General features: G+C 67.4%; 51 protein-coding genes and 3 tRNA genes (2 of these 54 cut by a window edge). 37 read left to right on the forward strand and 17 right to left on the reverse strand.

All coding sequences use genetic code 11. The features are described from left to right. The 6 genes from SI859A1_RS07670 to SI859A1_RS07695 form a co-directional block, all read left to right on the forward strand. Window positions 1-300, forward strand: partial view of a dihydrodipicolinate synthase family protein gene (locus SI859A1_RS07670; RefSeq protein ID WP_009209239.1) — the 3' end only. The gene continues 633 nt to the left of window position 1, outside the view; only the last 300 of its 933 coding nucleotides appear in the window; the start codon falls outside the window, past its left edge; its stop codon occupies window positions 298-300. Between the two features lie 286 nt (window positions 301-586). Then, window positions 587-1,069, forward strand: coding sequence for a MarR family winged helix-turn-helix transcriptional regulator (locus SI859A1_RS07675; RefSeq protein WP_050767476.1), 483 nt, complete (start codon window positions 587-589; stop codon window positions 1,067-1,069). 14 nt (window positions 1,070-1,083) lie between these two features. After that, window positions 1,084-2,799, forward strand: a complete 1,716-nt coding sequence (locus tag SI859A1_RS07680) for a thiamine pyrophosphate-requiring protein (protein ID WP_009209241.1) — start codon at window positions 1,084-1,086, stop codon at window positions 2,797-2,799. 268 nt (window positions 2,800-3,067) lie between these two features. Further along, window positions 3,068-4,114: a TRAP transporter substrate-binding protein gene (locus tag SI859A1_RS07685; RefSeq protein WP_009209242.1), complete on the forward strand. Its 1,047-nt coding sequence runs from the start codon at window positions 3,068-3,070 to the stop codon at window positions 4,112-4,114. A gap of 35 nt (window positions 4,115-4,149) precedes the next feature. Continuing rightward, window positions 4,150-4,698: a TRAP transporter small permease gene (locus SI859A1_RS07690; RefSeq protein WP_148233774.1), complete on the forward strand. Its 549-nt coding sequence runs from the start codon at window positions 4,150-4,152 to the stop codon at window positions 4,696-4,698. A 6-nt stretch (window positions 4,699-4,704) separates the two neighbouring features. Continuing rightward, the gene (locus SI859A1_RS07695) at window positions 4,705-6,027 is read left to right on the forward strand and encodes a TRAP transporter large permease (protein WP_040325521.1); all 1,323 of its coding nucleotides are present in this window, start codon (window positions 4,705-4,707) and stop codon (window positions 6,025-6,027) included. 74 nt (window positions 6,028-6,101) lie between these two features. Here the strand turns inward: SI859A1_RS07695 and SI859A1_RS07700 are convergent, their stop codons facing one another. Next, window positions 6,102-7,058 (reverse strand): fumarylacetoacetate hydrolase family protein, encoded by a 957-nt coding sequence (locus tag SI859A1_RS07700; RefSeq protein WP_009209245.1) that lies wholly within the window; start codon window positions 7,056-7,058, stop codon window positions 6,102-6,104. Between the two features lie 307 nt (window positions 7,059-7,365). Between SI859A1_RS07700 and SI859A1_RS07705 the strand changes: the two genes are divergently transcribed. Both SI859A1_RS07705 and SI859A1_RS07710 read left to right on the forward strand, forming a co-directional pair. Next, entirely contained in the window at window positions 7,366-8,550 is a 1,185-nt protein-coding gene (locus tag SI859A1_RS07705; protein ID WP_009209246.1) for a pyridoxal phosphate-dependent aminotransferase, read from the forward strand. A 102-nt stretch (window positions 8,551-8,652) separates the two neighbouring features. After that, window positions 8,653-8,871: a hypothetical protein gene (locus SI859A1_RS07710; RefSeq protein WP_024351475.1), complete on the forward strand. Its 219-nt coding sequence runs from the start codon at window positions 8,653-8,655 to the stop codon at window positions 8,869-8,871. Between the two features lie 103 nt (window positions 8,872-8,974). Here SI859A1_RS07710 and SI859A1_RS07715 read toward each other — a convergent pair whose 3' ends face one another. The 8 genes from SI859A1_RS07715 to SI859A1_RS07750 form a co-directional block, all read right to left on the reverse strand. Beyond that, the gene (locus SI859A1_RS07715) at window positions 8,975-9,958 is read right to left on the reverse strand and encodes an alpha/beta hydrolase (protein ID WP_009209247.1); all 984 of its coding nucleotides are present in this window, start codon (window positions 9,956-9,958) and stop codon (window positions 8,975-8,977) included. 94 nt (window positions 9,959-10,052) lie between these two features. Then, window positions 10,053-11,000, reverse strand: a complete 948-nt coding sequence (locus tag SI859A1_RS07720; RefSeq protein WP_009209248.1) for an ornithine cyclodeaminase family protein — start codon at window positions 10,998-11,000, stop codon at window positions 10,053-10,055. Further along, window positions 10,997-11,587, reverse strand: a complete 591-nt coding sequence (locus tag SI859A1_RS07725; RefSeq protein ID WP_040325523.1) for a GNAT family N-acetyltransferase — start codon at window positions 11,585-11,587, stop codon at window positions 10,997-10,999. Before SI859A1_RS07725 ends, SI859A1_RS07720 begins: the two co-directional genes overlap by 4 nt. A gap of 5 nt (window positions 11,588-11,592) precedes the next feature. Continuing rightward, complete coding sequence (gene sseA, locus SI859A1_RS07730) at window positions 11,593-12,438, reverse strand: 3-mercaptopyruvate sulfurtransferase (RefSeq protein WP_009209250.1); 846 nt, start codon at window positions 12,436-12,438, stop codon at window positions 11,593-11,595. Window positions 12,439-12,538: 100 nt separating this feature from the next. After that, window positions 12,539-13,294: an alanyl-tRNA editing protein gene (locus tag SI859A1_RS07735; protein ID WP_009209251.1), complete on the reverse strand. Its 756-nt coding sequence runs from the start codon at window positions 13,292-13,294 to the stop codon at window positions 12,539-12,541. Between the two features lie 2 nt (window positions 13,295-13,296). Further along, window positions 13,297-14,337 carry a cysteine synthase A gene (locus SI859A1_RS07740; protein WP_009209252.1) on the reverse strand — a complete coding sequence of 347 codons (1,041 nt, stop codon included), beginning with the start codon at window positions 14,335-14,337 and terminating at the stop codon, window positions 13,297-13,299. 180 nt (window positions 14,338-14,517) lie between these two features. Next, window positions 14,518-15,969 carry a cryptochrome/photolyase family protein gene (locus tag SI859A1_RS07745; RefSeq protein ID WP_009209253.1) on the reverse strand — a complete coding sequence of 484 codons (1,452 nt, stop codon included), beginning with the start codon at window positions 15,967-15,969 and terminating at the stop codon, window positions 14,518-14,520. Between the two features lie 197 nt (window positions 15,970-16,166). Next, window positions 16,167-16,242: transfer RNA gene (locus tag SI859A1_RS07750), tRNA-Asn, on the reverse strand. Between the two features lie 182 nt (window positions 16,243-16,424). Between SI859A1_RS07750 and SI859A1_RS07755 the strand changes: the two genes are divergently transcribed. Further along, window positions 16,425-16,724 carry a hypothetical protein gene (locus SI859A1_RS07755; protein ID WP_420804749.1) on the forward strand — a complete coding sequence of 100 codons (300 nt, stop codon included), beginning with the start codon at window positions 16,425-16,427 and terminating at the stop codon, window positions 16,722-16,724. Window positions 16,725-16,744: 20 nt separating this feature from the next. Here the strand turns inward: SI859A1_RS07755 and SI859A1_RS07760 are convergent, their stop codons facing one another. Next, entirely contained in the window at window positions 16,745-16,957 is a 213-nt protein-coding gene (locus SI859A1_RS07760) for a hypothetical protein (RefSeq protein ID WP_024351467.1), read from the reverse strand. 167 nt (window positions 16,958-17,124) lie between these two features. Further along, window positions 17,125-17,424, reverse strand: a complete 300-nt coding sequence (locus tag SI859A1_RS07765; RefSeq protein WP_040325524.1) for a hypothetical protein — start codon at window positions 17,422-17,424, stop codon at window positions 17,125-17,127. Window positions 17,425-17,572: 148 nt separating this feature from the next. Between SI859A1_RS07765 and SI859A1_RS07770 the strand changes: the two genes are divergently transcribed. Both SI859A1_RS07770 and SI859A1_RS21625 read left to right on the forward strand, forming a co-directional pair. Then, on the forward strand, window positions 17,573-18,514 hold the full coding sequence (locus tag SI859A1_RS07770; protein ID WP_009209256.1) for a LysR family transcriptional regulator: 942 nt from the start codon (window positions 17,573-17,575) through the stop codon (window positions 18,512-18,514). 78 nt (window positions 18,515-18,592) lie between these two features. Beyond that, window positions 18,593-18,877: a hypothetical protein gene (locus SI859A1_RS21625; protein WP_040325526.1), complete on the forward strand. Its 285-nt coding sequence runs from the start codon at window positions 18,593-18,595 to the stop codon at window positions 18,875-18,877. 71 nt (window positions 18,878-18,948) lie between these two features. Here SI859A1_RS21625 and SI859A1_RS07780 read toward each other — a convergent pair. Then, window positions 18,949-19,022: transfer RNA gene (locus SI859A1_RS07780), tRNA-Cys, on the reverse strand. Between the two features lie 214 nt (window positions 19,023-19,236). Here SI859A1_RS07780 and SI859A1_RS07785 point away from each other — a divergent pair. From SI859A1_RS07785 to SI859A1_RS07815, 7 genes are all read left to right on the forward strand, one after another. Further along, complete coding sequence (locus SI859A1_RS07785; protein WP_009209258.1) at window positions 19,237-19,890, forward strand: protein-L-isoaspartate O-methyltransferase family protein; 654 nt, start codon at window positions 19,237-19,239, stop codon at window positions 19,888-19,890. Between the two features lie 189 nt (window positions 19,891-20,079). Further along, complete coding sequence (locus SI859A1_RS07790; protein WP_040325527.1) at window positions 20,080-21,495, forward strand: TolC family outer membrane protein; 1,416 nt, start codon at window positions 20,080-20,082, stop codon at window positions 21,493-21,495. A gap of 187 nt (window positions 21,496-21,682) precedes the next feature. Continuing rightward, the gene (locus SI859A1_RS22270; protein WP_276324892.1) at window positions 21,683-22,942 is read left to right on the forward strand and encodes a PopZ family protein; all 1,260 of its coding nucleotides are present in this window, start codon (window positions 21,683-21,685) and stop codon (window positions 22,940-22,942) included. 136 nt (window positions 22,943-23,078) lie between these two features. Further along, window positions 23,079-25,922, forward strand: coding sequence for a valine--tRNA ligase (locus tag SI859A1_RS07800; RefSeq protein WP_009209261.1), 2,844 nt, complete (start codon window positions 23,079-23,081; stop codon window positions 25,920-25,922). Between the two features lie 373 nt (window positions 25,923-26,295). Beyond that, window positions 26,296-27,510 (forward strand): long-chain fatty acid transporter, encoded by a 1,215-nt coding sequence (locus tag SI859A1_RS07805; RefSeq protein WP_148233776.1) that lies wholly within the window; start codon window positions 26,296-26,298, stop codon window positions 27,508-27,510. A 265-nt stretch (window positions 27,511-27,775) separates the two neighbouring features. After that, window positions 27,776-29,500 carry a dihydroxy-acid dehydratase gene (gene ilvD / locus SI859A1_RS07810; RefSeq protein WP_040325529.1) on the forward strand — a complete coding sequence of 575 codons (1,725 nt, stop codon included), beginning with the start codon at window positions 27,776-27,778 and terminating at the stop codon, window positions 29,498-29,500. Further along, window positions 29,487-30,323 carry a tetratricopeptide repeat protein gene (locus tag SI859A1_RS07815; protein ID WP_009209264.1) on the forward strand — a complete coding sequence of 279 codons (837 nt, stop codon included), beginning with the start codon at window positions 29,487-29,489 and terminating at the stop codon, window positions 30,321-30,323. The genes ilvD and SI859A1_RS07815 overlap by 14 nt, the downstream gene beginning before the upstream one ends. 59 nt (window positions 30,324-30,382) lie before the next feature. Here SI859A1_RS07815 and xth read toward each other — a convergent pair whose 3' ends face one another. Then, entirely contained in the window at window positions 30,383-31,165 is a 783-nt protein-coding gene (gene xth / locus SI859A1_RS07820) for an exodeoxyribonuclease III (protein ID WP_009209265.1), read from the reverse strand. A 7-nt stretch (window positions 31,166-31,172) separates the two neighbouring features. After that, window positions 31,173-31,514: an iron-sulfur cluster insertion protein ErpA gene (gene erpA / locus SI859A1_RS07825; RefSeq protein ID WP_009209266.1), complete on the reverse strand. Its 342-nt coding sequence runs from the start codon at window positions 31,512-31,514 to the stop codon at window positions 31,173-31,175. A gap of 106 nt (window positions 31,515-31,620) precedes the next feature. Between erpA and SI859A1_RS07830 the strand changes: the two genes are divergently transcribed. The 12 genes from SI859A1_RS07830 to SI859A1_RS07885 all read left to right on the forward strand — a co-directional run bounded on the left by SI859A1_RS07830 (window position 31,621) and on the right by SI859A1_RS07885 (window position 44,915). After that, the gene (locus SI859A1_RS07830; protein ID WP_009209267.1) at window positions 31,621-32,853 is read left to right on the forward strand and encodes a deoxyguanosinetriphosphate triphosphohydrolase; all 1,233 of its coding nucleotides are present in this window, start codon (window positions 31,621-31,623) and stop codon (window positions 32,851-32,853) included. Between the two features lie 102 nt (window positions 32,854-32,955). After that, window positions 32,956-34,707, forward strand: a complete 1,752-nt coding sequence (gene argS / locus SI859A1_RS07835) for an arginine--tRNA ligase (protein ID WP_009209268.1) — start codon at window positions 32,956-32,958, stop codon at window positions 34,705-34,707. Window positions 34,708-34,792: 85 nt separating this feature from the next. Next, window positions 34,793-36,721, forward strand: a complete 1,929-nt coding sequence (locus SI859A1_RS20305; RefSeq protein WP_009209269.1) for an SPOR domain-containing protein — start codon at window positions 34,793-34,795, stop codon at window positions 36,719-36,721. A 128-nt stretch (window positions 36,722-36,849) separates the two neighbouring features. Next, a complete protein-coding gene (nagZ, locus tag SI859A1_RS07845) occupies window positions 36,850-37,869 on the forward strand; it encodes a beta-N-acetylhexosaminidase (protein ID WP_040325531.1) in 1,020 nt (339 codons plus the stop codon). Between the two features lie 89 nt (window positions 37,870-37,958). Then, a complete protein-coding gene (locus SI859A1_RS07850) occupies window positions 37,959-39,083 on the forward strand; it encodes an ABC transporter ATP-binding protein (protein WP_040325533.1) in 1,125 nt (374 codons plus the stop codon). A 44-nt stretch (window positions 39,084-39,127) separates the two neighbouring features. After that, window positions 39,128-39,361, forward strand: coding sequence for a twin-arginine translocase TatA/TatE family subunit (locus SI859A1_RS07855; RefSeq protein ID WP_040325535.1), 234 nt, complete (start codon window positions 39,128-39,130; stop codon window positions 39,359-39,361). A gap of 77 nt (window positions 39,362-39,438) precedes the next feature. Further along, window positions 39,439-39,891, forward strand: a complete 453-nt coding sequence (gene tatB / locus SI859A1_RS07860) for a Sec-independent protein translocase protein TatB (protein WP_009209272.1) — start codon at window positions 39,439-39,441, stop codon at window positions 39,889-39,891. Then, window positions 39,888-40,703, forward strand: a complete 816-nt coding sequence (tatC, locus tag SI859A1_RS07865; RefSeq protein WP_009209273.1) for a twin-arginine translocase subunit TatC — start codon at window positions 39,888-39,890, stop codon at window positions 40,701-40,703. The genes tatB and tatC overlap by 4 nt, the downstream gene beginning before the upstream one ends. 47 nt (window positions 40,704-40,750) lie before the next feature. Then, on the forward strand, window positions 40,751-42,034 hold the full coding sequence (gene serS / locus SI859A1_RS07870; RefSeq protein ID WP_009209274.1) for a serine--tRNA ligase: 1,284 nt from the start codon (window positions 40,751-40,753) through the stop codon (window positions 42,032-42,034). Next, complete coding sequence (gene surE, locus SI859A1_RS07875) at window positions 42,034-42,789, forward strand: 5'/3'-nucleotidase SurE (RefSeq protein ID WP_009209275.1); 756 nt, start codon at window positions 42,034-42,036, stop codon at window positions 42,787-42,789. The genes serS and surE overlap by 1 nt, the downstream gene beginning before the upstream one ends. After that, the gene (locus SI859A1_RS07880) at window positions 42,789-43,451 is read left to right on the forward strand and encodes a protein-L-isoaspartate(D-aspartate) O-methyltransferase (protein WP_009209276.1); all 663 of its coding nucleotides are present in this window, start codon (window positions 42,789-42,791) and stop codon (window positions 43,449-43,451) included. The genes surE and SI859A1_RS07880 overlap by 1 nt, the downstream gene beginning before the upstream one ends. 144 nt (window positions 43,452-43,595) lie before the next feature. Continuing rightward, the gene (locus SI859A1_RS07885; protein WP_009209277.1) at window positions 43,596-44,915 is read left to right on the forward strand and encodes a LysM peptidoglycan-binding domain-containing M23 family metallopeptidase; all 1,320 of its coding nucleotides are present in this window, start codon (window positions 43,596-43,598) and stop codon (window positions 44,913-44,915) included. A gap of 78 nt (window positions 44,916-44,993) precedes the next feature. Here the strand turns inward: SI859A1_RS07885 and SI859A1_RS07890 are convergent, their stop codons facing one another. Then, window positions 44,994-45,881 (reverse strand): ATP-binding protein, encoded by an 888-nt coding sequence (locus tag SI859A1_RS07890; protein ID WP_040325537.1) that lies wholly within the window; start codon window positions 45,879-45,881, stop codon window positions 44,994-44,996. 164 nt (window positions 45,882-46,045) lie between these two features. Here SI859A1_RS07890 and yajC point away from each other — a divergent pair, with 164 nt between their 5' ends. The 5 genes from yajC (at window position 46,046) to SI859A1_RS20310 (ending at window position 52,361) form a co-directional block, all read left to right on the forward strand. Further along, window positions 46,046-46,384, forward strand: a complete 339-nt coding sequence (yajC, locus tag SI859A1_RS07895; protein ID WP_009209279.1) for a preprotein translocase subunit YajC — start codon at window positions 46,046-46,048, stop codon at window positions 46,382-46,384. Window positions 46,385-46,523: 139 nt separating this feature from the next. Next, window positions 46,524-49,091 (forward strand): protein translocase subunit SecDF, encoded by a 2,568-nt coding sequence (secDF, locus tag SI859A1_RS07900; RefSeq protein WP_009209280.1) that lies wholly within the window; start codon window positions 46,524-46,526, stop codon window positions 49,089-49,091. A gap of 1 nt (window position 49,092) precedes the next feature. After that, a complete protein-coding gene (locus SI859A1_RS07905; RefSeq protein ID WP_009209281.1) occupies window positions 49,093-49,482 on the forward strand; it encodes an Mth938-like domain-containing protein in 390 nt (129 codons plus the stop codon). A 133-nt stretch (window positions 49,483-49,615) separates the two neighbouring features. Then, window positions 49,616-50,446: a phytoene/squalene synthase family protein gene (locus SI859A1_RS07910; RefSeq protein ID WP_040326388.1), complete on the forward strand. Its 831-nt coding sequence runs from the start codon at window positions 49,616-49,618 to the stop codon at window positions 50,444-50,446. A gap of 121 nt (window positions 50,447-50,567) precedes the next feature. Further along, entirely contained in the window at window positions 50,568-52,361 is a 1,794-nt protein-coding gene (locus SI859A1_RS20310; RefSeq protein ID WP_050767481.1) for a DUF4153 domain-containing protein, read from the forward strand. 37 nt (window positions 52,362-52,398) lie between these two features. On the opposite strand, the gene trmFO is transcribed toward SI859A1_RS20310, so the two are convergent. Both trmFO and SI859A1_RS20865 read right to left on the reverse strand, forming a co-directional pair. Further along, window positions 52,399-53,820: a methylenetetrahydrofolate--tRNA-(uracil(54)-C(5))-methyltransferase (FADH(2)-oxidizing) TrmFO gene (gene trmFO, locus SI859A1_RS07920; RefSeq protein WP_009209284.1), complete on the reverse strand. Its 1,422-nt coding sequence runs from the start codon at window positions 53,818-53,820 to the stop codon at window positions 52,399-52,401. Window positions 53,821-54,293: 473 nt separating this feature from the next. Next, window positions 54,294-54,437, reverse strand: coding sequence for a DUF1127 domain-containing protein (locus SI859A1_RS20865; protein WP_081451354.1), 144 nt, complete (start codon window positions 54,435-54,437; stop codon window positions 54,294-54,296). A 390-nt stretch (window positions 54,438-54,827) separates the two neighbouring features. Here SI859A1_RS20865 and SI859A1_RS07925 point away from each other — a divergent pair. Both SI859A1_RS07925 and tig read left to right on the forward strand, forming a co-directional pair. After that, window positions 54,828-54,912, forward strand: a tRNA-Leu gene (locus SI859A1_RS07925). Window positions 54,913-54,988: 76 nt separating this feature from the next. Continuing rightward, on the forward strand, window positions 54,989-56,155 hold the 5' portion of the coding sequence (tig, locus tag SI859A1_RS07930) for a trigger factor (RefSeq protein WP_009209285.1). 198 nt of this gene lie beyond the right edge of the window; the window shows 1,167 of its 1,365 coding nt (coding positions 1-1,167); its start codon is at window positions 54,989-54,991; its stop codon lies beyond the right edge, outside the window.

Below are 56,155 nucleotides of genomic sequence, written 5' to 3' on the forward strand. Positions count from 1 at the left end.
GGCGCCACCGGCGCCATGACCGGCGGCGGCTTTCCCGACGGCATCCGGCAGATCATCGATCCCTATTTCGCCGGTGACCGCGAAGCGGCTGTCGCGGCCTATGCCCGCTGGCTGCCGCTGATCAATTACGAGAACCGGCAGACCAGCTTCGCCACGGCGAAGATCCTGATGAAGGAAGGCGGCATCATCGCCTCCGACGCCGTGCGCAAGCCGATCACCCCGGCGCATCCGGACACGCGCGCCGGTCTCCTGGAGCTTGCCCGCACGCTGGACCCGCTGGTCCTGCGCTGGGGCCGCTAGGCGCCCGAGCCCCGCGGTTGGCGGACGCTTGATCCGTTCGACGGGGAGGGTGGTCGCCGGCTCAGCGATGACACGACCGACGGCCCGGGTGCTCTCCAGCGCCCGGGCCGTTCGTCATGCTGGCACGGGAAACTTGCCTGCCGGCCGGCAACCCCTGCTTGCCGCCGCCCGAAACTGGTTTGTGATAGAACTAGTTGCGGCGGGTCTTTCTCTCGCCTAGCCTCCGGTCATGGTCGCCCCTGCGGCGGCCCGGGCGGTGACGTCCGGCGGCCTTGGGAGGGGAAGCATGTCAGCGACACGGCAGGCCGCGGAGCCGGACCATTCCCTGCGGGTTGACGATCCGGTCCGCCGTGGCGCGCTGGACGACTACATCGCCTTTCATCTGCAGATTGCGCAGAACGCCTCGTTCAAGGCTTTCAAGCGCCATGCGGCGCAGGCCGATCTGCGGCCCGGCCATTTCGCCTTGCTGTCGCTGATCAACGACAATCCGGGCGTCACGCCGCTGGCGCTGAGCCGGGCGGCCGGCCGCGACAAGTCCACCCTGACGCCGGTGCTGCGCGATCTCGACCGGGCAATGCTGATCCGGCGTTGCCCGAGCACGGCCGATCGCCGCAGCCACGGTCTGCACCTGACCGACAAGGGCAGTGAGAAGCTGGCGCATCTGGCCGAATGCGCCGCCCGTCACGACCGGGAACTGGACGCCATCGTCGGGGCGGGCAAGCCCGCGCTCCTCGACATGCTGCGCCGCCTGATCGCTGCGCTGGATTGAGAGGAACGCCACCGATGTACACCGCCAGCACCGCCTTTCTCGAAGCCCTCATGGAAGCGGGCGTCACCCACCTCTTCGTCAATTTCGGCAGTGACCATCCCGGGCTGATCGAGGCGATCGCCGAGGCCCGCGCCGAGGGGCGCCCGGTGCCCCGCGTCATTACCTGTCCGAACGAGATGGCCGGGATGAGCGCGGCGCAGGGCTTCGCGCAGGTCTCCGGACAGGCGCAGGCCGTGATCGTCCACGTCGAATGCGGCACCCAGGCGCTGGCCGGCGCGGTGCACAACGCCGCCAGGGGCCGCGTGCCCATGCTGATCTTCGCCGGCGCCTCGCCCTTCACCCAGGAAGGCGAGATGCGCGGCAGCCGCAACGAGTTCATCCAGTGGATCCAGGACGTGCATGACCAGCGCGGCATCGTGCGCGGCTACATGAAATACGACAACGAGGTGCGCACCGGGCGCAACGTCAAGCAGCTCGTCCACCGGGCCATGCAGTTCGCCGGCTCCGAACCCCGTGGCCCGGTCTATCTGATGGGCGCGCGCGAGGTGATGGAGGAGGAACTCGCCGAGCCGGTGACGATCGATCCCGGTCAGTGGGGCGCGCTCGCCCCCGCCGCGCTGCCCGAGGCGGCGGTCGGCACCATCCTCGACGCGGTTGCGAACGCCGAGCGGCCGCTGGTGGTGACCTCCTATGTCGGGCGCAATCGCGAAGCGGTGCCCGAACTCGTCCGCTTCTGCGAACGTCTCGGCATCGGCGTTCTGGAATCCGTGCCGAACGCCATGAACTTCCCGCACGACCATCCGCTCTATCGCGGCAACCAGTGGAACGAGCCGCGCCAGAACGCGGCGCTGGCCGAAGCCGACTGCGTCATCATCATCGACAGCGACGTGCCGTGGATCCCGACCATCAGCAAGCCGGCCGGGGATGCGACGATCATCCATCTGGACGTCGATCCGCTGAAGGAGGCGATGCCGCTCTGGTATATCGGTGCGCGCCACGCCTTCCGCACCGATGCCGCGACCGCCCTTGCGCAGCTCAATGCCGGGCTCGACGCATGGCAGCCGGCAGCGGAGATCGTCGATCGGCGCAGCCGCCATCATGCCGCCGCCAGCGCGGCCCGGCGCGAGGGCCTTGTCGCGCTCGAAGCCGGAGTGCCGGACACGATCACGCCGGAATTCGCCACGGCCTGCGTGCGCCGGCACATCGACGCCGACACCATCGTCCTCAACGAGGGCATCACCAATTATCCGGTGATCTTCAACCACATGCGGATGACCGAGCCGGGCTCGATCTTTACCTCCGGCGGCGGCTCGCTCGGCTGGAACGGCGGGGCGGCCATCGGTGCCAAGCTCGCGGCGCCCGACAAGACGATCGTCGCGATGACCGGCGACGGCTCCTACATGTTCTCGGTGCCGTCCAGCGTGCACTGGATGGCGGCCAAATACGGCACGCCATTCGTGCAGATCGTCTACAACAACCGGGGCTGGAAGGCGCCGCGCTTCTCGGCGATGGGCGTCCATCCGGACGGCTATGCCAGCCGGGCCGACGATCTCGACATCGGCTTCGACCCGCCGCCAAAATATGCCGACATCGCCGCGGCGGCCGGCGGCGCCCATGCGCGCCGGGTCGAGCGGCCCGACGAACTGGAGGCGGCGGTGGCCGAGGCGTTCGACATGGTGCGCAATCAAGGTCGCTCGGCGGTTCTCGACGTCTGGCTGGCTTCCGCTTGAGGAACGCCGGGGTCGCGATCAACCGGGCGCATGCAGGCCGGAATGTCTGGCACCGCTTGCCGTCCAGCGGTTCTCCGACGATGGTCGCACGGCAATGGGGAAGGGATGGCTAAGCCCTGCGCGGCGTGACAATCTAGTTGGAAGCAAAACGAGTTTGCCGGCACAGCCGGAGGTCGAACGAGGCAAGCGGGACGCGGCGGGAGATGATCCGCATCCCGAGACCGGGGCACCGAGGGTGTCGTCCGGAACGAGCTAAGAGGAGGACGCGATGTTGAGGATGAAGAGACGGCAGTTCCTGGCGGCGACGGCGGGCGTGCTCGCGGCCCCCGCGCTGATGCGCAAGAGCTGGGCGGCCGAGCCCGAGGTGACGCTGAAGCTGCATCACTTCCTCGGCCCCAAGGCGCCGGCGCACAGCCAGATGCTGGAGCCCTGGGCCCAGTCGATCGAGGCCGATTCCGGCGGCCGGGTGAAGATCGAGATTTACCCCTCGATGACCCTTGGCGGCGCCCCGCCGCAGCTCTTCCGGCAGGTCGCCGACGGCGTCGTCGACATCGTGTGGACGGTGAACGGCTATACGCCCGGTCTCTTCCCACGCTCGGAAGTGTTCGAGCTGCCGACCATCTTCACCAACGACATCGCCGCCGCCAATCTGGCGATGCGCGAGATGTACGACGAATATCTGGCGCCCGAATACGAGCCGGTGCATCTCCTGTTCAACCACGTCCATGCCGGGCAGGCGATCCAGATGGCCAACAGCCCGGTCCGCACGGTTGCCGATACCCAGGGCAAGAAGCTGCGCGTGCCGGGGCCGACCGGCAACGACGTCGTCACCGCGATGGGCGCGACCCCGGTCACCATGCCGGTGCCGGACCTGCCGCAGGCGCTGTCGACCAATGCCGTCGACGGGGCGCTGATCCCCTGGGAGATCATTCCGCCGCTGAAGCTGCAGGAGGTGACCCAGTACCAGATCGAGGGACCGGACAAGAACCGGTTCGGCACGACCACCTTCCAGGTCTCGATGAACAAGGGGCGCTGGGAAGCGCTGCCGGACGATCTGAAGGCGGTGTTCGACAAGAACTCCGACGAGGCCTTCCTGCGCAAGGTCGCCGAGATCTGGCGCGGCGCCGACGATCACGGCATCCAGGTCGCGGTCGACGCCGGTAACGAGCACATCCAGCTCACCGCCGAGGAGATGCAGACCTTCAACGACGCGCTCGGACCGGTTGTCGACAAATGGCAGGCCGACCACACCGACTTCGATTCCGCGGCCCTCGTCGCGGCGGCGCGGGCGGCCATGGACAAGCACAAGTCCTGATGGTCCGCGGCCACACAAATGGCGACGGGGCATTCATGCCCCGCCGCACCGGCCGGCTGGCCGCCGGCGTCCGGCTGGTCGCACGCCTCGTGCGCTACTGGGCGCTGGGCGGCGGCGTCCTTTTGACCGGGCTGGCCGTGATGACGGCGCTGAGCGCCGGCTCGAACATCGCCTTCTCGGCGCCGTTCCCGGCCGACCACGAACTGGTCAAGCATTTCGTCGCCATCGGCATTTTCATGTTCCTGCCGTACTGCCAGCTGGCCGGCGCCAACGTGACGGTGGATATCTTCACCGAAAGCATGAGCGAGGGGGCCAAGGCCGCGATGGCGCTGTTCTCGGCGATCTTCACGGCGGCCTTCGCGCTGCTGCTCTTGCGCCAGATGTCCTACGGCTTCGGCAGCTACATCCAGTACCCGGAAGTCACGCCGGTGCTGAAGCTGCCGCTGTGGACCGCCTTTCCGCCCATCCTCTTGTCGCTCGCGCTGCTCTTCCTCGCGGCGATGGTGACGATCCTCGACGGGGTCGCCGGCATGCGCGGCCAGCCGAAATGGACCGAGGACCCTTCTGCGACAGCGAGCGAGTAGACCCCGATGATCGACCCGTTCCTGCTCGGCATTCTCGGGCTTGTACTGCTGTTCTTCCTGATCGCGGTCCGGGTGCCGATCGCCTACACGATGATCCTGGTGGGTATGGCCGGCACGGCCATCCAGTCCGGTTCGACGGTGCTTCTGTACCAGCTCAAGGACCTCGCCTACGCGCAGTTCTCCAACTACGACCTGTCGGTGCTGCCGATGTTCATCCTGATGGGGGGACTGGCGTCGCGCTGCGGCCTGTCGCGTGATCTCTTCCGCGCCGCCAATGCCTGGCTCGGACGTTTCAACGGCGGCGTCGCCATGGCGGCGGTCGCGGCCTGCGGCGGTTTCGGTGCGCTGTCCGGCTCGTCCACCGCCACCGCCTCGACCATGGGGCAGGTCGCGCTGCCGGAACTGCGTCGCTACAAGTTCTCGCCCTCGCTCGCCACCGGCACGATCGCCGCCGGCGGCACGCTCGGCATCCTGATCCCGCCCTCCGTCGTGCTCATCGTCTACGCCATCATCGTGGAGACCAACATCGTCACGATGTTCGCCGCCGCGCTGATTCCGGGCATCCTGGCGATGCTGATGTTCATGGCCACGATCGCCATCTATGTCCGCCTGGTTCCCGGCTCCGGCCCGGTCGGCGAGGCGGTGCCGCGCAAGGAGCTGGTGGCGGCGAGCATCGCGGTGATCCCGGTCGCCATCATCTTCGGCGTGGTCATCGGCGGCATCTATGCCGGCATCTACAGCCCGACGGCGGCGGCCGCGATCGGCGTCTTCCTCGTTGGAATCTACGGCTTCGGGCTTGGACGGCTGAACTGGGGCAGCTTCGTCGAGGCGCTGCTGGAGACGGCCCGCACCAGCGGCATGATCTTCCTGATCCTCCTCGGCGCCGAACTTCTGAAGATCTTCATGGCGCGGGCCGGTGTGCCGCAGGCGGCCGCTGGCTTCCTGCAGGAGAGCGGCCTCGCGCCGTTCCAGATCCTCGCCCTGATCATCGTGGCGTTCCTGATCTTCGGCTGCCTGATGGACAGCCTGTCCATGGTGATCCTGGCGATCCCGTTCTTCTGGCCGGTGGTCGCCGGGCTCGATTTCGGGCTCGGCCCCGAGGAGACCAAGATCTGGTTCGGCATCATCATCCTGGTCGTGGTGGAACTCGGATTGATCACGCCACCGGTGGGGCTGAACGTCTTCATCATCAACTCGCTCGCCCCGGACGTGCCGATGCGCGAGACCTTCAAGGGCGTGATGCCGTTCTTCGGATCGGAGATCGTGCGGGTGCTGCTGCTGATCGCCTTCCCGGCGATCTCGCTGCTGCTGCCGCGCCTGCTGCAATAGGCCGAGCCGACGTCCGCGCGGACAGGCAGGGAACCGCGTTCCCGACAAAGTCGGGAACGCGTGCCGTCAGTTGGTCAGACGCTTTCGACGCTCTGCTCGATGGCGCCGAAGATCGAATGCCGGCGCTCGTCCAGCATCTCGATGCGCACGGTGTCGCCAAAGCCGAGGAGCGGCGTGCGCGGATCTGCACCGCCAGCCGCCTCGGCGCGACGAAGGCCGGCAAGGCTGGAATGGCCTGAGCCGCCCGCCTCGATCGAGGCGCCCTGGCCGCCTTCCGGTTGATCGGCGACCGTACCCGAACCGACGATCGTGCCGGCCGTCAGCCGGCGGGTCCGTGCCGCCCGGGCGACCAGCGCGGGGAAATCGAAGCGCGTCCCGATACCCGCATCGACGCGGCCCAGCGGCTTGCCGTTCAGATCGACGCAGAGCGTGCCGCCGAGCCGGCCGCCGTCCCATGCTTCGCCGAGTTCGTCCGGGGTCACGGCGACGGGGGAGAAGGTCGGGCTTGCCGCGCCGAGACGGCCATCGGTCCCCGCGGGTGAATCGGCGGAGCCGCGCAGCGCGACGGCATTGACCAGCATGACCAGACGGATCGCCTCGCGTGCCTGGGCGGGTTCCGCGCCCATCGGCACGTCACCGGTGATCACCGCGATGCCGCCGCCCAGATCGATGCCCCATGCCTCGTCGGCGGCCAGGATTGGCTCCCGCGGGCCGAGGATGGCATCCGACGCGCCCTGGCGGAGCTCCGGCCCGTCGTCGGGCCCGGCGGCGTCCGTCGCGGCCTCGATCCATTGATAGGCGCGGGGCAGGGGGCTGGCCGCATCGTGCTCGTGGAAACGCTCGGCCGGCACCGCCCCGGTTTCCAGACTCTGGGCCAGCGTCGCCAGATGCGGCGCGACGCGCGCCCAGTCGTCGAGCGCTGCCTGCAGGGTCCGTGCCAGGAACGCGGCGTCGGTCATCTGCGTGAGATCGCGCGAGACGACGACGAGGCGGCCGTCGCGGCTGCCATCCTTGATGGTTGCAAGTTTCATGCGTCGGGGATCCTCCTCAAGAGGCTGCCGCAGCACCTGCTCCGGCAAGCCGGCCGGTTCCCGGACTCCACCTGCCGGGCCCTGGCGACGTCGAGCCTAGCACGCATGTGGGAATGTGGGGCGGGTTTCGCGCCGGCTCCGGCCGGGCCCGTGAGCGCGGCCTGCGGCGTGACGCAAGGTGCGGCCGAACTCGACACCGGCCGGGGGATGCCATACGGATCGCCCATCGGCTTTGCGCCGCGAAACCCCGACGAGCCACAGATCCGCGCGCGTCCCTTCAGATGCCCGGGCCTTTCGAGAGACGAACATGCTGCATACGGTTTCCGCCTTCGACCGCATCGGCGAGGAGAACGCCTTCGCGGTGCTCGCACGCGCCACCGCCCTTGCCAATTCGGGCCGCGACATCATCAATCTGGGCATCGGCCAGCCGGATTTCCGCACGCCGGAGCATATCGTCGAAGCGGCCATCAAGGCGCTGCGCGACGGCCATCACGGCTACACGCCGGCCAATGGCCTGATCGCGACCCGCGAGGCCGTGGTGCGCCGGACGCTGGCGACCACCGGCATCGAGGTTTCGCCGGAATCTGTGATGATCCTGCCGGGCGGCAAGCCGACCATGTATGCGGCGATCCTGATGTTCGGCGAGCCGGGCGCTGAGATTCTCTATCCTGATCCTGGCTTTCCGATCTATCGCTCGATGATCGAGTTCACCGGTGCGACGCCCGTGCCGGTGCCGGTGCGCGAGGAGAACGGCTTCGCCTTCTCGGCCGAGGAGACGCTGTCGCTGATCACGCCGAAGACCCGGCTCCTGATCCTCAATTCGCCGGCCAACCCGACCGGCGGCGTGACCCCGCGCGCCGAGATCGAGAAGCTGGTGAAGGGCCTTGCCGACCATCCGGACGTGGCGATCATGTCGGACGAGATCTACGACGTGATGACCTATGACGGCGAGGCGCATTGCTCGCTCCTGACCTTCCCGGAAATCCGCGACCGGCTGATCGTCCTGAACGGCTGGTCGAAGACCTGGGCAATGACCGGCTGGCGCATGGGCTGGTCGATCTGGCCCGAGGTGCTGATGGACAAGATCCGGAAGCTCGCGGTCAATTGCTGGTCCTGCGTCAATGCCCCGAGCCAGTTCGCCGGCATCGCCGCGATCGATGGTCCGCAGGACGACGTCGAGACGATGATGCGGGCCTTCGACCGGCGCCGCAAGGTGGTGGTCGAGGGGCTGAACACGCTGCCGGGCGTCTCCTGCGCGACGCCCAAGGGTGCGTTCTACGCGTTCCCGAACATCTCGCAGACCGGCTGGAAGGCCAAGAAGCTGGCCTCGGCCCTTCTGGAAGAGGCGGGCGTCGCACTGATCGGCGGGCCGGACTTCGGCATTCTCGGCGAGGGCTATGTGCGGCTGTCCTACGCCAATTCGGAGGAGAACATCGTGCGGGCCCTCGAGCGCGTCGATGGCTTCCTGCGCTCGCAGTCGGCGCCTGTCTGACTGCGGCGGGGCTGCGGAATGCCGGGAAATCCGGGTGTGGTGGTTTAACTCTCGGGCCGACTGATTAGGTTGGAGAGCTTACCCCGAACACCAGGAGATGGCATGTCCGATCAGAACGACAACGAGAACGGCATCCAGGGTGTCATGGTGGAGAAGCTGGAGGGCGTTTCGCAGCTCCCTGACGGCAATGTCGCCCTGATCATCCGCAATGGCGACGCGCCCATCGGCCTCGTCTTCACGCCCCAGGACGCGCAGGACGCGGCGAAGCTTCTGGCTTCGGTGCATCCCGAGGACGGCGCACCGAACGGCGACGCAGCCTGAGGTAGGATCTATCGATGGCGGGTGGCGAGCAGCCATCCGCCATTTTTCGTTTCGGGCAGTCTGGCCGCATGAAGGCCGGCGCTCGCAGGGCGGCGGCCCGAGATCAGTCGGTGCGGGGCAGGGCCTCGACCCAGGAGACGATCCGCGTGGCGATCTCGTCCGTCGTCTGCGGCGAGACGATATCACCCGCCAGGACGTGGCTCGCCGGATCGCCGCTCACCGGAACCTCCACCACTTCGCGCGGGCCCTGCCAGCGCGCCATGACCGCCTCCGTCGCGGCGGGATCGACGATCCGGTCGTTCGGCGAGAACAGCGTCAGGACCGGAAGCGCGATGCCGGAGATGTCGGCCCGCAGGGTTTCGCGCACCAGCGCCGCCATCGGGACCAGCGCGCCGATCGGATAGCGCGTCGTCCAGTTCTCCGCCTGCGGATTGTTCAGCGGATCGAAGCCACGGGTCTCGCCGCCGACCAGCGGCAGGAGATCGCGGGCCCAGGGCAGGTCCAGCGCGAAGGCCCAGCGGTCGAGCAGGCCGAAATTCGGCGAGATCAGCACCAGTCCCGCCACATCCTGCATCAGTCCCGGCTGTGTGGCTCCGAAGGTCGCCAGCGTGCCGCCAGTCGAGGTGCCGATGACGATGACCCGGTTGCCGATCTCGCGGCCGATGGCGACCGCTTCGGCCAGATCGTTGAGCCAGGCGTTGACGTCGGCCTGTTCCATTGCGGCGCTGTCGCGGCCATGGCCGGTGAGCCGCGTGTAGAAGAGGTTCGCGCCCAGGGATGCCGCGACCTTGTCGGCAAGGGGACGCGTCTCGCCCTTGGCGGCGGAGAAGCCGTGCACATAGACGATCGAGATCGGCGTGCGGGCGCGCGAGGCCGGATAGGCCCAGACGATCTCCTTCTGTGCGTTCTCGCGCAGATTGGGAATGTCCGCCTCGGTGCGCGCGAGATAGGCGTCGGCATCGGCGCCGATGGCGGCGGGATCGAAGCGGATCGTCGTCTCCACCGGTTCGCGCGGTCCGAACAGCCAGACGACCCCACCGGCCAGCAGCAGGACGACAACGAAAGCGATAAGCGTTTTCCAGAGCAAGGGCAGCGTCCGTTCGGCGGTGGCAGGCGTGGCTTCGTCTATCGCGTCTGGTCCCGGCTTGAAACCGTCGGGATCGTCGCTCCCGTCCCGGCGTTCAGCCGCGGCTGTCGCCGGCTTCGACCAGTCGCCGGATCAGCGCGCCGACCATCAGGTCGAGATGGGCGCCGCCGCCATTCTTGTAGGCGGTGATGGCGTCGGGCGAGGACCGGCCGGCGGTTCCGGCGCACAGATCGTGCAGGTCGCCCAGGACGTCGTCGGGAGTGATGGTCCCGGCGTCGAGCGGGATCTGGATTTCGCCGATATGGCCGAAGGTCGTGCGGCGGGAATCGACGAAGAGCTCGGCGCGCTGGAGCAGCGTGTCGTCGGCTTCGCGCATGTCCGGCCGGAAGGCGCCGATCAGGTCGACATGGGTGCCGGGGCTCAGCCACTCGCCCTTCAGGAACGGCTCTTTCGACAGGGTGGCCGTGGAAACGATGTCGGCGGCGGCGACCGCCTCCGCCAGCTCGGTCGCGACCGTCACCGGAATGTCGTTGCCGGCGCATTCCGCCGCAAGCGCCTCGGCCTTGTCGGTGCTGCGGTTCCACAGGATGATCTGTTCGAGGTCGGGGAAGAGCTCGCCATAGGCGGGGATCAGCGTGCGGGCGACGGTGCCGGCGCCGCAGATCAGCAGCCGCCGCGAATCGGGGCGGGCCAGCAGCTTTGCGCCGAGGACGGAATCGCCGGCGGTCTTCCATTTGGTGACGAGGATGCCATCGACGAGCGCCGTGGGCGCGCCGCTGTCCTCGTCGAACAGCAGCATGCCGCCCTGTACGGACGGCAGCGGCGGGTCGCGGCGCGGGTTGTCCGGATAGACGGTCACCGATTTCAGCGCGATGCCGAGTCCTTCGATCCAGGCGCCGCGATTGAGCAGGCTGCGGCCATCGCGCGACAGCAGCATGTCGCCGATCTCGGCCTGCGGCAGGCGATGCGCGTCGCGGATCGCCTCGGTCACCGCCGTCCAGGTCAGGAGGTGATCCGCGTCCGCGGTGCCGATGATTCTCATCGCGGCGTGTCCCCGGCGACCATGCTGGTCGGGGCCGGCGTGTGATGCGCCTTGGCCAGTGCCTCGACCGATTCGATCGCCGGCGTCTGGACCATCCGCGTCGCATAGGGCGTAAAGCCGTGCTTGCGGTACAGCGGCAGGGCGGCGGGATGATCGAGCGTGTTGGTCTCGATGGTCAGGCGTTCGGCGCCTTCCGAAAAGCCGGTGACGATCGCCTTGGACACCAGATGATCGGCAAGACCGCGGCCGCGAAAGGCGGGCATGATGCCGAGATGGACGATTCGGGCCGATTTCAACGACCGGCGCATTTCCAGTTCGAACCAGCCGGCGACGATGTCGTCGGCCAGAAGCACGAAGATGCGGGTCGCCTCGTCGTGGATTTCCCGGTCGAGGCGGTCGTCCGGCAAGATCCGCGACGTCCAGTGATGCGGATCGCCGACGCTGCGATAAAGCGTGCGATAGGCATCGAGCGCGATGTCACGGATTTCGCGGAAGCTCAGCTCCGTGTCCGAAGCCGGCGGCGAGGCCACCCGCTCGGGCGGCTGACGCAGTTCCAGGCTGGTGACCGTGGTCGTCAACAGGCGCATGGGGATCACGATCCGGTCACGACCGGTGTGTCGGTCGCGCCGCCCCATTCCGTCCAGGAGCCGTCATAGAGCCGGTGCTGCCGGCTGCCGAGGGTTTCCAGCGCAAGGTTGAGCACGGCGGCGGTCACGCCAGAGCCGCAGCTCGTCACCACCGGAGCATCGGGATCGACGCCTGCCGCAGCGAAGGCGGCGCGCAGCTCCTCGGGAGATTTCAGCCGGCCGTTCTCGGCAAGCTGCAGGAAGGGCAGATTGCGGGCGCCGGGCATGTGGCCGGCGCGAACGCCCGGGCGCGGCTCGGCGGCTTCGCCGGCAAAGCGGTCGGCCGGGCGCGCGTCCACCACCTGCAGCGCGCCGTCGTCGACGATCCGGCGCATCTCGTCGAGCGTCGCGACGGCATCGGCGTCGTAGCTGGCCTCGAAAGTCGCGGGTTCGGGCGAGACCTTGCCAGTTTCGACCGGATGGTTGCCGGCTCGCCAGGCGGGAAAGCCGCCATCGAGAATGCGCACGTCCTTTGCACCATAGGTCCGGAACATCCACCAGACGCGTGGCGCGGAAAACAGGCCCATCCCGTCATAGACGACGATGGTGTCGGTCTCGCGGATGCCGAGCCTGCCGACGGCTGCGCCGAAATCGGCGGCCGCAGGCAAGGTGTGCGGCAGCGACGAGGCGGGATCGACGATCGCGTCCTGATCGAAGAACACCGCGCCGGGAATATGGGCGGTCTCGAATTCGGGCTCGGCCAGACGCTTCTGCGCCGGCAGATACCAGGAGGCGTCGACGACCGAGAGGCCCGGCTTGCCGAGATGGCCGGCGAGCTCGTCGGGTGAGATCAGGAAGGGGTTGTGGCTCATGCGCCGCCTCGATCATGCACTGGTGCCACGGAGCGCCGCGGCCAACGGATGGCGCAGTAGATCGCACCCGTTCCCGTCGCGGCAAGGGCAGTTACGGGTTTCAGGCGGGCAGGGGGCCGAAGCGGATGCGGAAGCGCCGGTTGACCTTGCCCTTCTTCTCGATCTTGCCGATGTGGATCTCGCCGACTTCACCGGTTTCCAGGACATGGGTGCCGCCGCAGGGCTGGGTGTCCACCGCCCCTTCGTCGCCGACGCAGACCAGGCGGATGCGCCCGGTGCCGCGGGGCGGCTTGACGTTGGCCGACTTCACCAGGCCCGGATTGGCGTCGAGTTCGGCATCGCTGATCCAGCGGGTGAACACCGGATGGTTGGCCTCCACCAGTTCCATCAGGCCGGCGGTGACCTCGGCCTTGTCCGGCGCGCCTTCGGGGATATCGAAATCGACACGGCTCTCGTCCTCGCCGACCGCCGCGCCGGTGATCGGAAACGGACAGACGACCGTGAGGAGATGGCAGGCCGTGTGCATGCGCATCAGCTTGTAGCGGCGCTTCCAGTCGACATGCAGCACCAGCGTCTCGCCGGGCTGCGGCAGGGCGGCGTCGTCCTCGACCAGCATCAGGATGGTGGACTTGTCGGCGGCGTAGACCGTGTCGACGATCTTCACCTGGCGGCCGTCGGCCGTTTCGACGAAACCGGTATCGCCCGGCTGGCCGCCGCCGGCCGCGAAGAAATTGGTGCGCGCGAAGACAAGGCCAGGGCGCCCGTCGGCGGTGGTGTCGACGCGCAGCAATTCGGCTTCCATCGTCGATAGATAGGAATCGTCCTGATAGACGCGCTCGGTTCCGGCCTCGGACATGGTCAGTCCACCGGCTCGAAGGGCACGTCGAATTGCGGCGTGCGCTCGATCCACTGCGGCACTGGCAGGCCCTTGTCTCGGAGGAAGGCCGGGTTGAACATCTTCGACTGGTAGCGATTGCCGTAGTCGCACAGGATGGTCACGATGGTGTGGCCGGGGCCCATCTCCTTCGCCATCCGGATGGCGCCGGCGATGTTGATGCCCGACGAGCCACCGAGGCAGAGCCCTTCCTCGGTGATCAGGTCGAAGACGATGCGCAGGGCCTCGTCATCGGGGATCTGGTAGGCGAAGTCCGGCTCGAAGCCTTCGAGATTGGCGGTGATGCGGCCCTGGCCGATGCCCTCGGTGATAGACGAGCCTTCCGATTTGAACTCGCCGGTCGTGTAGTAGCTGTAAAGCGCGGCGCCCATCGGATCGGCGATGCCGAACTTGATCTGCCCGGAGCGGCGCTTCAGGCCCATGGCGGTGCCGGCCAGGGTGCCGCCGGTGCCGACGGCGCAGATGAAGCCGTCGATCTCGCCACCTGTGCCGTGCCAGATCTCCTCGGCGGTCGTGACCACATGGCCGTCGCGATTGGCGAGATTGTCGAACTGGTTCGCCCATATGGCGCCCTGCGGATGGGTCCGGGCGAGCTGCTCGGCCAAGCGGCCGGAGACCTTCACGTAATTGTTCGGGTTCTTGTAGGGGACTGCCGGCACTTCGATGAGCTCGGCGCCCATCAGGCGCAGCGCGTCCTTCTTTTCCTCGCTCTGGGTCTCGGGGATGACGATCACGGTGCGATAGCCCAGCGCATCGGCGACCAGCGACAGACCGATGCCGGTATTGCCGGCGGTGCCTTCGACAATGATGCCGCCGGGCTCCAGGAGCCCCTTCTCCTCGGCGTCGCGGATGATGAACAGCCCGGCGCGGTCCTTGACCGACTGGCCGGGGTTCAGGAATTCGGCCTTGCCGTAGATCTCGCAACCCGTCGCTTCCGATGCCTTGTGCAGTCGGATGAGCGGCGTGTTGCCGATGGCGTCGAGGACGGAATTGTATCGGGACATCTGGGACCTGATTGGCGGGATGCGGAATGCTGCCGCGAAACTATGACCGGCGGGTGGGGGTGGCAAGGCAATGATTGCCGTGACGGGAAACTTGTCTGCCGCCACACACCGGGAACCACCCGGCGCCAGCAGGGGCGGCGACCGAATCGGCGACGGCAGCGATGGCGGCGTCCGGTCGGCTCAGCCCTTCACTTCGCCATAGGCATCGAGCGCCCGCTTGCGCGCCGTCCCGTGATCGACGATCGGCTTCGGATAGGTCTTGCCCAATTCCACCCCGGCCTCGGCCAGGGTATCGGCATCGGCCTCCCAGGGGGCGTGCAGGACCTTGTCCGGCAGATCGGCGAGTTCGGGCACGAAGCGGCGGATATAGTCGCCGTCGCCATCGAAGCGCTGGCTCTGGGTGACCGGATTGAAGACCCTGAAATAAGGCTGGGCGTCGGCGCCGCTGCCGCCGATCCACTGCCACTGGGCCGTGTTCGAGGCGATGTCGCCATCGACCAGCGTATCCCAGAACCAGCGCTCGCCCTCGCGCCAGTCGATCAGCAGGTCCTTGGTGAGAAAGGAGCCGACGATCATCCGCACGCGATTGTGCATCCAGCCGCATTCCCAGAGCTGGCGCATGCCGGCATCGACGATGGGGTAGCCGGTGAGGCCCTTCTGCCAGGCCCGCAGCTCGGACTTCGCGCTGCGCCAGGGGAAGGCATCGAAGCGGTCATTGTAGTTCTGCGTCGCGAGCGGCCCGAAATTGTGGAGCAGGTGATAATTGAAGTCGCGCCAGACCAGCTCCTTCTTGAAGGTCTTCAGCGCGTCGCCCGGGATCGTCTTGCGCCGGTTCGCACAGGCTTCCGCCATGTGCCAGAGCCGATAGGGCGAGATTTCGCCCCAGCGCAGATGCGGCGACATGCGCGAGGTGGCATCGTCCCCCGGACGGTCCCGCCCGTCGGGATAATCGTTCAGCCATTCGTCGGAGAATTCCTCGAAGCGCTCATGCGCGGCGGCTTCGCCGACCTTCCAGAACGCGGCGATGCCGCCGGACCAGTCCGGGCGCGTCGGCAACAGGTCCCATTCCTCCAGCCTGTCCGAGCGGGGCTGGTCGTCGAGCGATGCGAGCTTGTCCGGCGGATCGATCGGATCGCGGGGTTCGTCTTCGGCGAGGTTCTTCCAGAACGGCGTATAGACCTTGTACCAGCCGCCGGTCTTGGTGCGCACCTTGTCGGGGTCGTGCAGGATGTTGGCGGTGAAGCGCTGCACCTCGACATCGCTGCCCAGCGCCGCCTCGACCGCGTCGTCGACGGCGCGCGAGGCCTGGTCGTAGCGCCGGTTCATCAGAAGCGTCGTCGCGCCGGTCGATTCGACGATGTCGACGACATGCTCGCTCGCCTTGCCACGGCGCAGGATCAGCGGCGCGCCCTTGTCGGCGAGATCCTTGCCGAAGCACTGCAGCGAATGATGCAGCCACCATTTGTGCGTCCCGCCGAGGGACCGCACGCCGTCGCTCTCCTCGTCGAGAACCACGAGCGGCACGACCGGGCGTCCGCTGTCGGCGGCTTCGGCCAAGGCCGGGTTGTCGTCCAGCCTGAGATCGTCCCGAAGCCAGACGACGATCGGTTCGCTCTGTGATGTCTGCGTCATGAATGCTGCCTACGCTTGTCCCGGCGTAATCCGGCCGGCCCGGTGTGGGGCACCATGTGTCGCGAAAGCGCGGGGAGGCGAGGGCGGTGCGACCAAATGGGCCGAATCGGGGCAGCGCGCGTTCCGTCCGGCAGTGGGGAACAGGGCGCTGAAACGAAGAAAGCCGCCGGTCGCGAGACTGACGGCTTTCAAGAAACTGGCTCCCCGAGCAGGGCTCGAACCTGCGACAATTCGATTAACAGTCGAACGCTCTACCAACTGAGCTATCGGGGAATGACGCGTCCAGCGCGTTGGCGTGCCTATAGCAAAGCGATTGCGCATTTGCCAACCCGTCCGGGCAAAAAAACGCATAGCAGCATGGCGGAAAAACCGTCAGAGCGGCAAAGGCTTGTGCGAACGGGGCGCCGCGCCCATGTCGCAGCGCAGGTGACGGGCCACAAGGAATGCCGCAGGTCATGGACGAACAGCAGGACGCGCCTGATGCCGACGGCGGCCACGACGAACCGTCGGTCCGCAAGGCGCACCGCATCGCGGTCATGGGACGCGACATGCCGCTGCCGGCCTCGCGGGGCCTGCGGATCGCCACGGGCGCCGCGCTGGTCCTGGGCGGCACTGTCGGCTTCCTGCCGATCGTCGGCTTCTGGATGATTCCCCTCGGCCTTCTGGTGCTGTCGGTCGATCTCGGGCCGGTGCGGCGGTGGCGCCGTCGCAGCGCGGTGCGCTGGGGCCGCTGGCGCGCAACCCGCCGCAACTGAGCGCTCGGCCTATCGGCCCGTCAGCGCAGCCGCGTCGGCCGCCACACCACGATGTTCGGGCGGCGGTCCCGATCGAGCTCCCTGGCCTCGACCTCGCAGTCGCGTTCGCGGCATTCGCGGCAGCGAAACGCCAGCTTTTCCAGCGGGCCCGCCGGATCGGCGGCCATGGCTAGGTCCACCGCCAGGAACGAGGCGGCGTGGCCGCATTTGCGGCATGTGGCGGTGACCAGCATGCCGCGTCGTGCGGCTTCGCCGAGGGTCCCCGATCGTGGTCTGCTGGTATCGCTCATGCCCGCTAGATGGAACGAAGCATGAACATCGTCAACGGAAAAAAGGGCGCTGCCGCAAGTCCGGCAGCGCCCTGCGGGCGACGGGAGCTGGGAGGAAGCTCCGGTGCCGATTACAGGCCGTTGGCGACCGGCTGATAGGCCAGCGGCGTGACGGTCGTGCGGGTGGCGGGCGCGAATCGCGCCGCGTCACGGGCGGTCTGCGGCGCGGCCCGGCGTTCGGTACGGGTCACGCGGCGAGCGTCGTTGCGAACCGTCTCGCTGCGGTCGGCTGCGGCGCGCTGGCCGGACTGGAACTCGCCGTAGAAATGGCCATAGCCGACGTCGCCGGTGGAGGCGAGCTGGGCCGAGGCCGGAGCAGCGAAGGCGAGGGATGCCGCGAGGCCTGCGGCGAGGAGCGAAAGCGTCTTCATGGCAATGGTCCCTTGGTTTGGAGGCTCCGGCGGACTGCGTTTTGCAGTGTCCGGAACACGGCAATGATGCGATGCACCGGACCTATTGTTGGAACGCTGCCGGTGGTAGATGGCGGAATTGCAACTCGTCGTCCTACTGGTGGAACGCATGCCCAATCTCGATGACCTCTTCTATTTCGAGGCCGTGGTGCGCCATGGCGGATTTGCCGCGGCGGGCCGGGCACTCGGCATTCCGAAGTCGAAGCTGAGCCGCCGCGTCGCCGCTCTGGAACAGCGGCTCGATGTCCAGCTCCTGGAGCGCTCGGTCCGCCGGCTGTCGCTGACGGCGGTCGGCGACGTGTTCTACGGCCATTGCCGTGCGGCGCTTGCCGAAGCCGAGGCGGCCGAGGAGGCAGCACAGACCCTGACCGCCGAGCCGCGCGGGCTGGTCCGGCTTGGCTGCCCGCCGGGATTCGGCGAACATGCGCTGGCCGGCGTGCTGCCGGCGTTCTTCGCGGCCTATCCCAAGGTGCGGCTGCAATTGCTGGTATCGCTGGAGACCATCGATCTCATTGCCGAGCGGGTCGACGTGGTGATCCGCGCCAATCTCGCCTTTGAGGAGAATTCCGATCTGGTGGCGCGCAAGCTGGGCCCGATCGGCATCGTCCTGGTGGCGAGTCCGGCCTTCCTTGCGGCGCATTCGGCCATCGCGCGGCCGGAGGACCTGGCCGGCCTGCCGACGATCGCCCATCAGAAGACGCAGGACCAGAGCATCTGGGAGCTCTATGACGGCGCCGACCGACCGGTGCGGATCCGCCACGAACCGCGGCTCCTGGTCAACGACTTCGCCGTCTCCCGCGAGGCCGCCATCGAAGGCCTGGGTGTCGCGATGCTGCCCCAGGCGGTCTGCTACGACGCGCTCGCCTCTGGCGCGCTGGTCCGGGTGCTGCCGGATTATCATGCCGGCGAGAGCATGGTGCATCTCCTGTTCACGTCGCGGCGCGGCATGCTGCCGGCCGTGCGGGTGCTGGTCGATCATCTGATCGCCACGCTGCCGGAGGTGATGCGGCGCAAGCGCGCGGCCGTATACCAATCGCAAACCGTCGCCTGAGCGCCAAGTCGCTCATCGGGAACCGAATTCCGCTTCGACCCCTTTCGCTTTCCAACAAACGAATGAGAGGCGGATACAATGTTCAAGCAGCTTGCGGCAGCCCCGATCCTGGCAGCAGCGCTCTTCACGGTTCCGGCCAGCGCGCAGTCGACCTCCGGCGATTCCCTGTCGCAGGGGATGATCGAGATGGCATCGCTGTCGGTCGAACCGCGCGAGAGCCGCAGCATCAAGAGCGCGTCCAACGGCGTGCCGATCCCGACGCCGCGGCCGGAAACCATCCGCAACATCGCGCCGCAGGAGCCCGTCGAGCGCACCGCCGAAGGCTATCGCCTGATCGGCCCGCGCTTCTTCCCGGCCCAGTAAGCCGCATACGACGACAGGCGGCCGCGTCGCCCGGCACCGAACTGTCATGAATGCAATGTAGGGGAAAAAGCTGGAGGCCTCGGAGGGAATCGAACCCCCGTGCAAGGATTTGCAGTCCTCTGCGTAACCACTCCGCCACGAGGCCTCACCGGCGCTGTACCTACTGATTTGATTGGGCTCTCGCAAGCCCCTCAGATCCGATCTGCGAACATCGTCATGCCGGCAGTCCCGGTTTTCTGTCACGCCGCAACGCCGAACGGTGCGTTGCGGCGATCTTCGCCTTGCCTCGCTTCTAGGGCGCGACTAAGGAAACGACAGAGAACAAGGCGAAACGGCGACGAGAGATCGGAATGTCGACCATGGACTTTGATGCCGCCCGTACGCGGATGGTGGACAACCAGATTCGCACCACCGACGTGACCCGCCACGAGATCCTGCGGGCCTTCCTCGAGGTGCCGCGCGAAGAGTTCGTGCCGGCCGCGCGCAAGCCGCTCGCCTATATCGACGAGGACGTGCCGCTCGGCAACGGTCGCTTCATCATGGAAGCCTCCCCCTTTGCCAAGCTGATTCAGCTGGCCGCGATCCGCCCCGACGACGTCGTTCTCGATGTCGGCTGCGGCACCGGCTATTCGTCGGCGGTGCTGTCGCATCTGGCCGGCTCGGTGGTCTCGCTGGAGCAGGATCCGGATCTGGCGGAAGCGGCGACCGAGAACCTTGCCCGGCTCGACTATGTCACCTGCGCCGTCGTCGAAGGTCCGCTGAACGAGGGGTACCCGTCGGAAGCGCCGTTCGATGTCATCTTCATGCAAGGCTCGGTCGGTATTCTTCCTGAAACGCTGTTGCAGCAGCTTCGCCCCGGCGGCCGTCTGGTCGTCGTCGAGGGGCAGGGCAATGCGGCCGAAGCCAAGCTCTATTTCCGGGACGACAATGGTGTCGTCGGCAGCCGCTTCGGCTTCAATTGCAGCATCCGGCCGCTGCCGGGCTTCCAGAAGAAGGCCGAGTTCGCCTTCTGAGGATCGGCATCGTTGCAGATTTGCCGATCCACGAAACAAATGCCGGGCCTGGGGCCGGGTCGCTTGATCGATCGGTCGTAAGCCTGATTAGTATGCGCCAAAATTACTAACGGCATTCCCGGGTCTGAAGTTCCCGATCCGGGCGAGGGCGGTAATCGTTCCTGGGGTGAGCCGCGTCGTGGAGTATGAATATTGATCGGCAAAACTGTGATTGCCGCGCTTCTGGCTGCGGGCACGCTGTTGTCCTCCCCCAGTGGCGCGCTGGCGGAGACGCTGACCGAGGCGCTGGCCAAGGCCTACAAGTTCAATCAGGAGCTTAACGCCGCCCGCGCCCAGCTTCGCGCGACCGACGAGAATGTGCCGCAGGCTCGCTCGGCGCTTCGCCCCTTCATCAGCGGTGTCGGCTCGGCGAATGCCAGCCGCAGCCGCACGACCCGCGGCGACGACCTGCCGCGGATTCGCGACCGGACCGATTCGATCGGTTTCGGCGTGCAGCTGAACCAGACGATCTTCGACGGCTTCCAGACCCAGAACAACGTCGCCGCGGCGCAGGCCCAGATCCGGGCGGCGCGCGGCAATCTGTCGAACACCGAGCAGAACGTCCTGTTCGATGCCGCAAGCGCCTACATGAATGTCCTGCGCGACCGGCGCATTGCCGCGCTGCGCCGCGAAAATCTCGGCTTCCTCGAAGAGCAGGTTCGCGCCGCCGGCGCACGTTTCGAAGTCGGTGAGGGCACGCGGACCGACGTGGCGCAGGCCGAATCGCAGCAGGCGCTGGCAACCGCGCTGCTGAACAGCGCGCTGTCGCAGGTGGCGTCCAGCGAGGCGACCTATTTCGACATCATCGGCGACTCGCCCGACAATCTGGTTGCGGGCACGCTGCCGTCCGGCGTGCTGCCGCGCTCGGTCGACGAGGCCTTCCGCATTTCCCAGGCGGAGCATCCGGCGATCCAGGCGACGCTGGCGGCTGTGGACGCGGCCGCCTTCCAGGTGAAGTCGGCCGAAGGCGCCTTTCTGCCCGAGCTGAGCCTGACGGGCCGTGTCGACGACACCTACGCCCTCAACGAGCGCGACCCGTCCAGCCTGCCCGGCGTGCGCGTGAACACCCAGAACGAGGTCTCTGCCTCGGTCGGGGCGCAGCTGACGATCCCGATCTATCAGGGGGGTCGCGCCAGTTCCGTCGTGCGCCAGGCCAAGGAAGTGCTCGGCCAGCGGCGCATCGAAGTGGATGGCGCCCGTGATCAGGTGCGCGCCGCGGTGGCGACGTCATGGGCGCAGCTGCAGGCGGCACGGGCCAACATCACGGGCTACCGGGCTCAGGTCGACGCAGCGCGGCTCGCCCTCAACGGCGTCATCGAAGAGCGCAATGTCGGCCAGCGCACCACGCTGGACGTCTTGAACTCCCAGGCCGACGTGATCTCGGCCCAGATCCTCCTGGCCGGTTCGACCCGCGACGAGGTCGTCGCCGGCTATGCCGTGCTGTCGGCCATCGGCCGCCTGTCCGCCGAGCGCCTCAACCTCGTGGCGAATGTCTATCGTCCGACCGAGCATTACGAGGCGGTCGAGGACAAGTGGTTCGGCCTGCGCACCCCCGACGGCCGCTGAGCCTCGATCGGGCGAGCGCCGGACCCCGCGAAGCGAGTCCGGCCGGCAACAGCACGCTGCAAGAAGCTGGTGATAGAGACGCTGAAGGGCCTTGCGGGATTCCCGTCGAGGCCCTTTGCGCTTAGGCTTCACGCATGATTCGAACGATAGGGTCTGCGCCTGTCGCCCAATTTTGCGGGAGCTCGTCATGAGCAATGCTCTACCGGCACGGGAACCGTCCATGGACGAGATCCTGGCCTCGATCCGGCGTATTATCGAAAGCGGCGAGGAGAAGTCTCCCTCGCGCCGGGCTGCGGCCAAGCCGGCCGCTTCGGCCGAGCGCGATGACCCGCGGTCTGCCGAGCCGGAAACGCGCACGCAGCAGGGTTCCAGGCCCGCGCTGACGGAGCCGCGCCTCGAGAACCCGGCACCGGTTCAGGCCGAGAGTGACGAGGTCTCCGGCTTCGACGGGCTCGGACGTCCTGCCAACGATACGGTGCGTCAGGCCTCCCGGCCCAAGCTCGGGATCGTGCCGCCTGCGGCCCCGGTCGCGGCCGATGAGGATGCCGAGGACGACGCCGGGTTGGCGTCCGGCCTGGGTCTCTCGTTCGACATGGTCGAGGACGATGTCGAAACGGCCGTCCGGCAGGCGGTCGCCGCCCATGACGGACGCCTGGGCAATGCGGCGGATACGACCAACGCGGACATCTCCAGCGACGTGACGGCGCTGTCGTCGGCACGGCTGCAGGCCGCCTCGCTTGCCGCGGCGTCCGAGCGCCGGACGGACGCGGTGCGCGAACCCGTGGCCGATGTCGCGGCCATGGCTGCGGCCGACGACGAGGACGAAGTGCCTGCCGCAGCGCAGCTGGAGCCTGCGGAAGCGATGGCCTCCGCGCAGGCCGCACCGATGCCGGCCGGGTCCATTGCGACATCGCGCGCTGCCGACGTCTCGGCGGAAGTCGATGAGCCGGCCGATTATCTCGGCGAGTTCGACGAGGAGGAGTTTGCCAGCGAGCTTCTCGACCGGGCGGGCCTGTTCGAGGCGGGTCGGGCCGACGCCGACGTGGCAACCGATTCCGTCACGGGCGATGGCGCCGAGGACGAAGCCGACGACGAGGACGAGGCGGCTCCGGCCATGACCGCGCCCCCGTCACCGCAGGCGTACGAGCCGGCCGAGGCCAAGGCCGCGGACGCCGTCAAGGCACCGGCGACGCCGTCCGCACCAGTTGCGGCGGCGGCGGCCGACATCCATGCCCTTGTCTCGCACGAGGCCGGCGAGCGCATCGCCGGGTCGTTCGACGACCTCGCCCGCGTCATCCGTGATGAGCAGATGCGCACCATGGACGAGACCGTCCGCCAGATGCTGCGGCCGATGCTGCAGGAATGGCTCGACGACAACCTGCCGCGCCTTGTCGAGCGGCTGGTCCGCGAGGAGATCGAGCGCGTCGCCCGCGGCGGTCGCCGCTGACGAACCCGGCCTGCGGCGCACGGATCGCATCGCGGGCCGACCGGCTCTTCGTTGACAGTGTCGAAAGCAAGGCTGTAACCGGTTCTGGAACATCACCGCCCCGGGGTATCCGGCTGGCGCGCGCACCGGACAAGCCATGATCGAAAAGACCTATGACGCCGCGGCGATCGAGCCGCGTATCGCCGAGCGTTGGGAAGAGGCCGAGGCGTTTCGCGCCGGTGCCGGCGCCGCCGAGGACGCCGAAGCCTTCTCGATCGTCATTCCGCCCCCCAATGTCACCGGCTCGCTCCACATGGGGCACGCGCTGAACGACACCTTGCAGGACGTGCTGGTGCGCTTCGAGCGCATGCGCGGCAAGAAGGTGCTGTGGCAGCCGGGCCTCGATCACGCCGGCATCGCCACGCAGATGGTCGTCGAGCGCCAGCTGGCCGAACGCAAGGAGCCGGGCCGGCGCGACATGGGCCGCGACGCCTTCATCGAGCGGGTCTGGCAGTGGAAGGGCGAATCGGGCGGGGCGATCCTCGGCCAGCTTCGCCGTCTCGGCGCATCCTGCGACTGGTCGCGCGAGCGCTTCACGATGGACGAAGGGCTGTCCAAGGCCGTGCTGCACGTCTTTGTCGAGCTCTATCGCAAGGGCCTGATCTACAAGGACAAGCGGCTCGTCAACTGGGACCCGAAGCTGCTGACGGCCATTTCGGACCTGGAGGTCGAGCAGAAGGAGGTGAAGGGTCACCTCTGGCATTTCCGCTATCCGCTGGCCGATGGCGTCACCTACGAGCATCCCTACAATCTCGATGCCGAGGGCAACCGCACCGCTTGGAAACCGTCGGACGGCGAGCCCGCCGGCTACGAGACCCGCGACCATCTGGTCGTCGCGACGACCCGGCCCGAGACCATGCTGGGCGACAGCGGCGTGGCCGTCAGCCCCGAGGATCCGCGTTACCGTGACCTCGTCGGCAAGACCGTCATCCTGCCGCTGGTCGGCCGCCGGATCCCCATCGTCGCCGACGAATATCCCGATCCCGAGGCCGGCACCGGCGCGGTGAAGATGACGCCGGCGCACGACTTCAACGATTTCGAGGTCGGCAAGCGCCACGATCTCAGGCAGATCAACATTCTGACGATCGCCGCGAAGATCACGCTGGCCGAGAACGAAGCCTTCCTCGACGGTCTGGACGAGACCGCCGAAATCGAGCGCACCATCGCGGCGCTCGACGGCGAGGACCGCTTCGCCGCGCGCGAGGCCATCGTCGCGATGATGGAGGAGGGTGGTCTCCTCGCCGCCGTCGAGGACCATCCGCACACGGTGCCGCATGGCGACCGCGGCGGCGTGCCGATCGAGCCGTTCCTCACCGACCAGTGGTATGTCGACGCCAAGACGCTGGCCGAGCCGGCCATCGCCTCGGTGCGCGAGGGCCGCACCAAGTTCGTGCCGAAGAACTGGGAAAAGACCTATTTCGACTGGATGGAGAACATCCAGCCCTGGTGCATTTCGCGCCAGCTCTGGTGGGGCCACCAGATCCCGGCCTGGTATGGGCCGGACGGCGAGATCTTCGTCGCCAAGACCGAGGAAGAGGCCGTCGCCGCGGCGCTGTCGCATTATGTCACCAACGGCACGATCGACGACGAGGAAGCCCGGGCCATGGCCGCCGACCCGGCGCGCCGCGACGGCTTTCTGCATCGCGACGAGGACGTTCTCGACACCTGGTTCTCGTCTGCCCTCTGGCCGTTCTCGACGCTCGGCTGGCCGGACCAGACGCCGGAGCTGGCGACCTATTATCCGACCAGCGTGCTCGTCACCGGCTTCGACATCATCTTCTTCTGGGTCGCCCGGATGATGATGATGGGCCTCGAATTCATGGACGAGGAGCCGTTCCACACGGTCTATGTTCACGCTCTGGTGCGCGACAAGACCGGCGCCAAGATGTCGAAGTCGAAGGGCAATGTGGTCGATCCGCTCGATCTCATCGACGAGTTCGGCGCTGACGCCCTGCGCTTCACCCTGGCGATCATGGCGGCGCAGGGCCGCGACGTGAAGCTCGATCCGCAGCGCATCGCCGGCTATCGCAACTTCGGCACCAAGCTGTGGAATGCGACGCGCTTCGCCGAGATGAACGGCGCTGTGCATGGCGGCACGCTCGATCCGTCGCAGCTCTCGCTGCCGCTGAACCGGTGGATCGTGACCGAGCTCGGACGCACCATCGCCGAGACCGAGACCGCCATCGCGGCCTACCGCTTCAACGAGGCGGCGGCGACGCTCTACCGCTTCGTCTGGAACCTGTTCTGCGACTGGTATGTCGAGCTGGCCAAGCCGGCCCTGATGGGCAGCGACGAGGCCGCGGCCAATGAGGTGCGGCACGTCATGGGGTCGGTTCTCGACCGGATCTACGCGCTGCTGCATCCGTTCATGCCGTTCATCACCGAGGAGCTGTGGCAGGTGACCGCCGCCGGCGAACGCGCGTCGCTGCTGTGCCATGCGGCCTGGCCGGTGCTCGACTTCGCCGACCGCGACGCCGCCGACGACATCAACTGGCTGATCGAGGTGGTGTCGGAGATCCGCTCGGTGCGGTCCGAGATGAACGTGCCGGCGGCGACCGAGGCCGATCTCGTCGCGGTGGCGCCGGATGCGGCGACCGCGGCGCGGCTGGAGCGGCACGGCGCCGCGGTGAAGCGGCTGGCGCGGCTGGCGACCATCGTCACCGCGGAGACGGCACCGGAACAGTCGGCGCAGATCCTCGCGGCGGGCGGCAGCTTCGCGCTGCCGCTGGCCGGGCTCATCGACGTCGCCGCCGAGCGCAGCCGCCTCGGCAAGGCGCGCGACAAGGCTCTCGGCGAGATCGAGCGGATCGATCGCAAGCTCTCCAACCAGAAGTTCGTCGCCAACGCCCCTGACGAGATCGTCGAGCAGGAGCGCGAGAAGCGCGAAGGCTACCGGATCGAGGCCGACAAGCTGTCGGCCGCACTCGAACGGCTGCAGTAGCGTCACGATCCGGAGCACGGCGTTTCCTCGTAAGGAGGCGCCGTGCTCCTCCAATGCCCGGTCTCATCCGGCCCTTCGAGCCGAGCCGCCGATCTGTCGTATTTATGACACGCTCGGGACACGATTTTGTCTCCTCGCGCCGTAGGCGTGCCCATCTCATCCTACGTAACTCCCCGTTCCCCCACGCGAAAAATCAGAATCTGCAAAGGCTTGCGCAGGGTTCGCCAGCTATGGTCGCCGCTGTGGCGAAAGCGTCGCAATCGCCCCGGTGTTGCAACCGGGGAGTTCCGGACCGCGAATTTATCGTTTACGTTTGCGTCAACTTTCAGCGGCTGGGTTCCCGCGGAAGTTCAACAAGAGTGGGGGGATTCCATTGCGAACTTTTCTGACAACGATTCTTGGCGCGTCCCTGGCTTCGGCGGCGCTCAGCACGTCGGCCCTCGCCGGTGGCTTCCAGCGCGGCACCGCTGACACGGACATCCTGTTCGAGCAGGGCACCGCCGTGATGCGGACCGGCGTCACCTACGTCAATCCGCAGCGCGGCTTCGAGTCGATCAACGGCCAGAGTGGCAATTTCGGCACCTATACGCAGGATTACGTCATCCCGTCGCTGGCCTTCGGCATCAACAGCGAGATGGCCGGCTGCGCAGGCACCTACGTGATCTCCTTCGCGGCGGAATCCGACTACACCGGCGCGCCGGGCGGGGCGCTTCCACGGGGGCCGGCAGCTGGAGCGCAGACTGAAACGAGCGAGTTCGAGTCGAACGAGTTCGGCCTCACCTGCCGGCTTTCCTACACCAACGATATCGGCCGCTTCAGCCTTCTTGGCGGCGTCTTTGCCGAAGACTTCACCTTCGACGGAACGAGCCTCTCAGTTACACCACCGCTCTTAGGCTCGCTTCCTGTCCGCACGACCGTGGAAACGGAAAGTGGTTACGCGCCTGGCTATCGGATTGGCGCGGCATTTGAGAAGCCAGAGATCGCGTTCCGTGCGCAGATATTGTACCGCTCAGAGGTAACGCACAATAGCTTCTCAGGCGCCGGCAACGTTGTCACTACGACTAGTGTTGGTTTTCCTGCTGGAACACAGCTCGCGTCTGGAACATCCAACTTCAGTGATGTTACAAGCCCGCAGAGCCTGTACATCAACGCGCAGACCGGAATCGCCCCGGGCACGCTGCTGCTGGCGTCGTTCCGCTGGACGGATTGGAGCACCAACGGCACCGCGGTCAGCTCGATCACCACCGCAAGTGGCACGAGTTCGAGCCTGTCGCCCTACAACTGGCGGGATGGCTACACGGCGTCGATCGGCCTCGGCCGGGCGTTCACCGATGAGATCTCGGCCGCCGTCTCGGTCGGCTACGACCGCGGCGTGTCGACCGGTTCGGAGACGACCTACACCGACCTCTACACCCTGGCCGGCGGCGTCTCGTTCAAGGCCAATGAGTGGAGCGAGCTGCGCTTCGGCGGTCTCGTCGGCTACTGGACCGATGGCGAGCAGTCGATCAACGACGGGGCGTACTTCAATGCCACGGTCGGCGACGATTTCGTCTATGCGCTCAACGCCTCGATGAAGTTCACTTTCTGAGTCCGGTCTCGCGACCAACTCGTTGAAGCACAAGGAAGGCGCGTCCGCAGGGCGCGCCTTTTTGCTGGCCGGGACCCTCTCGCGGGCATCGAGGTGAATTCGCTGCTTGTGGGATCGCTGCAACACTATTGCAGCGGAGCATCGCCTATAGTCCGCCGCGGGGAGCCATGCCCCGTTGCCGCCACAAAACCCGCTCACCCCAGAGGTGCTGATCGGGCGCGGCGTCGAGGCGGGCCATGAACAGCGTTGTGTACGAGGGGGACCGATGGACGCGCATTCGATCGACAAGAAGAACCTGCCCAGCCGGCATGTGACCGAGGGGCCGTCGCGCGCGCCGCACCGCTCGTACCTCTACGCCATGGGTCTCACCAAGGAAGAGATCCATCAGCCGCTGGTCGGCGTCGCCTCCTGCTGGAACGAGGCCGCGCCGTGCAACATCTCGCTGATGCGCCAGGCGCAGGTCGTCAAGAAGGGCGTCGCGGCAGCCCGCGGTACGCCGCGCGAGTTCTGCACCATCACCGTCACCGACGGCATCGCCATGGGCCATCAGGGCATGAAGGCTTCGCTCGTCTCGCGCGACCTCATCGCCGATTCGGTCGAACTGACCATGCGCGGCCACGCCTATGACGCGCTGGTGGGTCTGGCAGGTTGCGACAAGTCGCTTCCGGGCATGATGATGGCGATGGTTCGCCTGAACGTGCCGTCGGTCTTCATCTATGGCGGGTCGATCCTGCCGGGCAATTTCCGCGGCCAGCAGGTCACCGTTCAGGACATCTTCGAGGCGGTCGGCAAGCATTCGGTCGGCGAGATGAACGACGCCGATCTCGACGAGATCGAGCAGGTCGCCTGTCCGTCAGCCGGTTCCTGCGGCGCGCAGTTCACCGCCAACACCATGGCGACCGTCGCCGAGGCCATTGGCCTGGCGCTGCCCTATTCCTGCGGTGCGCCGGCGCCCTACGAGATCCGCGACAAGTTCTGCTACGCCTCGGGCGAGATCGTCATGGAACTCTTGGCCCGCAACATCCGGCCGCGCGACATCGTCACCCGCAAGGCGTTGGAGAACGCCGCCGCCGTCGTCGCGGCGACCGGCGGATCGACCAATGGCGCCCTGCACCTGCCGGCGATCGCGCATGAGTGCGGCATCGAGTTCGACCTGTTCGACGTCGCGGAGATCTTCCGCAAGACGCCGTACATCGCCAACCTCAAGCCGGGCGGCAAATACGTCGCCAAGGACATGTTCGAGGCCGGCGGCATCCCGATGCTGATGAAGACCATGCTGGACCATGGCTATCTGCACGGCGACTGCATGACCGTCACCGGCCGCACCATTGCCGAGAACATGGCGAAGGTGACCTGGAACCCGAACCAGGACGTCATCCATCCGGCCAACACGCCGATCACCCAGACCGGCGGCGTCGTCGGCCTGAAGGGTAACCTCGCCCAGGACGGCGCCATCGTGAAGGTCGCGGGCATGAAGAACCTGCGGTTCTCCGGCCCGGCGCGCTGCTTCGATTCGGAAGAGGAATGCTACGAGGCCGTCTCCAAGCGCCAGTACAAGGAAGGCGAGGTTCTCGTCATCCGCTACGAGGGCCCGCGCGGCGGACCCGGCATGCGCGAGATGCTGTCGACCACGGCGGCGCTCTACGGCCAGGGCATGGGCGACAAGGTCGCGCTGATCACCGACGGCCGGTTCTCCGGCGCGACCCGCGGCTTCTGCATCGGCCATGTCGGTCCGGAAGCGGCGCTCGGCGGTCCGATCGGCCTGCTGCGCGACGGTGACATCATCACCATCGATGCCGTCGCCGGGACACTGGACGTGGACGTCTCGGATGACGACATGAAGAAGCGGGCCGAAGACTGGAAGCCCCGCGAAACCGACTACCAGTCCGGTGCCATCTGGAAATACGCCCAGCAGGTCGGCACGGCGCGCCTCGGCGCAGTGACACATCCGGGCGCAGCGGCGGAAAAGCACTGTTATGCGGACCTCTAGTTCGTTCCTGTCGGTCTCGATCCTGGCGTTGACGCTGCTTGGCAGCGTCGGCGGGTCGGCGCTCGCGCTCGACCCTGCGGCCAGGGTCAATCCCGACGCAGGACCGCTGGAACTGTTCTCCTTCGGCTTCAAGGCCTATCAGCGCGGCGAGAAGGTGGAAGCCTTCGAGGCGCTGCGCTACGCCGCCGACAAGGGACATCCGGGCGCGCGCTGGAAGCTCGGCCGGATGTATGCCGAGGGCGACGGCGTGCCGGAGAACGACTACGAGGCCTTCAAGATCTTCGAGCAGATCGTGCGCGATCAGGGCGAGGAGGAAGGCAACTTCACCAATGCCGCCTATGTTTCCAGCGCGGTCGTCGCGCTGGCCGACTATCTGCGCGTCGGGATTTCCGGCAGCCCGGTGGCGGTAGACCTGCAGCGTGCGCGGCAGTTCTACTTCCACGCCGCCTCCTATTTCGGCGACGCCAAGGCGCAGTTCGAACTGGGCCGCATGACGCTGAACGGGGAGGGCGGCAAGGCCAATCCCCGGCAGGCGGCGCGCTGGCTGAATCTGGCCGCCGAGAAGGGCAATGTCGGCGCCGCGGCGCTGCTCGGCTATCTGCTGTTCGACGGTGACCGCATCTCGCTGCCGGCCCAGCCGGTGCGCGGGCTCGGCATGCTGACCATGGCGCTGAAGCGGGCCTCGCCGCGCGACGAAAAGTGGATCCGGCCGCTGCAGGAAGAGATTTTCGCGATCGCCTCGGAAAGCGAACGGCGCACTGCGCTCGCCTATGCCGAGCAGCAGATCGCGTCGGCGACCGGCGTGGTCAGCACCAAGAACTGATCATCTGCGGCTGTCTGTGACGGTCGCCTGCGCGGTTCGACCCAAGGCGTCAGAGCGGCTCAGGCTGCCAGTTCGACCAGCACCGGGACGTGGTCCGACGGCTTTTCCCAGCCGCGCACATGCCGGTCGATGCCCGCCGACGCCATCCGGTCCTGCGCCTCGGGCGACAGCAGCAGATGGTCGATGCGGATGCCGTTGTTCTTCTGCCATGCCCCGGCCTGATAATCCCAGAAACTGTAGGTGCCGTCGGCATCGGTCGTGGCGCGAATCGCGTCGCTCAGCCCCAGATTGATCAGCCGGCGATAGGCCGCGCGGCTCTCGGGCTGGAAGAGGGCATCGCCCGTCCATTTGTCGGGCCGCGCCGCGTCGCCGCGCTCGGGAATGATGTTGTAGTCGCCGGCCAGCACCAGCAGTTCCTCGCGGGCCATGCTGTCGCGGGCATGGGCGAGGAGACGCTGCATCCAGGCGAGCTTGTAGGTGAATTTCTCGGTGCCCAGCGGATTGCCGTTGGGCAGGTAGAGCGAGGCGACCCGCAAGGGGCGGCCGTGGAAATCCCAGACGCCCTCGATGAAGCGGGCATGCTCGTCGCTGCTGTCGCCCGGCAGCCGCGGCTCGATCGAGACCGGCTTCTCTTTCGACAGCAGCGCGACGCCGTTAAAGCCCTTCTGGCCATGCGTCTCCACATGGTAGCCGAGCGCTTCGATCGCCTCGCGCGGGAAGGTCTCGTCGACATTCTTGATCTCCTGCAGGCAGGCGATGTCGGGCGAACGTTCCTGCAGCCAGGCAAGGAGGGCGTCGAGGCGGGCCTTGACGCCGTTGATGTTCCAGGTCGCGATCAGCACGAGGGCATCAGACCGAGAAGGACGTGCCGCAGCCGCAGGAGGCGACGGCGTTGGGATTGCGGATCTGGAAGGACTGGCCCATCAGGTCGTCGACGAAATCGACCACCGAGCCTTCCATATAGACGATCGAGACCGGGTCGATGACGACCCGCGCGCCGTCGCGCTCGAGGATGATGTCGTCCTCCTCGCGGCCGCTGGTCAGGTCGTATTTGTAGGAAAAGCCCGAGCATCCGCCGCCTTCGACGGAAATGCGCAGCGAATCGGCGTCGTCGCTTTTCGACAGGATCGCCGCGATCCGCCGGGCTGCGGCTTCGGAAACGGTGACGGTGTGATCGGTGGTGTCGGTCATCTTGCCGTTCGGCGCGTCGTTGGCGGGCGCGCCGCTCCTTGTTCGAGGGCTGACACTTAAGTATGGACGCCGGGTTGGCCGGTCAATCGGGACGGATCGTTTCGCGATGGATGAATTCCAGGGAACACGCGACGCGGCATTCGCGCGGATCGGGATGGGCGGCATCGCCCGCGCCCCTTACGCCGTCCAGCCCGAGGAATCCCGCGGCCGCCTCTATCCCGAACCGGCCAGCCTCACCCGCACGCCATTCCAGCGCGATCGCGACCGGATAGTCCATTCCACCGCCTTTCGCCGGCTGAAGCACAAGACCCAGGTCTTCGTGGCCGACGAGGGCGACCATTTCCGCACCCGCCTGACCCACACGATCGAGGTGTCGCAGATTGCCCGCGCCTTCGCCCGGGCGCTGCGGCTCGACGAGGACCTCACCGAGGCCATCGCGCTGGTGCATGACTTTGGCCATACGCCCTTCGGCCACGCCGGCGAGCGGGCCCTCGACCGGCAGATGGCGGCTTATGGCGGCTTCGACCACAACGCCCAGTCGCTGCGGATCGTCACGGCGCTGGAGCATCGCTATGCCGAGTTCGACGGGTTGAACCTTGCCTGGGAAACGCTGGAGGGGCTGGTCAAGCACAATGGCCCGCTGGTCGGGCCGCGGGCCGAGCCGGGCACGCTGCTGCCCAGGCCCGTGGCGGATTTCGACGCGCTGTTCCCGCTGGATCTCCACGGCTTCGCCAGCCTCGAAGCGCAGGCCGCGGCGATCTCGGACGACATCGCCTACAACACGCACGATCTCGACGACGGGCTCAGGGCCGGCCTGATCGACGTGGAGGATCTGCGCGAGCTGCGGCTCGCGGGCGCCATCCTGAAGGAGGTGGAGGAGGCCTATCCGGGTCTCGACCGCACCCGCACCGGCCACGAGATCCTGCGGCGCCACATCACCCGCATGGTCGAGGACGTGATCGGCACGGCGCTCTCGGGCATCGCCGCGATCGAGCCGAAGAGTGCGGGGGACATCCGCTCGGCCGACCGCGCGGTCGTGGTGTTCTCGCCGGCCATGCGCGAGGCGGTGGACGAGACGCGGCGCTTCCTGTTCGAACGGGTCTATCGCAACGAGAGCATCATGCAGGTGATGCGCACCGCCGAAGGCATCGTGGATGCGCTGTTCGAGCGGCTGATGGCGCGACCCGACCTGATGCCGGGCGACTGGAGCCGCGATGCCGAGAGGCTGCCGGCGGACAAGCTGCCGCGGCGCGTCTCGGATTACCTCTCGGGCATGACCGATACCTTCGCCATGTCCGAGCATCGCCGGCTGTTTGACGTCACTCCGCAATTGCGCTAGCCGGCCTTTCCTTCTTTAAGGCACGCATATGCGTAATGCCCGGTCGCCAGAACGTCCGGGCCGCGCCGCGACGGCGGCCGCCGGAACCAGTCGAGGTCCAGGATGAACATCTTCGCCGATTTCGAATCGCGCGTGAAGGCTGCGGTCGAAGCCGTTCTTTCCGATAGTGAAAACGGCGTGCCGGACCTGGCGCGCGTCACGGTCGAGCCGCCGCGCGATGCCGCCCATGGCGATCTTGCGACCAATGCCGCGATGGTGCTGGCCAAGCCGCTGGGCCTGAAGCCGCGCGATCTGGCGACCCGCATCGCCGCGCATCTCGCCCGCGATCCCGATGTCGAGACGGCCGAGATCGCCGGACCGGGCTTCATCAATCTGAAGCTCCGCCAACCCTTCTGGATCGCGCATCTGGCCGGCATTCTCGCCGCCGGCGGCGATTTCGGCCGGGCGCCGGCCACCGGCCGTCGGGTGAATGTCGAATATGTCTCGGCCAACCCCACCGGGCCAATGCATGTCGGCCATTGCCGCGGTGCGGTCGTGGGCGACGCCGTGGCGAGCCTGATGGCCTTCGGCGGCGACGAGGTGACCACCGAATACTACATCAACGATGCCGGCGAGCAGGTGAACGTCCTCGCGCGCTCGGCGCTGCTGCGCTACCGCGAGGCGCTGGGCGAGACGATCGACGAGATCCCGGCCGGTCTCTATCCCGGCGAGTATCTCAAGCCGGTAGGCGAAAAGCTGGCGAGCGAGTTCGGCGACCGGCTGCTGGCGATGGACGAGGCGGAATGGCTGCCGCTGGTGCGCGAACGGGCCATCGACGCCATGATGGCGATGATCCGCGCCGATCTGAAGTTGCTGGGCATCGAGCAGGACGTGTTCTTCTCCGAGCGCACCCTGCATGACGACAATGGCGGCAAGATCGCCGCGGCGATCGCCGATCTGCGGGAGCGGGGCTTCGTCTATCAGGGCTCGCTGCCGCCGCCCAAGGGCCAGTTGCCCGAGGATTGGGAAGACCGCGAGCAGACCCTGCTGCGCTCGACCGAGGTCGGCGACGACCAGGACCGGCCGCTGGTGAAGTCCGACGGGCGCTACACCTATTTCGCCGCCGATGTCGCCTATTTCCACGACAAGTTCGAGCGCGGCTTTCAGGAGATGGTCTACGTCCTCGGCGCCGATCACGGCGGCTACGTGAAGCGGCTGGAAGCCGTGGCGCGGGCGGTGTCCGGCGGCACCGCGACGGCGGACGTGCTGTTGTGCCAGCTCGTGAAGCTCTACCGGAACGGCGAGCCGGTCACGATGTCGAAGCGCTCCGGCAATTTCGTCACGCTGGCGGATGTGGTGGAGGAGGTGGGCCGCGATCCAGTCCGCTTCATGATGCTGTTTCGCAAGAGCGACGCGCCGCTCGACTTCGACTTCCAGAAGGTCACCGAGCAGTCGAAGGACAATCCGGTCTTCTACGTGCAGTACGCCCATGCCCGTTCGGCCGCGATCTTCCGCCAGGCCGTCGAAGCCGGGCTGACGCTGCCCGACTTCGCTTCGCTCGACCGCGAGACGCTGAATCTCTTGAACGACGAGGGTGAGATCGGCCTGATCCGCAAGCTCGCGGAGTTCCCGCGGCTGATCAAATCGGCCGCCGATGCAAAGGAGCCGCACCGGCTGGCCTTCTATCTCTACGACCTCGCATCGTCCTTCCACGCGCAGTACAATCGCGGCAAGGACCTGCCGGAATTACGGTTTGTTAACGCTGATGAGGCCAAGATCACCTTTGCCCGACTGGCTCTGGTGAAGGCCGTGGCGCTGGTTCTGGCTACGGGACTCGGCCTGATCGGGGTCGACGCTCCGGAAGAAATGCGCTGACCGATCACGCTTTGGTCAAGTTCGTCCCCTAGCCCATAAGAAGGGGCCGGACGCCTCCGGAGCACGAAGATAGGCGGGGGTGTGAATGTCGACGGGGGACATGAACGGCGCGGGTTCGAAGACGGACCGGCTGACGGCAACGCCTGACGAAGATCCGTTCGCGGATCTGGCGAAACTGATCGATCAGCCCTGGGGCGCGGAGCCTGCGGTACGCGCCGAGCGTGACATCGCTGCCGCGCCGACCGGCGATGCGACCGGTTTCGACGAGGAGGCCCTGGCCGGCGTCCTCGACGAGGAATTCAACCGCAGCTTCGAATCGATGGACGATTTCGCGGCGCCTGCGATGGCTGCTGACGCGCCGTCCCGCGACGACGAGGCCATCACCAATTCCTATGCGAACTGGGTGTCGCCGCGCGGCGCCGCCGCCGCGACCACGGGTTTTGCCGGCCAGCCGCGCTCGGCGACGCCGCCGGCCGCTCCCGAGGCCCAGCTCGACGCCGCGATCGACGACGAGCTGGAGGTCGCCCTGCGTGGCCTGTCGGCTCCCGCCAATCCGCGCGGCACGCCGCTGCATCACAGCGAGGCCTTTGCGCCGGCACGGGTCGAACCCGCGCCGATGCCGCAGGCCAGCACCAAGCCGCTCGACGATTTCGACGAACTGATCGCCAGCGAACTCGCGGCGATGACCACGACGCCGCAGGTTCAGCGCGTCAACGAGGCATGGGACGGGTCCGATACGCGCACGGCAGCGAGCGGACCGTCCGCGCCGCAGCACAGCCATGCCGGTCTCGCCCAGGACGACAGCAATGCCTTCGGCGTCGAATCGCTCGACGATCGTTTCGATGATGGCCGCGGTGTTCGCGGTGCGTCCCAGCGTGCTGCGGGTGCCATGCTCGCGGCGGGGCAGGGACGTTTCTCGCCCCGTTCGTTCGGCTTCGGCGCCAGTGTGCTGGTCATCGCGCTGCTCGGCGGCGTCGGCGCCTATTACGCATCCGGAAGCGGCGGCGTAGCGGGCTCGGACGAGGTGCTGATCGTGCGCGCCGACCCCGAGCCGGTGAAGGTCGCGCCGAAGGATCCGGGCGGCCGGGCCGTGCCGAATCAGAACAAGGCGGTCTACGAGCGCGTCCAGAGCGCCGATGCCGACATCAAGCCGTCGCAGACCACCCTCCTGTCGGCTGCCGAAGAGCCGCTGGAACTGCCCTCGCAGGTCGCCAACGATCTGCCGGGCGTCGATCTCAGCCCGATCGGCTCGGCGCGTGCCGCGTCGAACGGGATCGGCGACGGCTCCGTGCGGGTCGCCGACGCGTCTGCCTCGGCCGAGCCGATCGCGGTGCTGACGCCACGGCGCGTGCGTACCCTGACCGTGCGGCCGGATGGCACGCTGGTCACCGAGGACACCGTGCCCGAGACGTCGATGGCGGATCTGCGCGGCGAGAATCCGGCGATGATTCCGGCCTCCTCGCGTCCGGTCGAACTGGCAACGGACGCGGCCGATGCCGCGACGACCGAGACCGCGGACGACACCGCATCGGCCGGACAGCCCGCACCGGGCATGCCCGTGCCGGCGATGAAGCCAACGCGACCGGCCACGGCCGCGACCCGCGTGGCGGCGCTTGCCACGGCGCAGCCGGAGCCGCAGGTGTCGCCGGCCGCCATCGCGCCCGCGCCGACCCCGGTCGCCCCGGAGCCGGCCGTCGATTCGGCCACGGAAACCGCCAGCATCGCGGCACAGCCCGCAGCGGCGCCCGCCGCCGGGACGGCCTCCGCCGGTGACGGCTATTACGTCCAGATCTCCTCGCAACCGAGCGAAACGGCGGCGCGGGAATCGTCGCAGGCGCTCGGTCAGCGCTATGCCGGCGTGATCGGCGGGCGCAATCTCGTCATCCAGTCGGCCGACATTCCGGGCAAGGGCACCTATTACCGGGTGCGCGTGGCGACCGGCTCCAAGGACGAGGCGACGAGCCTGTGTTCCCAGCTCAAATCAGCCGGCGGAAGCTGCTTCGTGGCGCGCTGAGCGTCGCCGGGCTTGCCGGGGTCGCACTGACGGGCCGTTCCTCGCGCGGAACGGCGCCTTCCATTCTTCATACAGACACACGTCCCGGCGCTGACGCGGGACCATCCGTGCACGCACAGGAGACGGGAATGAGCGGATCGAAGGCGTGGATTGCCGCGCCGGCCGGGCTTCGCCTGACGGCGGACGAACGCGCATTCTTCGCCGACGAGCGGCCCTGGGGATTCATCGTCTTCGGCCGCAACATCTCCGACGCGTCGCAACTGTCCGATCTGGCGGCCGGACTGCGCGAGATCGGCGGGCGCGCCGCCACCCCGATCTTCATCGACCAGGAAGGCGGGCGGATCAATCGCCTCAAGCCGCCGATGGCGCCGGCCTATCCGACGCCGGCCGATCTCGGTCGCCTGTACGCCGCCGATCGCGAAGCGGGCGTGCGCGCCGCCTGGCTGCAGGGCCGGCTGCTGGCCGCCGACATCATGGTCTACGGCATCAATGCCGACTGCGTGCCGTGCCTCGACGTGCCGGTGCAGGGCGCGAATTCGGTCATCGGCGATCGGGCCTACGGCCTCGACGGCGACACCGTCGCCGCCCTCGGCCAGGCCGTGGCGGACGGGTTCGTGGCTGGCGGCGGCCTGCCGGTGGTGAAGCACATTCCCGGCCATGGTCGTGGCAATGCCGACAGCCATTACCGCCTGCCGGTGGTCGCAACGCCCCGCGCCGAGCTGTCCCGGACCGATTTCGCCCCGTTCAGGGCCCTGAACACGGTGCCCGCGGCGATGACCGCGCATATTCTCTATACCGATATCGATGCAACGCGCCCCGCAACGCTGTCGCCCGTGGTGATCGAAGAGGTCATTCGCGGCGAGATCGGTTTCGACGGTCTCCTGATGAGCGACGACATCTCGATGAAGGCGCTGCAGGGCGATCTCGGCGACCTCAGCCGCGAATGCCTCGATGCCGGCTGCGACGTGGTGCTCCACTGCAATGGCGACATGGCGGAGATGCGCAAGGTCGCTGACGCCGCGCAGTCACTGACCGGGGAGGCCCAGCGCCGGGCCGCCGCCGCTGAGAGCTATATCGCGCCGATCGTGCCGTCCGACGAGGCCGCGCTGCGGGCGGAATACCGCGAACTCGTCGCCCGCGTCGCCTGAACCGGTTGCCGTCGCCGCGGCGAAGGGTTAGCCAGAGCGCAGAAGGTTGGGCGCGCGCGCCGGCCGACCAGAGTGACGGGCTGTCCAACGTGCATGACCGGACCCGCGACGCCGTCGCGCCATCCCAGAAATCCGCGAGCAGGACGAGCGCCGGCGTCAGCTTTGCCGCCCGGCTCGCCTTCGAGAACGTCTCGCACGCGGTCGGCGACACGCAGATTCTGAACGACATCAACCTGGCTGCCGAGCCCGGCGAGATCCTGTGCCTGCTCGGTCCGTCCGGATCGGGCAAGACGACGCTTCTGCGGATCGCCGCCGGGATCGAGCGGCAGACGGCGGGGCGGCTGGTTCTGAACGGACGCGAGATCGCCGGCGAGACAGCGTTCGTGCCGCCCGAAAAGCGCGGCATCGGCCTGATGTTCCAGGACTTCGCGCTGTTTCCGCACATGACCATCGCCGAGAATGTCCGCTTCGGCCTGACCGCCATGGCGGGCGACGCGGCCCGCAAGGAGGCGATGGCGGCGCTGGAGCGGGTCGGTCTGAGTGGCTCCGCGGGCCTCTACCCGCACACCCTGTCGGGCGGCGAGCAGCAGCGCGTGGCCCTGGCGCGCGCCATGTCGCCGCGCCCGTCGGTGCTGTTGATGGACGAGCCGTTCTCCGGCCTGGACAGCCGGCTGAAGGACGTGGTGCGGACCGACACGCTGCAGATCCTGCGCGAAAGCCGGGCGACCGCGATCATCGTCACCCACGACGCCGAGGAAGCGATGCGCATGGGCGACCGAATCGCGCTTCTGCGCGACGGGCGTCTCGTGCAGCTGGGCACGGCGGCCGAACTCTACAGCCGCCCGGCGAGCCTCTTCGCCGCGGGTTTCTTCTCCGAACTCAACGTCATTGATGGCGAGGTGCGGGGCGGCCGCGTGGTGACGGCGCTCGGACCGGTCGCCGACACGGCCCTGCCGGACGGCACGGCGATGACCGTTGCCCTGCGTTTGACGGGCCTGCGACTGCAGGAGCGGGACGACGGCGTGTTCGGACGGATCGTCGCACGGCGGTTTCTGGGCAGCGTCGATCTGATGACCGTGGCCATCGAGGGGCTCGATTATCCGCTGCGCTCACGCATGCGGGCGGGAATTGTCGAGCAGGGGCGGCGCGACGTCGTTGTTTCCGTTGATCCGCAAGACGTTATCGTGTTTGAAAAGTCCGCGGACGATCGCTAGCTTGGGAAGATCGAACGCCTTACGCGTTCCAGGGAGATTTTATAATGGGTAGCTTCAGCATCTGGCATTGGCTCATCGTCCTTGCGGTCGTGCTGCTGCTCTTCGGTCGCGGCAAGATCCCGGAACTGATGGGTGACGTTGCCAAGGGCATCAAGAGCTTCAAGAAGGGCATGTCGGAGGACGAGACCGAGGCGACTGCTCAGGAGCGCCGGTCGCTCGACCACAACGAGGCCGATGTGGTGGCCCGCGACGTCAAGCGGGAGAAGACGGTCAACTGATCGCCTGCACATGAGGTCATCGATGACGACGGTGTGCCGTCGTCATCAGGTCAGTTCGCTGTTTCCGAGACGCTGAAATGTTCGATATCGGCTGGTCCGAACTCATGGTCGTCGCGGTGATCCTGGTGGTCGTCGTGGGGCCAAAGGATTTGCCGCGCATGCTGCGCACGTTCGGGCGCACCAGCAAGCAGTTGCGGTCCATGGCCGGCGATTTCCGCCGCCAGTTCGACGATGCGTTGCGCGAGGCTGAGCTCGACGATGTCAGGGACACCGTCAGCAAGGTGCGCGATCTCGATCCGACCAAGGACGTGCGGGCGGCAATGAACCCGATGAAGGCGGTGGGCGACGAGATTCGCTCGTCGCTGAAGGCCGCGACCAAGGCGCCCGAGCCGAAGGTGCCGGGCGCCTCCGGTGCGGCCGTTGCGGCCGAACCCGACAAGGCGGGGGCGACCAACAGCCCGCAGCCGGCGGACAAGCCTGCCGAAAGCGCGGATGCCGCGCCCCAGAAGAAGAGCGAGGACGCGGCGTGAGTCGGAACGACACCGATATCGAGGCCTCCTCGGCGCCGCTGATCGAGCACCTCATCGAGCTGCGTACGCGGCTGATGTGGAGCATCGGCGGCTTCCTGCTCGCCTTTATCGTCTGCTTCTTCTTCGCCAAGCCGATCTTCAATTTCCTCGTCATTCCGTATCAGACGGCGACAGAATGGGCCGGCGTGCACAACAAGCAGGTCGAACTGATCTACACGGCGCCGCAGGAATTCTTCTTCACCCAGGTGAAGATCGCGGCGTTCGGCGGCTTCTTCCTCGCCTTCCCGCTGATCGCCTCGCAGATCTACAAATTCGTGGCCCCCGGGCTCTACCGCGAGGAGCGCGGCGCGTTCCTGCCGTTCCTCGTCGCCACGCCGCTCCTGTTCCTGCTCGGTGCGGCGCTGGTCTATTATTTCTTCACCCCGATGGTGATGTGGTTCTTCCTGTCGATGGAGCAGACGGGAACCGGCGGACAGGCCGCGATCCAGCTTCTGCCGCGGGTCTCCGAATATCTGTCGCTGATCATGACGCTGATCTTCGCCTTCGGACTGGTGTTCCAGCTTCCTGTGGTGGCGACGCTTCTGGTGCGGGCGGGCATCACCTCCTCGCAGGGGCTGGCCGACAAGCGCAAATACGCCATCGTGCTGGCCTTCGTCGCCGCGGCGATCCTGACGCCGCCCGACCCCATGTCGCAGATCGGTCTTGCCCTGCCGACGATCCTTCTCTACGAGGTGTCGATCTTTGCGGCACGGATGATCGAACGCAAGCGGGTCCAGCGGCAGCGCGAAAGCGAGGCGCAAGCCGATAGCTGACAGCATGACCCGGATCCCGCCGCTCGTCGGTCGGGAAACGGGAATCAATGCTCGACATCAAGTGGATACGTGACAATCCGGACAAGCTGGATGCGGCCCTCGCACGACGCGGCGCCGCGCCCCTGGCCGAACAGCTTCTCAAACTCGACGAAGAGCGCCGGGCGCATCTGACCCGCCTGCAGACCTTGCAGGGTCGGCGCAACGAGGCGTCCAAGGCGATCGGCAAGGCCAAGGGCACCGGTGACGAGGCCGGCGCCGAGGAGCTGATCCGCGAGATCGGCGAGATCAAGGAAGCCATCCAGGACGGCGAGGAGACCGAGCGGCGCATCGACAAGTCGCTCGAGGACGCGCTTGCCCGCATTCCGAACATCCCGCTCGACGACGTGCCCGAGGGCGCGGACGAAACCGACAATGTCGAGATCCGCCGTCACGGCGAGGCGCCGAACTTCGGTTTCGCGCCCAAGGAGCATTACGAGCTCGGCGAAGGCCTCGGCCTGATGGATTTCGAGCAGGCAGCGAAGATCTCCGGCTCGCGCTTCACCATCCTGAAGGGCCAACTCGCCCGCATGGAACGTGCCCTCGGCCAGTTCATGCTCGATCTGCACACCGGCGAGCACGGCTATCAGGAAACCGCGGCGCCGCTGCTGGTGCGCGACGAGGCGCTGTTCGGCACCGGCCAGTTGCCGAAATTCAGCGAAGACCTGTTCCACACCAGTGAAGGCCGCTGGCTGATCCCGACCGCCGAGGTGCCGCTGACCAACATGGTGCGCGAGCAGATGCTAGGGGCAGGCGACCTGCCGCTGCGCTTCACGGCGCTGACCCCGTGCTTCCGCTCGGAAGCCGGCTCGGCCGGACGCGACACCCGCGGCATGCTGCGCCAGCACCAGTTCTACAAGGTCGAACTGGTCTCGGTGACCGACGAGGGCTCCTCGATTGCCGAGCACGAGCGCATGACCGCGGCGGCCGAAGAGGTGCTGAAGCGCCTCGGCCTGTCCTACCGGGTCGTCACGCTGTGCGCGGGCGACATGGGGTTCGGTGCGCGCAAGACCTACGACATCGAGGTCTGGCTGCCGGGGCAGGACGCGTTCCGCGAAATCTCCAGCTGTTCGGTCTGCGGCGACTTCCAGGCGCGCCGCATGGGCACGCGCTACCGCGTCGAGGGCGAGAAGGCCGCGCGCTACGTTCACACGCTGAACGGCTCCGGCGTCGCCGTCGGACGGGCGCTCATCGCGGTCATGGAGAATTACCAGAACGAAGACGGCTCGATCACCGTTCCGGAGGCCCTGCGGCCCTATATGGGTGGGCTCGAACGGATCGAGAGGACGGCCTGATGCGCCTGCTGCTGACCAATGACGACGGCATCCACGCCGAAGGCCTTGCCGTGCTGGAGCGGATCGCGCGCGAACTGACGGACGACGTCTGGGTGGTGGCGCCCGAGACCGACCAGAGCGGGCTGTCGCATTCGCTGACGCTGTCCTCGCCGCTCCGCCTGCGCAAGATCGACGAGCGCCGCTTCGCCTTGTCCGGCACGCCGACCGACTGCGTCATCATGGCGGTCAAGCAACTGATGGATTCTCCGCCGGACCTAGTGCTGTCGGGCGTCAATGCCGGGCAGAATATCTGCGACGACGTCACCTATTCGGGCACGGTCGCCGGCGCCATGGAAGGCACGATGCTGGGCCTGCGCTCGATTGCGCTCAGCCAGGCGTTCAAGCCCGGCAGCCATCGCGAAGCGCTGTGGAAAACGGCCGAGACCCATGCGCCGGCGCTGATCGAGCGCCTGATGACCTTCGACACCCCGCCCGGGCATCTGATCAACGTCAATTTCCCGGCAGTCGAAGCCGACGCGGTCGAGGGCATCGAGGTCACGCGCCAGGGCAAGCTCGACTATTCGCTGGGCATGGAAGAGCGCCGCGACGGCCGCGGCTTCCCGTATTTCTGGCTGAAGTTCGGACGTCAGGCCGGCGCCGAGGTGGAACAGTCGGATGTGGCCGCCCTGACCGCCGGGCGAATCTCGGTCACGCCGCTGCATCTCGACCTGACCGCCCATGCGCTGCGCGACGAGCTGCGCACGCTGCTCGGTTGATGGCGCCGACCGGCGAAGGCGCGGGGCGCGACCGCGAGGATCTGGCGGCCTTCCTGCTGTCGCTCCGGTCGGAGCGCATCACCGACGCACGGCTTCTGGAAGCGGTGGAATCGGTGCCGCGTCGGCTGTTCCTGCCCGAGGGCATCGCCAACGCCTATGAGAACCGCTCGGCCCCGCTCGCCTGCGGGGAGACCATGCACGGGGCGCTGGCCGCGGTGCGGCTGGTGGCGGCGCTGGACGTACAACCGGCGCACCGGATTCTGGAGATCGGAACCGGCAGCGGCTACATCACCGCCCTCCTGGCGCGGCTCGGCACCCATGTCAGCTCCTTCGACCGCTATCGGGGGCTGGTGGAGCCGGCGGGGCGGCGGCTGCGCGACATCGGCATCACCAACATCTCGCTGTTCCTGGAAGACGGACGCGACGGCTTCGCCGGCGGGGCGCCGTTCGACCGGGTGATCGTCCATGCGGCGTTTCCCGCTGTGCCGCGCCAGTTCCTCGACCAGCTCGGCTCCAACGCCGCGATGATCTGCGCACTCGGGCCGGGGGACGGGCCGCAGGAACTCCTGCGCCTGCGCAAGGTGGGCAGCCGCTTCGAGCGCGAGCCACTGGGCACCGTGCACTACCAGCCATTGGCCTTCGGCACGGCCGACGCCCTCTGACCGGGCGCGACAGGGCGTCGATGGGCCGTCAAACATGGCGTCGACGTCCAAGAAATGTCGTTTTTGCCCCGCGACTTAACCGGGCAGTAAGATTAACGCGCTTCAATAGGTCCAAGAGTAAACTAGCGTGCTCAAGGGACGGCGATGCGTATCAATGTGCTGAAATCCGTGCGGCTCAGAATGGTGCGCTCCGTCGCGATGGTGGGAATGGCCGGCCTCGCGGCGGGTTGCAGCTCCGACGTCGTGCGTTTCGACGACGGCTTCTACACCGGGGCCGTGCCGCAGGCGCCGGCCAGCAACCAGATGGCGGCAGCCAGCCAGCCCTATCCGGGCGACGTCGATGCCATGAACACCGGCAGCGTCTCCCGCGGCATGCCGGCCTATGGCAACGGCGCGCAGGCGGCATCGGGTTACCCGGCGCAGAACCAGGGTTCCTACCAGACGGCGGCGAACAGCTATCCGCAGGGCGGCGTCGCCACCTCGGGCGCCGTGCAGACCAGCCAGCTGCCGCCTCCGCCGCCGCCGAGCTACGCCAACGCGCCGCAGTCGCAGGTCTCCGCTGCGCCGACCTCATCCTCGATGCCCGCGACCCGCGGCGCACCGCCATCGACCCTGGGTGAGCAGGCGGCCCGTGTCGTCTCTCCGCAGAGCCGGCCGATGCAGTCGAGCGCTGCGACGTCGCAGCCGACGCGGTCGGCCGCCGCCAGCGGCAGCGTGAAGGTGGAGAGCGGCGATTCGCTGCTCGGCATCGCACGCCGCACCGGCGTCTCGGTCGCCGACATCAAGCGCGCCAACGGCATGAGCGACGACACGATCCGCATCGGCCAGACGCTGAGCCTGCCGGCCGGCGCATCGGCGCCGACCCGCGTCGCAAGCGCCGAGCCGAAGGCCGCGCCGGAGCCCCAGCGTCAGGCCGAGCCGCAGAAGGTTGAAGCCGATTCGTCGCCGAAATCCTATTCGCCGCCGAAGACCGCCGAGAAGTCCGGCCGTCCGTCGGCCACGGAGACGCCGACAGCGGCCAGCCCGTCGACGACGGTCAGCAAGGAAGTCGAGACCGAGGTGGCGGCCGTCGCGCCCAACTCCACGGGCATCAGCCAGTTGCGCTGGCCGGTGCAGGGCCGCGTCGTCAATCGCTTCGGCGAGAAGGTCGGCTCGCGCCGCAATGACGGCCTGAACCTGTCGGTGCCGCGCGGCACGCCCATCAAGGCCGCCGAGAACGGCGTCGTGATCTATGCCGGCGACGGACTGAAGGAGTTCGGCAACACCGTTCTCGTCAAGCACGACAACGGCCTCGTCACCGTCTACGGCCACGCCGATCAGATCGACGTGGAGCGGGGCGCCAAGGTCAAGCGCGGTCAGCAGATCGCCAAGTCCGGCATGTCGGGCGACACCGACGTTCCGCTTCTGCACTTCGAGGTGCGCAAGGATTCGGCTCCGGTCGATCCGACCAAGTACCTCCAGTAGACGCCGACCTCCAGGCGTGACCGGCCCGGCCCCGCGGACAGCAGCGGGGTCGGGCCATTTGCGTTCGGGCCTGCGGAATCAGCTACCGGCTACCGGCGTCAGCGTGCGGCCGAGGCGGCCGGCCAGGTCCTGGACGAACTGGAAGGCCACGCGGCCGGAGCGGCTGCCCCGGGTCGTCGCCCATTCCAGCGCCTCGTGGCGGACCCGATCGGCATCGACGTCAAGGTCATAGGCGGCCAGATAGCCGTCGATCATCGCCAGATAGTCGTCCTGGCTGCAGCGGTGGAAGCCGAGCCACAGGCCAAACCTGTCGGACAGCGACACCTTTTCCTCGACCGCCTCGCCGGGATTGATCGCCGTCGACCGCTCGTTCTCGATCATGTCGCGCGGCAGGAGATGGCGCCGGTTCGAGGTCGCGTAGAACAGAACATTGCCCGGCCGTCCCTCGACGCCGCCCTCCAGCGCCGCCTTCAGCGACTTGTAGGCCGAATCCCCCATGTCGAAGGACAGGTCGTCGCAGAACAGCAGGAACGGGTAGGGCGCGGCCCGCACGATCCCCATCAGGCGCGGCAGATGATCAATGTCCTCGCGGTGTATCTCGATCAGCTTGACCGGCGCCGCGCCCGCCTCGAGCCCGGCATTGACCGCGCCGTGCGCGGCCTTCACCAGTGACGACTTGCCCATGCCGCGCGCGCCCCACAGAAGCGCGTTGTTGGCCGGCAGACCCCGGGCGAAGCGGTCGGTGTTCTCCAGCAGGATGTCGCGCGAACGCTCGATACCCTTCAGCAGCGCGATCGGCACGCGGTTGACCGAGGGGACCGGCACGAGCGCGGCCGGCGGGTCGAAGACGAAACAGTCCGCCGCCGTAAAGTCAGGCGCCGGGGCGGGGGGCGGTGCCAGCCGCTCCAGCGCCCCCGCGATCCGGTCCATCGTGTGCTTCAGGCTGGCGAGTTCTGCGGCATCCATGGTGGCTCTTTCGTCTCGAAGCTCCGCCGGACCGTCGGCCCGGTGGACGCTTGTTGCATTCGGGGCGACCGATCGTATATTCCGCGCACATCGTAAAGGCCCTGCTGTCGGCGCTGCGTCGCGCAAGGCATGATCCTGTGCCGATTCTCTGAGAGGTTTTTTCCATGTTCGTGACCGAGGCTTTCGCCCAGACGGGTTCCGTAGCGGGGGGGAGCGATCTGTTGATCAGCGTTCTGCCGTTCGTGGCCGTGTTCGCGATCATGTATTTCCTCATCATCCGCCCGCAGCGCACCGCGATGAAGAAGCGCGAGGAAATGCTGAAGAACATCCGCCGCGGCGACACCGTCGTCACGGGCGGCGGGATCGTCGGCAAGGTCACCAAGGTTCACGATAGCGGCGAACTGGAAGTGCAGATCTCCGAGCAGACCCGCGTGCGCGTCATGCAGGGCACCGTCGCCGATGTCCGGGTGAAGGGCGAGCCGACCGCCGCCAACACCAAATAGCCGTGTTGGCGCCGCACACAGCGCCACGGGACTGAGATCGCGTCGCTGCTGGCCTTGCCACAAGGGTCGGCGGCGGCGGTTTTAACGCTTGCCAACGGCGCGCAATACCGGCGCGGCCGTCGACCCTGTCGGGACACCCATGCTCTATTTCTCGCGCTGGAAGACGTTTCTGATCTGGCTGACGGTCGCCATCGGCGTCCTCTATGCGGCGCCCAACGTCCTGCCGCAGCAGGCGCTGGACAAGCTGCCGTCCTGGTTCCCGCAGCAGTCCGTCACGCTCGGCCTCGACCTGCAGGGCGGCTCCTACATCCTTCTCGAGGTGGATTCGCAGTCGCTGGTCGCCGACCGGGTGCAGACCCTGCGCGACGACGCGCGGCAGGCGTTGCGCACCGAGCGCATCGGCTATGCCGGCCTGTCCGACAGCGATCGCACCGTGACCATCCGCCTGCGCGACCCCGAACAGGTGGCGGCCGCCCGGGAGGCGCTGTCGCCGATGACCGACCCGATCTCCAGCGGCAGCGTGCTGGGTGGTGGCGCGGTGACGGAAGTGGCGATCGCCGAGCCGCAGCCCGGCGTCCTGACCCTGTCGCTTACCGACGAGGGTGTTGCCTATCGCACGTCGGCCGCGGTGACCCAGTCGATCGAGGTGGTGCGCCGCCGCGTCGACGAGCTTGGCACCACCGAGCCGGTGATCCAGCGCCAGGGCGACGACCGCATCATGGTGCAGGTGCCCGGTCTCGGCGATCCGCAGCGGCTGAAGGCGCTGCTCAACCAGACCGCCAAGCTGACCTTCCGCCTCGTCGACGTCACCGCTTCGGCCGAAGACGTCGCCCGGGGCAGCCGTCCGCCGGCGGGCTCCGAGCTTCTCTACACCAACGACCCGACCCCGGCGCCGGTTCTCGTGCAGCGCCAGATCATGGTGTCGGGTGAAAACCTGACCGACGCCCAGGCCGGCTTCGACAGCCAGAGCAACGAGCCGGTCGTCAACATCCGCTTCGACACCCAGGGTGCCCAGCGTTTCGGCGCTGTCACCCAGCAGAATGTCGGGCGGCCCTTCGCCATCGTTCTCGACGAGAAGGTGCTGTCGGCGCCGAACATCCGCGAGGCGATCCTCGGTGGCCAGGCGCAGATCAGCGGCAGCTTCACCGTCCAGAGCGCCAACGATCTCGCGGTGCTGCTGCGCGCCGGCGCGCTGCCGGCAACGCTCAACATCATCGAGGAACGCACGGTCGGACCGGGCCTCGGCGCCGATTCGATCGCCGCCGGCGAGACCGCCGGCGTGATCGGCGCTCTTCTCGTCGTGGTCTTCATGCTGGCTGCCTATGGCTTCCTCGGCATCATCGCCAACATCGCGCTGATCGTGAACCTCGTGCTGCTCTTCGCGGTGCTGACCGTCATCGGCGCCACGCTGACCCTTCCAGGCATCGCCGGCATCGTGCTGACGCTCGGCATGGCGGTGGATTCCAACGTCCTGATCTACGAGCGGATCCGCGACGAACGCCGGCAGGGCCGGTCCGTGGTGCAGGCGATCGACATCGGTTTCCAGAAGGCGCTGGCGACGATTCTCGACGCCAACATCACCACGCTGATCGCGGCGGTCGTCCTGTTCTTCCTGGGATCGGGACCGGTGCGCGGCTTCGCCGTGACCCTGGCCATCGGCATCATCACGACCGTCTTCACCGCTTTCACGCTCACCCGCTGGCTCGTCGCCGCATGGGTGCGCCGCAGCCGGCCGAAGGAACTGCCGCGCGGCTTCATCCGGCTGGTGCCGGAAGTCACGCGCATTCCGTTCATGAAGGTCCGTCTGCAAGCCTTTGCCCTGTCGATGCTCCTGTGCGTCGCGTCGGTGGGCGGCCTGTTCGCCGTCGGGCTCAACCTGGGCATCGACTTCACCGGCGGCACGCTCATCGAGGTGCAGGCCAAGAATGGCGAGGCCGATATCGGCGACATCCGTGAGCGTCTCGGCGCGATCGGCGTACCGGACGCGCAGGTGCAGGAGTTCGGCACCCCGACCGAGGCGCTGATCCGCATCGGCTCGCAGGGCGGCGACGCGTCGCAGGTGGCGATCGTGGAATCGGCGCAGGAGGCCCTGGCGGCCGACTATGACTTCCGCCGCACCGAAGTGGTCGGCCCGACCGTGTCGGGTGAACTGGCCTTCGCGGCGGTCATCGGCGTTCTGGCGTCGCTCTTCGCGATCCTGATCTATGTCTGGATCCGCTTCGAGTGGCAGTTCGCACTGGGCGCGATCATCGCGACGGTCAACGACGTCTTCCTGACGCTCGGCTTCCTGGTCGTGACGCAGCTCGAATTCAGTCTGGCCAGTGTCGCGGCGATCCTGACGATCGTCGGCTACTCGCTGAACGACACGGTGGTCATCTACGACAAGGTCCGCGAGAATCTGCGGCGCTTCAAGAAGATGCCGATCGGCCAGCTTCTCGACCTGTCCGACAACGAGATGCTGGCGCGCACGACCATGACCTCGGCGACCACGCTTCTGGCGCTGGCGGCCCTGTTCGTCTTCGGCGGCGAGGTGATCCGTTCCTTCGTGGCCTCCATGCTCTTCGGCGTGGCGATCGGCACCTTCTCGTCGATCTTCGTCGCCGCGCCGGCGCTGATCTTCTTCAAGCTGCGGGCCTCGGACTTCGCGGCCAAGAAGGAAGAGGAAGAGGCGGCGCGCGAGGGCGGCTCGACGGCGCGCGAGGCCTGACATGGCGAAGGGTATCGAGATCCGCGAGGCTCACTTCCCGGGCCGCGCCCCGATCGAGGCCTATGGCAATGGCGGCTTCCGCTTCGCCTCCATGTCGCATCGCGGCTCGATCCTGTGTCTGCCGTCGGGCATCTACGGCTGGGACGGCACCGCGGAGGCGCCGTTTACCGGCGAACGTCTCGGCAAGGTGTTCGAGGAGGCCGAGGAGATCGGCTTCCTTCTGTTCGGCACCGGCACGGACATTCGTCGGCTGCCGCCGGCGCTGGCCGACCGCATGCGCCAGGTCGGCATCTCCTGCGACCCGATGTCGACGGGTGCGGCAGTCCGCACCTTCAACATCATGCTGTCGGAAGGCCGGCCCGTGGCGGCGGCGCTCGTCGCGGTCGACTGAGCCAGTTCTCGTGACCTCCGCGGCGGCCTGACGCCGGCAGACGGCTGGCTTGAAGCCCCGCGCCACACCATCTTTCATCCGCGGGCCTGCAGCCCGAACCAAGCCGAGGCGCTGAGACACGGCCATGACGGATCTGAGCGAGAATTACGCCGAGTGCCTGCGACTGGTGGAGGCCGCCGATCGCGACCGGGCGATCTCGCTGGCTTTCGTTCCGGCGGACAAGCGCGACGATGTCGCCGCCCTCTACGCATTCAACATAGAGACCGCGCGGGTGCGCGATTCGGTGAGCGAACCGATGCCGGGGGAGATCCGCCTGCAATGGTGGCGGGACGCACTGGCGGCGCCCGACCAGGGCGCGGCCGGGCATCCGGTCGCCGCTGCCGTTGCCGACACGATCGCCCGCCACGAGCTGCCGCGTGCGGCGTTCGACCGCTTCCTCGAAGCGCGCATCTTCGACCTCTATGACGATCCGATGCCGTCGAGCGAAGAACTGGAGGCCTATGCCGGCGAGACCGCCTCGACGCTGATCATGCTGACGGCGATGGTGCTGGCGCGCGATGCGGCGGAGACGCAGGCCGATGCTGCCGGGCATGCCGGTGTCGCCCAGACGGTGGCCGGCGTCCTGCGCCTGTTGCCGCAGCATCGTGCCCGGCGGCAGGTCTTCGTGCCGGCCGACATCCTCGCAGCTGCCGGCTGCTCGACCGAAGAACTGATCCGCGGCGAGCGCGAACCGGCAGGCCGCGCGATTGCGGCGATGACCGCTTTCGGGCGCCAGCATGTGCGCGCCTGGATGGCCGAACTCGGCGACATTCCCAAGCCGCTGCGACCGGCCTTCCTGCCGGCGGCGCTAGCAGGGCGGTACCTCGACCTCATCGAACGGGACGGGGCGGCGGCGCTCGACCAGCCCGTCGAGATCGGCCCGCTGCGCAAGGTCTACATCAACTGGCGCACGATGCGGCGCTGACGGCAGGGATCGACCGCCGGAGCGATCCGCGCTTACATCGCCGCAGCGGCTCGTGCATCCGGGCCGGCACACCGAATTTCCAACTGATCCGAAAGCCGACCCCACGATGGCATTGCGCACGATGAGGTCCGCGCCCCGGCATGTCGGGCAGTTCTGGCGCTCGCTGGCGGCGGGAGCGGGCGTCGCGGCCTTCCGCTTTCCCCTGGCGAGCCTGCTGATCGTCGCCATCGCGATCCTCTCCAACCTTGCCCTGCGGGATGTCTACCCGGTGGCCGAGGACGATCTGGCCTGGCTGCTGGCCGCCTTCTACGGCGCGGCGGCCATTTCGGTCGTGATGGTGCTGGCAATGGAGGCGCGGGACGTGTCCGTGGCGGTGCGACAGGGCGCGTCTGTCCTTGTCGCGCTCGTCGTCGGCGCGGCGATCTGGGTCGGGCCGGCGCTGGCGGTATTTCCGCCGCCGTTGATCGTTGCCGCGACCTTTGCCGTTCCGCTTGCGGGGTATCTGAGCCTGCGCGATGCGGAAAGGTTCTGGGTCTTCACCTTCTGGACCGTGGTCGGCGTCAGCCTCGCCTTCCTGTCGGTGCTGCTGTTCGTTCTCGGCCTGTCGGCGATCCTGGAGATGATCCGCTACCTGTTCGAGGTCGGGCTGCCGAGCGACGCCTACGAGCATATCTTCGCTACGGCCTTCGCGCTGGTCGGGCCGCTCTTCGCGCTGGGGCGGATTCCGCATCATTTCGACGAGCGCATGCCGGCGGGGCAGGACGAGCGGCTGATCTCGGGGCTGCGCATCCTGTTCGACTGGGTTGCCGTGCCGCTGGTGCTGGCAACGGCGCTGGTCCTGCATCTCTATGCCGCGAAGATCCTCGTCACGGGCGATGTGCCGCAGGGCGAGATCGGCTGGATCGTCACCTTCTTCGCGGTGTTCGTCCTGCTGCTGCGCATTGCGGTCGATCCGTTCCGCACCGGCGCCGCGGCAGCCACGCGGCTTTTCACACGCTACTTCGCCTTGGCACTTCTGGTGCCCCTGACTCTGCTCGCCTATGCAATCTGGCTGCGCCTCGACGCCCAGGGGTTCACGCTTGAGCGCTACTATCTGATGCTCGGGGCACTCGCGGCGGGGTTGGTCCTCACCCTGCAGCTTCCGGGCCGGACGCGGGGCGACATTCGCTGGATGGCGGCCGTACCGGTCCTGCTGCTGGCGCTTTCGGCCTTCGGGCCATGGGGCGCCTATGACACCGTTGGCCGCAGTCAGACGGCCCATATCGTTGAGCGCTTCGTTGTGGACGATGGCGCCGGCGGGCACCGGCTGGCCGCGACCGGGCGTTCGGATCGCGAGGCCGCCGAACTGCGCTCGCGGCTCTACGTTCTCGACGACGTCAGCCAACTCGAGCGGCTGGCGCCGCTGCTGCCGGCGGATTTGATGGAGGGCAAGGAATCGGACCGGCGCGAGCGTGTCTTCGCGGAGCTCGATCTGTCGGGTCCGGTCGGCGTGCGCGAACTGCGCAGCTTTACCGCGAACGCGCCGATGGTGATCGACATTGCCGGGTTCGATCGCGTCGTCCCGGAGCGCGACGTACGTCAGGGCCTTGCAGACGGAGAGACGAGCAGCACCGGCGCCCCGTTATCCGGAGGAGTTGTGTTGCAGCTTGAGGGTTGGGAGTTCGTGCTGCGGATCGGCGAAGCCGAGGATCGCTTCGATCTCGCGTCGGCGATCGACGCTCTGCCGGACACGATCTACTCGGCGGCGCCGGACCGATTGCCGATGCAGATCGTGGACCTCAACGGCGTCAACGGGCGCAATGTCCGCCTGGCGCTGCGCCAGATCGTGCGGGATGGCGACGATGGGGCGATCCTGTCGGCGCTGCTGACGGTCTACTACCGGTCCGGCGAATGGCAGGAGCGGCCGGGCGGCTGAGCCCGGACGCCTGGATCTTCGATCAGGCCCGCAGGAACTACTCCGCGGCTTCCGCGATCGGGGCCTGGCCGAGCCAGCCGGCGAAATCGGCGAGGGCGCGGGCCGAAAGCGCCTTCTTCTTGGCAATCGCCTTGTCCTTGCCGCGAAAGCGCGTGACGCCCTCCGGCTTCTGGATGGCCCCCGGCTCCAGCGGCGGGAACAGGCCGAAATTGATGTTCATCGGCTGGAAGGACCGCTTGCCGCTCTCTTCCTGATGGGCGAGGTGGCCGCCGGTGATATGCGCGGCGAGCGCGCCCATGGCGGTCGTCTGCGGCGGCGGGGTGGCGGCTTCGCCCAGACGCTCGGCGGCGGCGAAACGGCCGGTCATCAGCCCGACGGCGGCCGATTCCACATAACCCTCGCAGCCGGTGATCTGGCCGGCGAAACGGATATGCGGGCGCACCTTCAGCCGCAATGTCGGGTCGAGCAGGGTCGGCGAGTTCAGATAGGTGTTGCGGTGCAGGCCGCCGAGCCGTGCGAATTCGGCGTTCTCGAGCCCGGGGATCATCCGCAGCACGGCCGCCTGGGCGCCGTATTTCAGCTTCGTCTGGAAGCCGACGATGTTGTAGAGCGTGCCCAGCGCATTGTCCTGGCGCAGCTGCACCACGGCATAGGCCTTGATGTCCGGCTGATGGGCGTTGGTCAGGCCCATCGGCTTCATCGGGCCGTGGCGCAGGGTCTCGGGACCGCGCTCGGCCATGATCTCGATCGGCAGGCAGCCGTCGAAATAGGGCGTGCCTTCCCATTCCTTGAACTCGGCGCGGTCACCCTCGACGAGGGCGGCGACGAAACGCTCGTAGGTGTCCTTGTCGAGCGGGCAGTTGATGTAGTCCTTGCCGGTGCCGCCGGGGCCGACCTTGTCGTAGCGCGACTGGAACCAGGCCTTGTCCATGTCGATGGAATCGAAATGCACGATCGGCGCGATGGCGTCGAAGAAGGCGAGGGCGTCAGTGCCGGTGGCGGCGCTGATCGACTCGGCCAGCGACGGCGCCGTCAGCGGGCCGGTGGCGACGATGCTGGGGCCCCATTCCTCGGGCGGCAGGCCCTCGACCTCGCCGCGCTCGACGGTGATCAGCGGATGTGCCGCGATCGCTTCGGAGACGGCGCCGGAAAAGCCCTCGCGATCGACCGCGAGCGCGCTGCCGGCGGGCACTTGGTGGGCGTCGGCGCAGCGCATGATCAGCGAATTGGCGAGCCGCATCTCGGCATGGAGGACGCCGACCGCATTGGTCTGGCTGTCGTCCGACCGGAAGGAGTTGGAGCAGACGAGCTCGGCCAGATGGTCGGTCTTGTGGGCCTCGGTACCGCGGACGGGCCGCATCTCGTGCAGGACCACGGGCAGACCGCGTTCGGCGATCTGCCAGGCAGCTTCGGATCCGGCGAGCCCGCCGCCGACGACGTGAATGGGTTGTTTCGACATGGGGACAATTTAGCAGTCGCGCGTGGCGATCAAAAGGCCGCGTGGCGATCCGCGCGCATGATCGAGCAAGTTTGCGGCCTCCAAACGACAACACCCGCCGGGGGGAGGACCCGACGGGTGTCGCATTGGGACCTGCGCTGGGAGGAGGATGCGCAGGTCATATCCGCTTCAGGCCCGGGAGGAGGTGGGCCCTACGCGAAACTCTAGAAGGTCTCTGATCGCCCGTCGGGGGGAGGACCCGACGGGCGACTGAGAGGTACCTGCGCTGGGAGGAGGATGCGCAGGCACTTTATCCGCCTTGGGCTTGGGAGGAGGAGTAGCCCGCAGCGAAGCTCTGTAATCTCTGGGCGCCCGCCGGGGGGAGGACCCGGCGGGCGTCTGGGTGGAAACTGCCTGGGAGGAGGAGTGGCAGTTTCCGATCCGCTTGGGTCCTGGGAGGAGGAGTGGACCCTTGCGAAAGTCTTGGCTGATGATCAGCCGATGGCGCGGCGGGCGACCGAGTTGATGTCGCCGCGCGAGATGCCGAGATCGGCCAGTTCGCGCAGGGAGAGACGGTTCAGTTCGTTGACCGTCTCGCGGTAGCGGCGCCAGTTGTTGTAGGAGCGAACGAGGTTCATCGGTTTATCCTGCGGTCTTAAATCGATTGAAGCGGCTGATTGTTTCGTCTGCGTCGCTTCGGTGACTGGAAGGTAGGCGGTGCAGGGCGGACCCGCTAGAGCCTTCGATGCATGGCAGCCTTGCGATTTGTGCAACGCAACAATCGGCGCATGTGCGGGGGCTGCCGCCGCGATCGGCAGGGCATTCGACACCACCCTCTTGCTGACAGGACCAATCCAAGTCGCACGCCGTTCTTTGAAGGGATGCGCGCTGGATCACGCCAAAAGGGCCGGTCCCGTGTGAAAAAGCCATGGAATCATGCGGATTGGCCCCCATATGGGCCTTTCGTGGCCGCGAGGCCGGTGATATAGAAGCGCGCGTCTCGCGTCGCCCACCGTACGGCGCATTATGCGGGTGTGGCGGAATTGGCAGACGCACTTGGTTTAGGTCCAAGCGCCGAGAGGCATGGGGGTTCAAGTCCCTCCACCCGCACCAGCGGCCGCTTTCACGGAATTCATTGCGGGTCGGCCTGAATGATCGGTCGTCTCGAGCACACAAGAAGGTATCCAGAATGCAGGTAACGGAAACCAAGGCCGAGGGCCTGAAGCGCGAGATCGAGATCGTCGTGCCGGCCTCGGATCTTGAAGCGCGGCTCCAGACCCGGCTCTATGAAGCCAAGGACCGGGTGCAGCTGAAGGGTTTCCGGCCGGGCAAGGTGCCGGTTGGCCATCTGCGCAAGATGTACGGCAAGTCGCTGATGGCGGAGATCGTCAACCAGATCCTGACCGAGACCCCGCGCAACGTCATTGCCGAGCGCAACGAGCGCTCCGCCATGCAGCCGGAAATCGGCATGTCCGAGGACGAGGCCGAGGCCGAGAAGGTCCTCAACGGCGGCGCCGACTTCAAGTTCACCCTGACCTACGAGACGCTGCCGGCGTTCGAGATCAAGGGCACCGAGGGCATCAAGATCGAGCGTCCCGTCGTCGAAGTGGCTGACGAGGAGATCGACGAGCAGGTCGAGCGCATCGCCGAGAATGCCCGGACCTACGCCGCCAAGGATGGCGCTGCGGACAAGGGCGATCGCGTCACCATGGACTTCGTCGGCAAGATCGACGGCGAGCCCTTCGATGGCGGCACCGCCACCGACAGCAACTTGGTGATCGGCTCCGGTCAGTTCATCCCGGGCTTCGAGGACCAGCTGATCGGCGTGAAGGCCGGCGACGAGAAGACTGTCGAGCTGACCTTCCCCGAGGATTACGGCGCAGCGCATCTCGCCGGCAAGCCGGCGACCTTCGACGTCACCGTCAAGGAAGTCGCCGCTCCCGAAGAGACCACGATCGACGACGAGTTCGCCGCCAAGCTCGGTGTCGAATCGCTGGATCGCCTGAAGACGGTCGTGCGCGAGCAGATCGAGAGCCAGTACGGCCAGGCGACGCGCCAGAAGGTCAAGCGCCAGCTGCTCGACGCCCTCGATGCGGCGTATGATTTCGATCTTCCGGAGAAGCTGGTCGAGGCCGAGTTCACCAACATCTGGAACCAGGTGCAGGGCGAGCTGACCAACAGCGGCAAGACCTTCGAGGACGAGGACACCACCGAGGAGAAGGCGCGCGCCGAATATCGCCGCCTCGCCGAACGTCGGGTCCGTCTGGGCCTGGTCCTGTCCGAGATCGGCGAGAAGGCCGGCGTGCAGATCACCGACGAAGAGCTGCAGCGCGCCATGTTCGAGCAGCTGCGCCGC

Origin of the sequence: Aurantimonas manganoxydans SI85-9A1 (assembly GCF_000153465.1) — a bacterium.
GTDB classification, from domain to species: Bacteria; Pseudomonadota; Alphaproteobacteria; order Rhizobiales; family Rhizobiaceae; genus Aurantimonas; species Aurantimonas manganoxydans.

What these genes read in the sequence shown, in the direction of transcription:
- SI859A1_RS07675 (WP_050767476.1), top strand. Translation starts at nt 587, where the DNA reads ATGTCAGCGACACGGCAGGCCGCGGAGCCGGACCATTCCCTGCGGGTT.
- SI859A1_RS07680 (WP_009209241.1), top strand. Translation starts at nt 1,084, where the DNA reads ATGTACACCGCCAGCACCGCCTTTCTCGAAGCCCTCATGGAAGCGGGC.
- SI859A1_RS07685 (WP_009209242.1), top strand. Translation starts at nt 3,068, where the DNA reads ATGTTGAGGATGAAGAGACGGCAGTTCCTGGCGGCGACGGCGGGCGTG.
- SI859A1_RS07690 (WP_148233774.1), top strand. Translation starts at nt 4,150, where the DNA reads ATGCCCCGCCGCACCGGCCGGCTGGCCGCCGGCGTCCGGCTGGTCGCA.
- SI859A1_RS07695 (WP_040325521.1), top strand. Translation starts at nt 4,705, where the DNA reads ATGATCGACCCGTTCCTGCTCGGCATTCTCGGGCTTGTACTGCTGTTC.
- SI859A1_RS07700 (WP_009209245.1), bottom strand. Translation starts at nt 7,058, where the DNA reads ATGAAACTTGCAACCATCAAGGATGGCAGCCGCGACGGCCGCCTCGTC.
- SI859A1_RS07705 (WP_009209246.1), top strand. Translation starts at nt 7,366, where the DNA reads ATGCTGCATACGGTTTCCGCCTTCGACCGCATCGGCGAGGAGAACGCC.
- SI859A1_RS07710 (WP_024351475.1), top strand. Translation starts at nt 8,653, where the DNA reads ATGTCCGATCAGAACGACAACGAGAACGGCATCCAGGGTGTCATGGTG.
- SI859A1_RS07720 (WP_009209248.1), bottom strand. Translation starts at nt 11,000, where the DNA reads ATGAGAATCATCGGCACCGCGGACGCGGATCACCTCCTGACCTGGACG.
- SI859A1_RS07725 (WP_040325523.1), bottom strand. Translation starts at nt 11,587, where the DNA reads ATGCGCCTGTTGACGACCACGGTCACCAGCCTGGAACTGCGTCAGCCG.
- sseA (WP_009209250.1), bottom strand. Translation starts at nt 12,438, where the DNA reads ATGAGCCACAACCCCTTCCTGATCTCACCCGACGAGCTCGCCGGCCAT.
- SI859A1_RS07735 (WP_009209251.1), bottom strand. Translation starts at nt 13,294, where the DNA reads ATGTCCGAGGCCGGAACCGAGCGCGTCTATCAGGACGATTCCTATCTA.
- SI859A1_RS07740 (WP_009209252.1), bottom strand. Translation starts at nt 14,337, where the DNA reads ATGTCCCGATACAATTCCGTCCTCGACGCCATCGGCAACACGCCGCTC.
- SI859A1_RS07745 (WP_009209253.1), bottom strand. Translation starts at nt 15,969, where the DNA reads ATGACGCAGACATCACAGAGCGAACCGATCGTCGTCTGGCTTCGGGAC.
- SI859A1_RS07755 (WP_420804749.1), top strand. Translation starts at nt 16,425, where the DNA reads ATGGACGAACAGCAGGACGCGCCTGATGCCGACGGCGGCCACGACGAA.
- SI859A1_RS07760 (WP_024351467.1), bottom strand. Translation starts at nt 16,957, where the DNA reads ATGCTGGTCACCGCCACATGCCGCAAATGCGGCCACGCCGCCTCGTTC.
- SI859A1_RS07765 (WP_040325524.1), bottom strand. Translation starts at nt 17,424, where the DNA reads ATGAAGACGCTTTCGCTCCTCGCCGCAGGCCTCGCGGCATCCCTCGCC.
- SI859A1_RS07770 (WP_009209256.1), top strand. Translation starts at nt 17,573, where the DNA reads ATGCCCAATCTCGATGACCTCTTCTATTTCGAGGCCGTGGTGCGCCAT.
- SI859A1_RS21625 (WP_040325526.1), top strand. Translation starts at nt 18,593, where the DNA reads ATGTTCAAGCAGCTTGCGGCAGCCCCGATCCTGGCAGCAGCGCTCTTC.
- SI859A1_RS07785 (WP_009209258.1), top strand. Translation starts at nt 19,237, where the DNA reads ATGGACTTTGATGCCGCCCGTACGCGGATGGTGGACAACCAGATTCGC.
- SI859A1_RS22270 (WP_276324892.1), top strand. Translation starts at nt 21,683, where the DNA reads ATGAGCAATGCTCTACCGGCACGGGAACCGTCCATGGACGAGATCCTG.
- SI859A1_RS07800 (WP_009209261.1), top strand. Translation starts at nt 23,079, where the DNA reads ATGATCGAAAAGACCTATGACGCCGCGGCGATCGAGCCGCGTATCGCC.
- ilvD (WP_040325529.1), top strand. Translation starts at nt 27,776, where the DNA reads ATGGACGCGCATTCGATCGACAAGAAGAACCTGCCCAGCCGGCATGTG.
- SI859A1_RS07815 (WP_009209264.1), top strand. Translation starts at nt 29,487, where the DNA reads ATGCGGACCTCTAGTTCGTTCCTGTCGGTCTCGATCCTGGCGTTGACG.
- erpA (WP_009209266.1), bottom strand. Translation starts at nt 31,514, where the DNA reads ATGACCGACACCACCGATCACACCGTCACCGTTTCCGAAGCCGCAGCC.
- SI859A1_RS07830 (WP_009209267.1), top strand. Translation starts at nt 31,621, where the DNA reads ATGGATGAATTCCAGGGAACACGCGACGCGGCATTCGCGCGGATCGGG.
- argS (WP_009209268.1), top strand. Translation starts at nt 32,956, where the DNA reads ATGAACATCTTCGCCGATTTCGAATCGCGCGTGAAGGCTGCGGTCGAA.
- SI859A1_RS20305 (WP_009209269.1), top strand. Translation starts at nt 34,793, where the DNA reads ATGTCGACGGGGGACATGAACGGCGCGGGTTCGAAGACGGACCGGCTG.
- nagZ (WP_040325531.1), top strand. Translation starts at nt 36,850, where the DNA reads ATGAGCGGATCGAAGGCGTGGATTGCCGCGCCGGCCGGGCTTCGCCTG.
- SI859A1_RS07855 (WP_040325535.1), top strand. Translation starts at nt 39,128, where the DNA reads ATGGGTAGCTTCAGCATCTGGCATTGGCTCATCGTCCTTGCGGTCGTG.
- tatB (WP_009209272.1), top strand. Translation starts at nt 39,439, where the DNA reads ATGTTCGATATCGGCTGGTCCGAACTCATGGTCGTCGCGGTGATCCTG.
- serS (WP_009209274.1), top strand. Translation starts at nt 40,751, where the DNA reads ATGCTCGACATCAAGTGGATACGTGACAATCCGGACAAGCTGGATGCG.
- surE (WP_009209275.1), top strand. Translation starts at nt 42,034, where the DNA reads ATGCGCCTGCTGCTGACCAATGACGACGGCATCCACGCCGAAGGCCTT.
- SI859A1_RS07880 (WP_009209276.1), top strand. Translation starts at nt 42,789, where the DNA reads ATGGCGCCGACCGGCGAAGGCGCGGGGCGCGACCGCGAGGATCTGGCG.
- SI859A1_RS07885 (WP_009209277.1), top strand. Translation starts at nt 43,596, where the DNA reads ATGCGTATCAATGTGCTGAAATCCGTGCGGCTCAGAATGGTGCGCTCC.
- SI859A1_RS07890 (WP_040325537.1), bottom strand. Translation starts at nt 45,881, where the DNA reads ATGGATGCCGCAGAACTCGCCAGCCTGAAGCACACGATGGACCGGATC.
- yajC (WP_009209279.1), top strand. Translation starts at nt 46,046, where the DNA reads ATGTTCGTGACCGAGGCTTTCGCCCAGACGGGTTCCGTAGCGGGGGGG.
- secDF (WP_009209280.1), top strand. Translation starts at nt 46,524, where the DNA reads ATGCTCTATTTCTCGCGCTGGAAGACGTTTCTGATCTGGCTGACGGTC.
- SI859A1_RS07905 (WP_009209281.1), top strand. Translation starts at nt 49,093, where the DNA reads ATGGCGAAGGGTATCGAGATCCGCGAGGCTCACTTCCCGGGCCGCGCC.
- SI859A1_RS20310 (WP_050767481.1), top strand. Translation starts at nt 50,568, where the DNA reads ATGAGGTCCGCGCCCCGGCATGTCGGGCAGTTCTGGCGCTCGCTGGCG.
- trmFO (WP_009209284.1), bottom strand. Translation starts at nt 53,820, where the DNA reads ATGTCGAAACAACCCATTCACGTCGTCGGCGGCGGGCTCGCCGGATCC.
- SI859A1_RS20865 (WP_081451354.1), bottom strand. Translation starts at nt 54,437, where the DNA reads ATGAACCTCGTTCGCTCCTACAACAACTGGCGCCGCTACCGCGAGACG.